We start from the raw sequence: 56,153 nt of genomic DNA on the forward strand, positions 1-56,153 counted from the left end.
CCAGGGCTGCCATCACGGTCACGGCGTTGCCCAGCAGGCTGGAGACGGTGTTGGTGAGCACGCTCGCGACGCCGCCCACGTCGTTCTGCAACCGGGACTGGATGACGCCCGTCTTCGTGCGGGTGAAGAAGCTCAGCTCCATCGCCTGCAGGTGCGTGAACAAGCGCACCCGCAGCGCACCCATCACCGAGTTGCCCACGGTGGCGGTGAGCCAGGTCTGCCAGACGCCGAGCAGTTGGGAACCCAGGTAGATGGCGATCATCACGCCCACGAGCACGGCCAGGTGCTGCACGTTCGGGCTGCCGTCGGGCGGGAACAGCCCCTCGTCGAAGGCGCGCTGCACGAGCAGGGGCGGCACCACCGACAGGCCGGCGCTGATGAGCACGAGCACAACAGTGACTGTGAGTGCCGCCCGGTGCGGTGCGAACAGGCCGATGATGCGGCGAAGCAGGTTCTGGATGCGGGGGGCTTCGGCGTTCTCGGCCCGCTGCGCCACGGCGTCGCCGCCGCTGACCCGGCCGCGCCGACCGCCGCCGCCGCCTCCACCGCCGTGCATTCCAGTCATGAATTCACTCTAAACTCCTCCGCGGTGACCCCGCCCCGACACAAGTGTGCCCGTTCCGGACACCTGTTCCCCGGGTGGCGGGAACACGTGTCCGAAACGGGCACAGTCGCTCAGCGGTTAGCCCTTGGTCGAGCCGGCCAGGAGGCCGCGCACGAAGTAGCGCTGCAGGGAGAAGAACACGAGCAGCGGAACCAGGATCGAGATGAACGCGCCGGCCGTGAGCAGATGCCAGTCCTGACCGCGGCTGCCGGTGATCTCGGCCAGCAGCTTGGTCATCGGGGCGACCGCGCCGTCCGCGAAGATCAATGCCACCAGCAGGTCGTTCCAAACCCAGAGGAACTGGAAGATGGCGAAGGATGCGATCGCCGGCATGGTGAGCGGCAGCACGATCCGGAAGAAGATCTGCCCGTGCCCCGCGCCGTCGACCCGCGCCGCTTCGATGACGTCGGCGGGGATCTCCGACACGAAGTTGTGCAGCAGGTAGATGGCCAGCGGCAGGGCGAACATGGTGTGCGCGATCCACACCTGGGAGTAGCCGCCGGCGTCGCTGATGGCGGTGACCACCGGGATGCCGAAGATCTCACCCTGGGAGAAGAACTGCAGGAGCGGGACGAGGGCCATTTGCAGCGGAACGATCTGCAGCGCGAAGACCGCGATAAAGAGCACGTTCTTGCCGCGGAAGTCGATCCAGGCGAAAGCATAGGCGGCCAGGCTGGCCACGATCAGCGGCAGCAGCGTGGCGGGAAGGGTGATCGCGATCGAGTTGACGAACGCGCCGGCCAGGTTCAGCTGGCTGTTGCCGGCCTGCAGAACGTCACTGTAGTTGTCGAGGGTGAGACCCCAGTTCGAGAAAAGCGTCCACCAGCCGGTGGTGCGCACCTCCTGCGCCGGGCGGAACGAGGAGACGAACAGTCCGAAGGTCGGGATGGTCCAGAGCACGGCGATCACGAGGGCCGCGACGGTGGCGCCCCTGCTGGTCAGCCGCTTCTTGGTGCGCTTGGCCGCTGACGTTTCCTGGCGGCGTTCGCCGTGGCGGATCTGGCTCTTGGTGGCTTCGTCGGGGAGCTCAACCGGAAGTATCGCGCTCATCGGATTTCCCTCTGCTTCTGGATCTGGCGGGCGTTGTAGACGACAATCGGGAGCACCAGCAGGAATAGGATCACGGCGAAGGCCGCGGACCGGCCCTGCTCGAAGTTCTTGAACTGCGTGTACATCTCGTTCGCGATGACGCTGGTGTCGTTGGCGCCTGCGGTCATGGTCCGGACGATGTCGAAGACCTTGAGGGAGGCGATGGAGATCGTCGTCAGCACAACGACCAGGGCACTGCGGATGCCGGGGACCGTCACGTTGGTGAACTTCTGCCAGGCGTTGGTGCCGTCGAGTTCGGCGGCCTCCATCTGCTCGGCGGGTACGCCCTTGATGGCCGCGGACAGCACGACCATGGCGAAACCGGTCTGCACCCAGATCAGGACGACGATCAGGAAGACGGTGTTCCACGGTGCGTTCGCGAGGAAGTCGACCGGCTGGCCCCCGAACCACACCACGACCTGGTTGAGCAGGCCGATCTGGTTCTGGTCGGCCGGGCGGGCGGTGTAGATGAAGCGCCAGATGATGGACGCTCCGACGAAGGAGATGGCCATGGGCATGAAGACCATGATCTTGAAGTACTTCTCACCGCGGCTCTTGTCGATGAAGACCGCGTAGGCCAGACCGGCGACCGTCGACACGAGCGGGGTGATGAGCACCCAGACGATCGTGTTGAGCACCGTGCGGATGGCCTCGGGCTGGGTGAACACCCAGACGAAGTTGTCGAAGCCGATGAACTCGGTGCCGCGGGAGTTCATGAAGGCCTGCCCCGTGGTCTGGATGGTGGGGATGATGAGGCCGACGACGAGGAGCAGGATGGCCGGTGAAAGGAATCCGAAGAGCTGGAAGAGGTAGCCGGCGCCGGCTCGCGACCGGTAGTCGACGATGAAGAAGACACCGCCGAGGACGGCGGCCGCGGCGGTCGCCCACCAGTAGGATCCGGCGGCCAACAGAATGAGCATCGGAGCTGCGACGCAGACGGCGAGACGGATGACGGTGTAGACGGTCCCCTTGCGCGGTGCGATCTCGACGAAGAACAGGATCGCGGCCACCAGGGCCACGAACGCGAGAATGATGATGGGGACTTGCACCAGGGGCGGCAAGTCAGCCAGCCAGGCAAGGAATGCCGACATGTGAAACCTCTCGAGTACGACTGCGGACTCACAGTGTTCGCTGGTGGGGCGGTTCGCTGGTGGGGCGGAAAACTACCGCCACGGTACACCAGCAGGGGGGCGGGTCGCCCGTTTTCAAGGCAGGCGACCCGCACCGTCAGTGCTGTTACTGCACGTGCTTCAGTGCTTCAGTGCTTCAGTGCTTCAGTGCTTCAGTGCTTCAGTGCTGGTAGTGCTGGCATTGCTGGTGACCGATCGGGACTAGGTGGACGGCCAGCCGGCTTCGATGCTGGTGAGCACCTCGTCGGTCGACGTGCCGTTGACCCAGTTGACCATTCCCTTCCAGAAGGTGCCGGCGCCCACGGAGCCGGGCATCAGGTCGGAACCGTCGAAGCGGAAGGTGGTTTCCGGGTCCTGAAGGATCTTGATGGCTTCCTGAAGGATCGGGCTCTTCGCGTTGGCCGGGTCAAGACCCGAGTTGGCGCTGATGACTCCACCGAGGCTGACGCGGCTGTTGGCCCAGTCATCGCTGGAGAGGTATTCCTGAACGGCCTGGGTGTCGGCGTCGTCAGCGAAGGCGGCGACGATCTCGCCACCACCGGTCACGGCCTGGCTGCCTGCCTCTTCACCCGGGGTGATGAAGGCCCAGACGTCACCGTCGGGACCGACTTCGCCACCGGCATCCGTGATGAAGCCGTCGAAGAAGGATGCCTGGTGGTGCAGCGCGCAGGTTCCATCGGCGAGCGGGGTGGCCACGTCACCGAACGGCGTGCTGTTGATCGAGCGGACATCGCCGAATGCGGCGTTGACGTAGGCCGGGTTCAGCAGGATCTCCCCGACGGAGTCGAAGGCGGACTTGATCGCGGGGTCCGTGAAGGGGATGTCGTTGGCAACCCACTTGTCGTAGGTCTCCGCGCCGGCCTGACGCAGGACGAGGTCTTCGACCCAGTCCGTGCCCGGCCAGCCGCTGGCGTCGCCCGAGCCGAATCCGGCGCACCACGGGGCGGTGCCGGTCTTCTCCTGGATGGTCTTGGTCACCGCGAGGAGGTCGTCCCAGGTCTCGGGAACTTCGACACCCCACTCCGTGAACTTGGCCGGGGAGTACCAGACGAAGCCCTTGACGCTGGCCATCAGCGGCGCGCCGTAGAACGTGTCACCGACCGTGCCGTAGGCCTTCCAGTCCGCGGACCAGAACTCGTCGACGTTGTCTTCGACGGCTTTCGGGGCGGGCTTGAGGTAGTCGCGGCTGGCAAGGTCGGCCATCAGTCCGGGCTGCGGGAAGATCGCGATGTCCGGAGCGTTTCCGCCCTGGGCGCGGATGGCGATCTGGGTTTCGAACTCCTTTGAGGCTTCGTACTGGATGTCGATGTTGTTCTCTTCTTCCCAAGCCGCCCAGGACTCTTCGAGAAGCTTGGCCTCGGTGTCACCGATGGTGCCGTAGACGCTGACGGAACCGTCACCTTCCGCGCCGGCCTCGGAGTTCGTGGTGCCGGGACCGCCGGAACAACCGGCCAGGGTCAAACCGGCTATCGCCGCAATAGCGATGGGTGCTGTGAGACGGCGGTGGAATGACCGCATTTTTCCTCCTCGTTGAGTGATGGCGGTGTGCGAAAGGAATTCCCCAGGACACCGAGGTGCTGCAGGTGCTGCTTGTGTGCTGAAAACGATCAGATAAGGAACCGGTTCCACACGACAAGCTACGGCACCGACAAGCGAATCGCAAGACCGTCTTTGTCACGGAATGGCCAAGATCGCGCTCCCCTGGAAGAGGTTCGTCGCCGAGCGCCGTGCATCGCCGCCAAATCAGGCACATTTCATGGAACCGGTTCCAGCGACGGCCCGAGAGCTGTACAGTAATCGGAACGGATCCAAGGGCGGAGGCTGGAATGAGCGCAATCGCGGATGTCGCACGCCTCGCCGGCGTTGCGAAGGCCACCGCATCTCGGGCACTGAGCGGTCGGGGCTATGTGTCGGAGGAGACCCGGCGCAAGGTCATTGAGGCAGCCCGGGAGATCGGCTACGTTGCCTCCCCGAATGCCGCCAGCCTGGTCACGGGACGCACCAAGAGTATCGGGGTGATCATTCCGTTCATCAGCCGCTGGTTCTTCTCCGAGGTGTTGGAGAGCATGGAGCAGGCACTGCTGGACGAGGGGTACGACATGACCCTCTACAATCTGCCGGCCCCCTCCCCGGAGCGGGAACGGGTATTCGACTACTTCCTGGCCCGCAAGCGGTTCGACGGCGTGATCTCGGTGGGAGTGGCCCTCAGTGACGACGAAGTCACTCTGCTGCACCGCCTGGGCCGACCGCTCGTGGGCATCGGCGGCCCGATCCGCGGCGTGCACACGATCGCCATCGACGACGTGGCCAGCGCCCGGCTCGCGACGAAGCACCTCCTCAGCCTCGGCCACACCGAGATCGTGCACATCGGCGGGAGCAAGGAAGACGAAATGGACTTCCAGGTGCACAGCAACCGGCTCACCGGGTTCTACTCCGCCATGCGGGAGGCCGGTCTACTGCCCGAGGGGTCCGGCTCGTTCTACGCCTGCGAATTCACGATGCCTGGCGGCTACGAGGTGGGATTGGCCGTTTTCGGCGACCCCCGAACGCGTCCCACCGCAGTCTTCGCCGCGAGCGACGAGATCGCCATCGGGCTGATCGTCGCCGCACGGGAGTTGGGCATTCAGGTGCCGGCGGACCTGTCCGTGATCGGTATCGACGGGCATCCGTATGCCGACATGTTCCGGTTGACGACGATCGAGCAGCACCCCCGGCGGCAGGGCCGCCTGGCGGTGCTCTCACTCCTGGCCGAACTGGAGACGCCCACGCCGGGCGAGGAAGACGAGCACCTCACGGTGCTGCCGACGAACCTGGTCATCCGCTCGAGCACGAGCGGGCCGAGGCCGCCGCACGGAGCCTGACCGGCCGCCGGGCGACTCCCTGGTCGGCCTCGGACGGCCCCCGTCAGCTGTCCCCGGAGCCGATGGCAGCGGCCTCCTCGAGCCCGCTGAGACCGGCGACCGCTCCGTTCACTCGGCCGAGGTGGGAGTGGCCGAGGATCAGGATAAGCACGGCCACGACAACGGCCCCGGCCGCCGCGAGGAAGGGCGTCGCGGGCCCGACTGCTGCCGCGAGCAGCGTCGCGGCCGGCGGCGCGATGGCCCCGCCGAGGAAGCGCACCCCGGAGTAGGAGGAGGACGCCACCGCTCGAGGAAGGTCGGTTGCCTCCATGACGCATTCGGTCAGCACGGTGTTGAGCACGCCGAGGAGCAGCCCGCCGGCAATCACGCAGGCCACCAGCCCGACGGCGGACGCGACGAACACGCCCGCTGCGACCAGGTCGAGCGCCAACAGCGGAAGCACGATCCAGAGCACGCGCGTGCGCGGCATCCGCCTGGTCAGCGCGGGAGCAACCCCGACCGACGTGACCGCGAGGGCGACACCCCAGCCGAAGAAGACGAGGCCGAGGGTGCGCGCATCGGCGAGCCCGAGCGGCACGAGGGCGAAGGGGGTATAGGCGAGGAGCACGAAGAACCCGATGTTGTAGAAGAAGGCCGCGGCGGCCAGAACCCTCAGTCCCGGGTGCGCGAGCGCACGGAACGGCGCCGACAGCCGAATCGGCTCCGGGCGGGCGGGTTCCCGCTTCAGCATCACGACAATGGCCACGAATCCGACGGCCATCAATGTGGCGCTGCCGAAGAACGGGCCCCGCCAGCTCAGACTGCCCAGCACCCCGCCGAGCAGCGGCCCGATGGCGATGCCGAGCCCCAGCGCCGCTTCGTAGAGGATGATCGCCGACGACGTGCCGCCCGCGGCAGCCCCGACGATCGTGGCCAGCGCGGTGGAAATGAACAGCGCATTGCCCAGTCCCCAGCCCGCGCGGAACCCGATGACCGATTCGACGCTCTGCGAGAGGCCTGCGGCCGCCGCGAAGACGATGATCAAGGCCAGCCCGATCAAGAGAGTGCGCTTGGCGCCGATGCGGCTGGACAACCAGCTGGTGAAGAACATTGCGATCCCGGTGACCAGCAGGTAGCTGGTGAACAGCATCTCCGTCTCGGTGGAAGAGGCCTGCAGATCCCGCGCGATCGCCGGAAGGATGGGATCGACCAGGCCGATGCCCATGAATGCGATGACGCAGGCGAATGCAACCGCCCAGACCGCGGTCGGCTGGTGCAGGATGCTGCGCTCTGGACGGCTCATGCCGGTACCCCGTCGGCGGCGAGTTCCCTGCGATCGCCAACTTCGGTGCGATCGACGCGGTCGCGCAGGATGCCGATCATGCGTTCAAGGGTCTCGATGTCGGCGGTCGGCAGATCCGCGAACGCCGGGAGCAGTGCCAGGCCCAGCCGGCGGCGCCAGTCGGTGAGCGCAGCCTCACCTGCCGGCGTGATCGACGTGAGAGCAACCCGAGCATCGAGCGGGTCGGGCTGCCGGGTGGTCCAGCCTCGCGCGGCCAGGTGGCTGACGAGCTTGGTGGCGGTGGGCTGCGACACCCGGCTGCGCACCGCGAGGTCACCCAGCCGCATAGGGCCGGTCTGGCGAAGAACGCTCAGGGTGCGCCAGATGGCGGGAGATTCGGAATCGTGCGCCGCGTAGGCAGCCAGACGGGTGAGCCGGTGGTTGACCGTGATCAGGTCACCCAGGATTTCGGAGAGGGCAGCAGGCATCCGTCGAGTATATACATAGCCGGGCTATGTATTGTACCGGCCTTAACGACAGAAGGCGTCGCATCCGTTGGATGCGACGCCTTCTTCGTCTTGACGGCTTGCGCCGTCACGCATTCTCGAAGAGAACAGAACCCCTTGCGGGGCCCCGACTACTTGAGGGCTGCGGTGGCGCCGGCAGCTTCGAGAGCAGCCTTGCCCTTTTCGGCAGCTTCCTTGGAAACGCCTTCGAGGACGGCCTTCGGCGCGCCATCGACGACGGCCTTGGCCTCGCCGAGGCCCAGGCTGGTGAGCTCGCGCACAACCTTGATGACCTGGATCTTCTTGTCGCCGACAGCCTCGAGGATGACGTCGAAAGCGGACTGCTCTTCGACCTCTTCAGCGGGTGCAGCGGGACCAGCAGCGCCGGCAACGGCGACCGGAGCAGCAGCGGTGACCTCGAAGGTCTCCTCGAACGCCTTGACGAACTCGGAGAGCTCGATGAGGGTGAGGCCCTTGAACTGTTCGAGCAATTCCTCGGTGGAAAGCTTTGCCATGATTTTTCTCCCTATAGTTTCTTAGTTACTCACCGCGATGCCAGGCCGATGCCTAGTTCGCGGACTCCTGCTTCTCACGCAGCGCGTCGATGGTGCGAACAGCCTTCGACAGTGGTGCGTTGAACAGATATGCGGCTCCGAACAGCGAGGCCTTGAATGCGCCGGCCAGCTTGGCCAGCAGCACTTCGCGGGACTCGAGGTCGGCGAGCTTGCCTACCTCTGCGGCGGTGAGCGGGTTACCGTCGAAGTAACCGCCCTTCACCACCAGGAGAGGGTTTGCCTTGGTGAAGGCACGCAGGGTCTTCGCAACGGCGACAGGGTCTCCGTGAACGAATGCGATTGCGGACGGACCGACAAGCTCGTCGTCAAACGACGTGATGCCGGCGTTGTTGGCCGCAATCTTGGTCAGCGTGTTCTTCACCACGGCGTACGTGGCGTCCGCACTGATGGAAACGCGCAGCGACTTGAGCTGCGCAACAGTGAGACCGCGGTACTCGGTGAGCAGAACGGCGGTCGAGCTCTGGAATTTCTCCGTAAGCTCGGCGACCGTTGCTTCCTTGTTCGCCATGGCGCTCCTCTTGGTTTCATGTGCCGGTAGCCCGGGGAGCAGACATGAAAAAAGCTCCAGCGCAGGCGCCGGAGCTGGGAACACATTCCAGGGGAATGCAGTCTGACTTCGAATCCTGCGCGGGCCGTTCACGTGAATGAACCTTCGATTGCCCCTGTATTTCTACATGGCAATAACCGGCGGTCTTTGGCTTTGCCCAACGCTACGCGACGAGGATGCCCGGCGCAAATCGACATCCGTGACGAACCACCGTCGATGCGCGGAGAAAGTAGTTGACGAATGTCCACTACATGCATATAGTTGCAGCTTGTCAACAATCTTCAGGAGTCGCATGTCCCGCGCCCAGCGCACCACCACACCCGCCTCGACCCGACGTGCCATCTCCGCCGACGGCAGCATGACCCAGCGCGAGGTGCTCGAGGCCCTGTCCGGACTGTTGCTGGGCATGTTCGTCTCGATCCTGGCCGGCACCGTGGTCGCCACCTCCATGCCGGTCATCATCTCCGACCTGCGCGGCGACCAGTCCGCCTACACCTGGGTGATCACGGCGACCCTGCTCGCCACCACCGTGAGCACGCCGATCTGGGGCAAGTTCGCCGACCTCTTCAACCGCAAACTGCTCATCCAGCTTGCACTCGCGGTCTTCGTGATCGGCTCGGCGCTGGCTGGATTCTCCCAGGACACGGGCACCCTGATCGCATTCCGCGTGCTGCAGGGACTCGGTGCCGGCGGGCTCGCGGCGCTCAGCCAGATCATCATGGCCGACATCATCAGCCCCCGGGACCGAGGCAAGTACGCCGGCCTGTTCGGCGCCGTCATGGCCGTGGGCACGGTCGGCGGCCCCCTGCTCGGCGGGGTCGTGACGGATGCGTTCGGCTGGCGCTGGAACTTCTTCATCGCCCTGCCTGTCGCCATCGTCGCTATCGTGCTGCTGCAGCGCACGCTGCACCTTCCGCCACGGATCAAGCGTGTGGTACGGATCGATTACCTCGGCGCCGTCCTGATCACCGGGGGCGTCTCGCTGCTGCTGATCTGGGTGACCCTGGCTGGAAGCCAGTTCGAATGGGCATCCGTCACCTCGTTCGCCATGGTTCTCGGCGCGGGCCTGCTGCTGATCCTGGCCGTGGTCGTGGAGTTCCGGGCGCCGGAGCCGATCATCCCGCTGGGCCTGTTCCGGAACCGCACCTTCACGCTGGCCACCATCGCCAGCATCTCGGTCGGCGTGGCCATGTTCGGCACCTCGGTGTTCCTCAGCCAATACATGCAGCTCGCGCGGGGCGCGACGCCGACCGAGTCCGGGCTGCTCACAATCCCGTTGATGGGCGGGCTCCTGATTTCGTCGACGTTCTTCGGTTCCCGGATCAGCCGCACCGGCAAGTGGAAGTCGATCATCGTCTCGGGCAGCGTGCTCGTGCTCGCGGGCCTGTTGCTGCTCGGCACCCTGAACTACCGCACAAGCCTGGTCTTCGTCGGCGTCTTCATGTTCGTCCTCGGCTCGGGCCTCGGAATGCTGATGCAGAACCTCGTGCTCGTGGTGCAGAACTCGATCGAGGTGAGCCACCTGGGCGTGGCCACCAGCGCGGTGACCTTCTTCCGCAGCCTCGGCGGCACCGTCGGCGTCTCAGTGCTGGGATCCGTTCTCGGCACGATCGTGGCGCAGCAGGTCAAGGACGGCGTCGGTTCGCTCAGCCCGGCCAACCAGGCGGCAGCCGCCGAGACCCTCGGGTCCGGGGCCATCCCCCACATCAACGCGCTTCCGGACGCCCTCCGCCTGCTGGTCGAATCGGCTTACGGCTCCGGCGTGGGCACCGTGTTCCTGCTCGGCGCCCCGCTGGCGGTGATCACACTCGTGATGGTGTCGCTGCTGCCCAATACCTCGCTCGGTGAGCAGAGCGCGATCGCGCGCGCCCACGCGGAGAACACCGCCACCGACGGTCACCGTGAGCTCGAGGACGCCGAGGACTTGCTGATCGAGACAGGCAGCGTCCCGGCTCAGGCGACGCGTCAGTAGTCTGTGACCATGACGAACCCGGCGGCACCCGAGACCGCTTCCGACACGGCGGCGGCGATCGCCGAGGTGGAGCAGGAGATGAGCATCCTGGCCGGTCATATCCGGGCCAGCATGCGCGACGCCGCGCTCTGCATCGACCCGAGCCTGCAGCCCTTCGGGCTCAAACTGCTGCGCCTGCTCTGCCGGAGCGGGCCCATGCACGCGAGCGCCGTCGCGAACGCCCTCTACGTGGACAAGAGCGTGATCAGCCGGCAGGCAAAATTGCTTTGCGGGCTCGGGCTGGTCGAAACGCAGGTGGATTCGGAGGACGGGCGCGCCCGGTTCCTCGCGGCGACCCCGACCGCGGTGCGGAAACTCGCCGAACTGCGCACGGGCGACACGGCGATCATCCACCGGCGGCTGAGCCGCTTCTCGCCCGAGGACCTGCATCGGCTCACCGCGCTGCTCGCCCAGCTCAATACTCCGTAGCGCCCGGTGGTCGGCGAGCGCGGCTCGTTCGCCGTCGGTGAATCCCAGCTGAGCCGTCCCCGGTGTGGCCAACTCAGGACATCCGGCACCCGGGTTGGCCGGCAGCCACGGAGCAGTGCGGTATCCGCACGGATGTCCGGATCGGCCGCGCAAATCTCCTGAATTAGCCGCAAGGCGTGCGGTGAGTGTCATGTGGGGTTCGACCAACCACGGAGCTCGGCGGAGTCAGGTGCGCGGGAGGGATACGCGGAACCTGGTGCGGCCGGGACGGCTCTCGACCTCGATCTCGCCGTGATGCGCGGCCACGACCGCCTGGGCGATGGCCAGGCCCAGACCGGTGCTGCCCGTTCCGCGGAAGCGCGAGCTGTCGCCGCGGGCAAAACGCTCGAACAGGGTGGACTGAAGGTTCTCAGGAATGCCGGGGCCGTCATCCGTCAGAGTCACGACGGCGCGATCACCCGCAATGGAGAGGGCCACGTCGACCGTGGTCTCGGGGGGCGTGTGGATGCGAGCGTTGGCAAGCAGGTTGGCGAGCACCTGGTGCAACCGCTCGGCGTCGCCGACGGCCTCCACCGGTTCGTCGGGGAGGACGAGATTGAGCACCCGGCCAGGGCCGGCGGCGTGGGCATCGCTGACGACGTCCACGAGCAGGCTGGTCAGATCGACCGGTCGGCGATCCAGCTCCCGCCCCTCGTCGAGGCGGGCGAGCAGCAGAAGGTCTTCGACCAGGCCCGTCATGCGCACCGACTCCGACTCGATCCGGCCCAGCGAATGCAGCGCGTCCGGCGGCAGTTCCTGGTCGGAGCGGCGGGTGAGCTCGGCATAACCGCGGATCGACGCCAGCGGCGTGCGCAGCTCGTGGCTGGCGTCGGCGACGAACTGGCGCACCTTGCGCTCGCTGGCCTGGCGGGTCTCCAGCGCCACATCGACGTGGTCGAGCATCCGGTTCAGGGCTGAGCCGACACGTCCGACCTCAGTGCGGGGGTCCGTGTCGGCCGCGGGAACGCGCTCGACGAGCGAGACCTCCCCACGGTCGAGCGGGAGCTCGGACACCCGAGCGGCCGTTTCGGTCACCCGCACCAGGGGGCGCAGCGCGAGGCGAACGATCCAGGTGGCCAGGAACGCCGCGACGAGGATGCCGACCAGGGACACGACCGCGATGATCATGCCCAGCTGGGTGACCGTGCTCTGCACCCCGGACAGCGGCAGTCCCACCAGATAGAGGGTGCCGTCGCGGTTCGTGTCCGCGCGGACCCGGTATGCGCCGGCGTCGCCACCGATGTCGACCGTCACCGCGGTGGATTCCTGCATGGCCCCGGCCAGGATCTGCACCTGGTCGGTGGTCAGCGTGGAGATCTCACCGCTGTCCTCCTCGGTGTAGCCGGCCGTCACGGTCGAGCCGTCGTAGACCAGGGCGAGGGTTCCGGGCTGCTGAGCCGAACCGTTCAGGATCATCTGCGCCGTCGGGGAGTAGTACACCTCGCCGCCCACGACGTTCACATCCCGCCGCACGTCGATCACGGTGCCAGAGCGCCCCGAGGCCGAGGCGAGCTGCTGGTCGAGCCCATCGATCAGGGAGGCCCGGAGAATTGCGACGCTGACCAAGCCGATGCCGACGCTGACCAGGGTGAGCAGGCCGACGACAGCGAGCACGAGCCAACGGCGGAGGGTCCACGGGGCGCGCGTTCGGCCGGCCCTGCCCTCCCCTGGCCGGTGGGAGAGAAGTGGGGTCATGAAGCGGTCTTCAGCATGTAACCGGCGCCGCGCACCGTGTGGATCATGGGTTTCCGGCCGGCGTCGACCTTCTTACGCAGATAGGAGATATAGATCTCGACGACGGAGGACTTGCCGCCGAAGTCGTAGCTCCACACCCGGTCCAGGATCTGGGCCTTGCTCAGCACGCGCCGAGGGTTGCGCATCAGGAAGCGCAACAATTCGAACTCGGTGGCGGTCAACTCAATAGAGTCCGCCCCGCGGAACACCTCGTAGCTGTCCTCGTCGAGGGTGAGGTCACCCACGGTGATCCGGGGATCCAGCGAATCCGCCACGGTGTGGGTAGACCGGCGGATGAGCCCGCGCAGCCGGGCCACCACCTCCTCGAGGCTGAACGGTTTGGTGACGTAATCATCGCCGCCGGCCGTCAGCCCCTTGAGTCGGTCGTCGAGGGAGTCCTTCGCGGTGAGGAAGAGCACCGGAGTCTCCTGACCGTCAGCACGCACGCGCTGCAACACCTGCAGGCCGTCGATATCGGGCAGCATGATGTCGAGCACAATCGCATCGGGCCGGAATTCACGGGCGATGTTGAGCGCCTGGCGCCCTTCGCCGGCGGTGCGCACTTCCCAGCCCTCGTAGCGCAACGCCATTGAGAGCAGATCGGTGAGCGTGGGCTCGTCGTCGACCACCAGCACTCGGATGGGACTGCCATCCGCCTTGGTCAGGCGCGGTGCACGGACCGCTCGATCGTTCTCGCTGGCACTCATAGTCACTCAGTATCCGGATGTTTGCTATGAAAAGGCTATGTGCCACCCCTCTCTCTCCTGTGAAGAATCACGGCATCCGTCCGTACGGCTGACCAGCCACGACACAGTCGTCGCCCGGCGTGGGCAGGCCCGGCGAACGGGCACAATGGAATAGTGACAAACCAGATGCTCTCCTTGTTTCACGAGGAGGAGCATCCGTCGCGGGCTTTCGTCATTCCGGCCTCTCCTCCGGTCGCCGCGTCGCACCTAGCCCGCATCGTCGCCGACTCCACCGACCGGGTGGCCTGGCTGCGCGCCCGTGCCCAGGGCATCACGGCAACGGATGTCGCCAAGCTAGCCACCCCCAAATCACTGCAGACCGCGGTCTACGACAAGCTGAACGGCAGCAGCTTCAGCGGCAACAGCTACACCGACCATGGCCGCGCCCGGGAACCGGAGATCGCCGCCTGGGTTCAGCGCCGGTACGGCATCGAGCCCAGCACCGCCCTGTTCCACGCGTCGGACCACAGGCGTCACCTGGCAACTCCGGATGGCGTGGGCCCCGGCACGGGCTCGGGTGCCGACGGCCTCGAGCTGGCCGAGATCAAGACCACAAGCAAGGCATGGCGCAGCATCCCGCGCTCGTACCTGCGTCAGGTGTGGTGGCAGCAATACGTGCTTGGCGCCGAGCGCACCCTTCTCGTCTGGGAACAGCACCAGGATTTCGTGCCCGTGAACGCCGAGCCCGAGTGCCGCTGGGTCGAACGTGACGAAGACCAGATCGCGATCCTGGTGGGCTATGCGAACAACCTGATCGCCCTACTCAACCAGCAGACCACGTCAGGACCGCCGGTCGGTCGCGTCTGACTACTGCCCGAGCGGTCGGTCGCCGCCGGGACAGCCGCATGCCGGGTAGTGCATGCGGCTCTCCGGCGACGTGTCGCCGCAGCACAACGGGCGAGTTCGTGCCGCTTCGGGTGCGGCACGACTCATCCGTGACATACCCGTGCCGGGCTCAGCGGGCGGGCTCGGCGTGAATGATGCCGAGTCCTGGGGAGACCGGATGAGCGGCAACCGAAGGTCTCGCGCCGTTCATCGGGGTGGTCCCCCTTTGAGAGGACAGACTATGCGCCGGAGGCCCCTCCCGGCCAGCCCCACTGTGGGGCCGGCGCCCCGAAGGCCACCCCCAAATCGAGGGCCCCACACGCCCGCAAACCACAGCGCCGCGGGGGAGAATAGGCAGATGGGAAACGTCACGAATCTGCCACCGACCATGCGAGCCCTCGTCATCGACCACCCCGGGACGCCCGATGAACTACACGTGGCCCAGGTCCCTGCGCCGACGGCGGTGTTCGACGAGCTCCTCGTGCGCGTCGTCGCCGCTGGCGTCAACCCGATCGACGCGAAGACGCGGGCGGGCGGCGGCGTCGCCCCGGTCATCCCGGCCTACCCGGCCGTTCTCGGCCTGGACTTCAGTGGCGTCGTTATCAGCGCACCGTACGCAGCGTTCCCCCTGCAACCCGGCGATGAGGTCTTCGGCATGGCCCGAGTGCCCCGCACCCTTGGCAGCTACGCCGAGCTGGTGACAGTGTCGAGCTTGAGCGTGGCCCGCAAACCGGCGCGCCTCAGCCACGTCGAAGCGGCAGCCGTGCCGGTCGCGGCCCTCACCGCGTGGGGCATGGTCGTGGACCTTGCCGCGGCTGCGCCCGGGCAACGGATGCTCATCCACGCCGGTAGCGGCGGCGTCGGCCACTTCGCCGTGCAGTTCGCCAAGGCCTTCGGCGCCCATGTGATCGCCACCGGGTCCACCCGCAACGTCGGCTTCCTGCGGGAACTCGGCGCGGACGAGGTCATCGACTACACCCAGACCCGGTTCGACGACGTGCTCTCCGGGTTGGATGCGGTCATCGACCTTGTCGGCAACGTGCACGACAACACCGGCACGCGGTCGCTTGCCGTGCTGCGGCCGGACGGCATTCTGGTGAACGCCCCGACCGGAAGCTGGCCGACCATGGCGGAGGAAGCCGCGGCCCGGGGCATCCGTGCGACCGGCTTCAAAGTGGCCGCCGACGCCGGCGTGCTCGATTACATCACGGAGCTGATCGACGACGGCAGCGTGCGGGTGCACGTGGACCGGGTGTTCGATCTGGCCGACGGCGCCTCCGCGCACCGCCTGATCGAGGAGGGCCACACGCGGGGGAAGATCGTGCTGCGGGTGACGGATGCCCCGGGCGCTTCGAGCGGCGCTGCTTCTGCTTCTGGTTCTGGTTCTGCTGGCAACGCTGAGGCGCGGCCGTGAGCGGCGACGGTCCCTCCTTGGTCTGGTTCCGCGACGATCTGCGCCTCGCGGACAACCCTGCCCTCACGGCAGCGCTGGAGCGCGGTCGGCCGATCGTGGCGGTGTACGTGCTGGACGAGGAGTCCCCCGGGATCCGGCCGCTCGGCGGCGCGGCCCGCTGGTGGCTTCACGGGAGCCTGACCTCGCTGGCCGATTCGCTGGAACGCCTCGGCGGCCGGTTGACGCTGCGCCGGGGACCGGCCGAAGACGCGATCAGGGAGCTCGCCGCATCCGTCGGCGCGGACGCCGTGTTCTGGAACCGGCGCTACGGCCAGGCCGAGCGCGAGGTGGACACCCGGATCAAGTCGAGCCTCACCGCAGGCGGCATCCTGGCTCGCAGTTTCGCCGGGTCACTCCTGTTCGAGCCGTGGACGATCCAGACCGGTCAGGGCGGCACCTACTCGGTGTTCACGCCCTTCTGGCGAGCCTGCACGGCCGGTCCGCCGCCGCGCGCACCCTTTGCGACGCCCGAGTCATTCCCCGGGTTCTCCGGCCCGATCGCCTCGGACCAGCTCGAGCGCTGGGAGCTGCTGCCGACGCGACCGGACTGGGCCGCGGGGCTGCGCGAGACCTGGCAGCCCGGCGAGGAATCCGCTCACCGTCGGCTCACGACCTTCCTGCATGAGTCTCTCGCCCGCTACGGCACGGAGCGGGACGAACCGGCCCAGACCGTCACCTCGCGGCTGTCACCGCACCTGCGCTGGGGCGAGATCAGTCCATTCCAAATATGGCATGCGACCGAGCAGGCCCGGATCGGCCTGACCGGCACCGCCCAGGCCAGTGCGACCCGATTCCTCACCGAGGTCGGCTGGCGGGAATTCAGCTACCACGTGCTGTTCAACAGTCCCCGGATCGCGACCGTCAACCTGCGGCCGGAGTTCGATGCCTTCCCTTGGCCGAAACTCGACGAACGGGTGCTGGAGGCCTGGCAGCACGGCCGAACGGGGATCGCCCTCGTCGACGCGGGGATGCGCGAACTCTGGCGAACCGGCAGCATGCACAACCGTGTGCGCATGGTGACGGCGTCGTTCCTGATCAAGAACCTGCTGATCGACTGGCGGCTCGGCGAACAGTGGTTCTGGGACACGCTCGTCGACGCCGATGCCGCGAGCAACCCGTTCGGCTGGCAGTGGGTGGCCGGCTCCGGCGCAGACGCCGCGCCCTATTTCCGGGTCTTCAATCCGGAATTGCAGGCTAAGAAGTTCGACCCCCACGCGGTGTACATCCGTCAGAACGTGCCCGAATACGGCACGGACGCCTATCCGGCCCCGATCGTCGACCTCGGCGAAACGAGGCGGGCTGCCCTCGCCGCCTACGAACAGATCAAGGGTATGAAAGATCAGGCGATCGCTGCTCGCGCAGCCGGGGAGACCGCGTACGGCACGGCGGCCGAAGCGCACGGCTGACGCGCGGCCGAAGCACGTCTGAGGCCAGAGGCGTCATTCGTGGCCGGAACCACCTAGAGCGCGCGCTCCAGAACGTAATCGTCCTCGTACCGTTCGCCCACCAGGAAACGCTTTTCGCCGACCGTGGCGAACCCGTTCTTCTCATAGAAGCGGATCGCGCGCGCGTTCTCCTGGTTGACGCCGAGCCAGCTGCCGGCCGCCCCGCGTTCCCGGGCGGCATCGAGCGTCGCCGTCATCAGCGCCGCGGCCACCCCGCGGCCGTGCGTCTCGGCCCGCAGATAGCACTTGCTCAACTCCACGGTGGGACGGATGCCGATGGCCGAGCGCACGTCGGCGTCGGTGGGCTCCGCGAACACGAGCATGGTGTAGCCGAGCAGTCCGCCATTCTCTTCGGCCACGAGGACCACGCGCTCCGGGTCGGCCAGGTAGGCGTCGAAGTTGGCCTCCGCGAGCACGTCGTGCAGGAACACCGCAATGGCCTCCGCCGTGGTGTGCGGCGGGCAGGCAAGCGCAAAGGTGGCTGCGGCCAGCTCGGCCAGCACCGCGGCATCCGTCGTCGTGGCTCTGCGAATCTCGATCACCCACTCACCTTACCGACGCCCCACCACCCCACCACTGCACGCGAGAGCGCAGAATATGCCCCTCCAGCAGAACTGAACGGGCATATAGTGCGCTCTCGCGAACGGGGGAGAAAGGTTACAGGTAACGGGCGTAGGCGCCGACGGTGAGGAAGGTCGGGAACTCGGGCTCGAGCGCGGATGCCCGGAACACCTCTAGCGCGTCGTCGAACCGGTCATCGGGCGTGCGCTTGAGAGCCTCGTAAACCTCGACGAGCTGCTCCTCGACCCAGGTCTCGTCGATCCGGATGCCCTCGGCGGTGACCGAGCCCAGGTGGATCCACTGCCAGAGCTGCGAACGGGAGATCTCGGCGGTCGCGGCGTCCTCCATCAGGTTGTCGATGGCCGCGGCGCCGACCCCGCGCAGCCAGGACTCGATGTACCGCAGCCCGATCTTGATGTTGTCATGCACACCGGCCTCGGTGATCTCGCCGCCGATGGATTCCACATCGAGCAACTCGGCAGCCGTGACACTCACGTCGTCCCGAGTGCGGTGCAGTTGGTTGGGCTTGTCGCCGAGCACCTTGTCGAACTCGGCCTGGGCCGTCGGGATCAGGTCCGGGTGTGCCACCCAGGTGCCGTCGAAGCCATCCGTTGCCTCGCGCTTCTTGTCGGCGGCGACCGCTTCCAGCGCACGCCGGGTGACTTCGGGGTCACGCCGGTTCGGAATGAATGCGCTCATGCCACCCACGGCATACGCCCCGCGTCGGTGGCAGGTCGAGACCAGCAGTTCGGTGTAGGCGCGCATGATCGGAACCGTCATTGTGATCTGCTTGCGGTCGGGGAAGACGAACCGGCTGCCACGGGTGCGGAACGTCTTGATGATGCTGAAGATGTAGTCCCAGCGCCCCGCGTTCAGTCCGGCGCAGTGTTCGCGAAGCTCGTAGAGGATCTCTTCCATCTCAAAGGCGGCCTGGATGGTCTCGATCAGCACGGTGGCCCGGATGGTGCCATGCGGGATGCTGAGACGGTCCTCCGAGTGACTGAAGATGTCGTCCCAGAGTCGGGCCTCGAGGTGGCTCTCGAGCTTCGGCAGGTAGAAGTAGGGACCCACGCCGCTGTCGATCAGGCGCTGCGCGTTGTGGAAGAGGTACAGCCCGAAGTCGACCAGGCTGCCGGACGCATTCGTGCGGCGGTTCGCGCGGTCGACGAAGGTCAGGTTCTTCTCCACCAGCTGCCATCCGCGCGGGCGCATCACGATGGTGGGGGTGGCGCCGGTGGCGTCGCCCGTAACGGTGTACTCCTTGCCCTCCGGGCTGGTGAAGCTGAGTTGTCCGCGCACCTGGTCGAACAGGGTGAGCTGCCCCTCGACGACGTTCGCCCAGGTCGGGCTCGTCGCGTCCTCCTGGTCGGCGAGCCACACCTTCGCGCCCGAGTTCAAGGCGTTGATAGCCATCTTGCGGTCGGTCGGTCCAGTGATCTCCACCCGACGGTCGACCAGCCCGGGGCCGGCCCCCGCAACACTCCAGGTGAGGTCACGACGGATGTGCGCGGTCTCGGTGAGGAATCCCGGGTCGCGCCCGTTAGCGGCATCCACTCGCTTGCGCAGTCTCGTCGCCAGCAGGTCTTGCCGCGTTCCGGCGAACCGGTCGTGCAGCTCGGCCAGGAACACCAGCGCTTCGGGAGTGAGGATTTCGTCGTAGCGCGCGCCGAGATCGCCGGTGATCTCGAGGTGCGGCTGGATGGTGGCGAAGCTGCCGGTGTTCGTGGTGGGCCTGACGGCCTGGACCTGGTCGGATGTCGCCACGGGCGGGGTATTCATGGGCTGATCTCCTTCAAAACGTGAGTGGGAGTGCTGCTGGCCTGGCGCCGCCTGGGAGAGCGTCTTTGCTTGCCTGTTTCCAACTCTGGACCAGGCAACCGTGCGGCACCGCTCCAGCGGCAACAGAAGAACAACTTTTCTTCTGCCTGGGAGAAGTTCTTGCCTGGGTGTGTGAACATGGGGTCATGGTCACCGTCGATCCCGCCCTCCGCCCCTCCTTCTCCGCGGACCCCACCGAAGAGGCCGGGCTCGATGCACTGACCCTGGGACGGCGCATCCGTGAACTGCGCACGAACAAGCGCATGACGCTCGATGCCCTCGCCGCCGCCGTCGACCGAGCGCCTTCGCAGGTCTCGATGATCGAGAACGGCAAACGCGAGCCGCGACTGTCGATGCTGCTCACCATCGCGGCCGCGCTCGGCACCACCGTCGACGACCTGCTGAAAACGGATGCCCCGTCCGAGCGGGCGGCGCTGGAAATTGCCGTCGAGCGAGCCCAGCGGGGCCCCGTGTTCACGGCGCTCGGACTGCCGCACTTCCGCGTAGGCCGCGGAACCAGTGACGAAACCCTGCAGACCCTGCTCAGCCTGCACAACGAAATCCTGCGCCTGCACCGGGAGCGCGCGGCCACCCCGGAGGAGGCCCGGCGCGCGAACGTGGAACTGCGGGCGACCATGCGCGCCCGGGACAACTATTTTCCGGAACTCGAGGCCGAGGCGCAACGGCTGCTTACCGCCGTCGGGCACACGAGCGGCCCGGTCTCCCACCAGGTGGTCGCCGATATGGCCACCCACCTCGGCTACTCTCTGCACTACGTGGGCGACCTGCCGAACTCGACCCGCTCGGTGACCGACAAGCGCAACCGGCGGATCTACCTGCCCACTGAGCAGTCGGCCTCGCGCGACTCCCGCTCGCCCATCCTGCAGGCATTCGCCACCCTGCTCTGTGGGCACGAGGAACCCGGAAATTACGCGGAATTTCTGTCCCAACGAGTGGAGACCAACTACCTGACCGCGGCCATCCTGCTGCCCGAGAAAGACACCGTGAAGCTGCTCACCGAGGCGAAGAGCCTGCGCCGCATCTCGATGGAGGACCTCCGCGACGCGTTCGCGGTCTCCTACGAGACGGCCGCGCATCGGTTCACGAACCTTGCCACCGCGCGCCTGGACATCCCGGTGCATTTCATGAAGGTGCACGAGTCCGGCACCATTATCAAGGCCTACGAGAACGATGCCGTGCGCTTCCCGAGTGACGCGCTCGGGGCAATCGAGGGCACGACGGTGTGCCGCAGCTGGACCGCGCGCACGGTCTTCCACGTGGCAGACCGGTTCAGCCCCTGGTACCAGTACACCGACACTCCGAGCGGGACATTCTGGTGCACCTCCCGCATCGAGAAGGCCAAGGAGGGCGACTACTCGGTCAGCGTGGGAGTGCCGTTCTCGCACGTGAAGTGGTTCCGCGGGCGCGAGACGGGCAACCGTGCCGTGTCCCGGTGCCCCGACGAGTCGTGCTGCCGGCGCGCACCCGATGCGTTGTCGGAGCGCTGGTCCGGCCAGTCCTGGCCCGCCGCGCGCACGCCGACGAGCCTGCTCGCCGCGCTGCCCACGGGAACCTTCCCCGGCGTCGACCAGACCGAGGTGTTTCAGTTCCTGGAGGCGCACGCGCCGGTGAGCTGATCAGGGCGGCGATGGCAGGCGCAGACTTCGACCGCCGCGGCGCACCCTGTAGCAGCAGGCGCAGGTTATAACGTGCGCCCGCTTCCACAGGGTGCGCCCGCGGGTGCACCCTGCGAGTGCACCCACGAGACTTACGGGCCTGGCCACCGACAGGCTCCGGCTGTCATGATGAATGGGTAGCAGCGTCGCGACGAACAAAGGACCATCCGTGGGCACGACCATATTCGAGCGGGCCCGACCCGCCGCATCCGTCATTGCGGGAGCCCTCGCCGCTACCTGCTCCGCGCCGTTCTGGTTAGACGACGTGTCGCCGCAGACCGGCTATCCGCGCCTTACGGCTGACCTCGACTGCGATCTCGCCATCGTCGGCGGCGGTTACCTCGGCCTCTGGACCGCCGTGCGCGCCAAACAGCGCGACCCGGGCGCGCGCGTGGTGTTGCTCGAGGGGCGCACAATCGGCTGGGCCGCGTCGGGACGCAACGGCGGTTTCTGCGAGGCCAGCCTGACCCACGGCGAGGAGAATGGGCAACGCCGCTGGCCGAAAGAGATCGCCCGACTCACCGAGCTGGGCCTCGAGAACCTCGACGAGATCGAACGGGCCGTCGCCGAACTCGGGCTGGACTGCGACTTCGAGCGCACGGGCGCCATCGACCTGGCCATCGAGGAGCACCAGGTCGACTGGTTGCGCGAGGAACCGACCGGCACCGACAGCGTGTTCCTGGATGCCGCCGAGCTGCGCGCTGAGGTCGGCTCGCCCACCTACCTGGCCGGCATCTGGCACAAGCGCAGCAACGCGCTCGTGCACCCAGGCAAGCTCGCGACCGAACTCGCCCGCGTGGCCACCGAGCTCGGCGTCGAGATCTTCGAGCACACCCCGGTGCAGCACCTGGACACGCAGGGACTCTCGCCGGCACAGGGCACGCGGCTGCGCACAGCCTCGGGGGTGGTGCGCGCGCAGAAGACCGCGCTGGCGACCAACGTGTTCCCTTCGCTGCTCGCCCGCAACCGTCTGTCCACGGTGCCCGTCTACGACTACGTGCTGATGACCGAGCCGCTCTCCCCCGACCAGCTCGCAGCAATCAATTGGCAGAACCGGCAGGGTCTGAGTGACCTGGCCAACCAGTTCCACTACTACCGATTGAGCGCCGACAACCGGATCCTCTTCGGTGGCTACGACGCGATCTATCACTATGGCGCCCGGGTGCGGAGCGGCTACGAGAACCGACCGGAGAGCTTCCAGCGGCTGGCCAGCCACTTCTTCACCACATTCCCGCAGTTGGCGGGGCTGCGGTTCAGCCACCAGTGGGCCGGTGCCATCGATACGTCGACGCAATTCTGCGCCTTCTTCGGCACGGCTCGCGGCGGGCGGATCAGCTACGCCGCCGGGTTCACCGGACTCGGCGTGGCCGCCACCCACTTTGCGGCGTTGGTCATGCTCGATCAGCTGGCCGGGTTGCAGACCGAGCGCACGCAGCTCGAGATGGTGCGCGGGCGGCCACTCCCGTTCCCTCCCGAGCCCCTCGCCTCGATGGGAATCCAGACCACGCGTTGGTCGCTTGACCGCGCCGACCACAACAGGGGCCGGCGCAATGCCATCCTGAAGACACTCGACGCGCTGGGCCTCGGCTTCGACTCGTAGTCATGGCAGGGGCGCCGGGGTGCTGGGCCGAGACTGGGACGAATTCGACGGAGATATTGCCCAGAACGACCCCAAACAGGCCGAGAAAGCGCTCTTCCCCCAAAATCTCCGTCGAATTGGTTCGGCTCGGACCGGTGGGTGCCTCGCTGTACGACGCTCCGACGGCGCCCGTGTACCGACAGCCGATCACGCGGCGTGCGGTCGCGGCATATCCGGTGAAGAGGTCAATCAGGCTGGGAGCGTAGCGGCCCGACATCGCTGGAGCACTTCGACTGCAAAACGTTCGAGTTGTATGCAAAAGTGCCCCCAATTCGGGTGAGACTCCGCAAAACCCGGGCTTCTGGCCGTGGGAATACATCTGGATTGCATACAGTAAAAAAGCATAGGGCAGCAGTCAGGGTGGAAGGGGAAGTCGTGAGCGCATTCCTCCGCTCGTGGGATCCAGCGGACGGGCATCCGCATTCCGCCGCCGGGTCCCCGCACTCGGCAGCCGGGGACGAGCCGATTCCCTCCGATCGTTTCCGTGCCTCGGCCCTGGTCGACGTGCGCGGCCTCCAGATTTCCGCTGGCGGCCGAACGGATGCCCCGCCGCTGGCCACCGGCATCTCCCTCTCCATCGCGCGGGGCGAGGTCATCGGGCTGGTCGGTGTCGCCGGCTCCGGGGCGACCGAGATCGCCCTGGCCATAGCGGGCCGGCTGCCCGCACCAGCGGTGGTCTCGGCAGGCTCGATCCTGCTCGCCGGCCAGGAACTGGTCGGGGCCTCGCCGCGCTCGCTCACTCGGCTGCGCGGAACGAGCCTGGCCTTCGTGCCTGCGAACGAGCGCACGGGCCTCGTGTTCGATCGGCCCATCGGCCGTCAGCTCGCCCGTCCCCTGCGCACGAAGCGCGGCCTGTCCCGCAGAGCGGCCGCCCGGCGTGTGCTGGAGCTGCTCGACCAGGTGGGCCTGCCCGATCCCCGCGCGACGTCACTGCAACTGCCGGCCCAACTCGACCCGCTCGCGCTGCGGCGGGTGTTGATCGCCGACGCGGTCTCCTGCTCTCCCGACCTCCTGATCCTCGACGAACCCACCGGCACGCTCGATGCCGAGTCCGAGTCCGCCGTTCTGGAGCTCTACCGAGAACTGCGCCGCGAGAACGGCTTCTCGATCATCGTGGCCTCCCGGGACCTCGGTGTCGTGGCAGCCGGGTGCAGCCGCGTGGCGGTGCTGGAGGCAGGCCGGATCGTCGAGCAGGCATCCGCGGCCGAGATCGTCAGCACGCCGCAGCATCCGTATACCCGCCGCCTGGTCACGGCCGCACGGACCCCCCGCGACTGACCGCCGGTTACACGGCGCCCGGGCGCTGCACCGCGACCGCGTTGCGCGCGGCGAGGATGTGGCAGCGCATCGCCACCTCGGCCCAGAGCGCGTCGCCGGACCGGAGCGCGGTGAGAATGTCGCGGTGCTGGTGGTTGCTGGCCGCCCGGAACGCTGCCGCGTCCCGGCGGAAGAGGTGGGCCATCATCGGCACCCGGCCGACCGACCCGGTCAGGACCATCAGCTGACTGCTGTCGGAGGCGGCCACGATGATGCGGTGGAATTCGGCGTTGAGAACCGCGAGCCGGTCGATGCCGGCGTCGTCGGTGGCACACACGAACTCTTCCATGGCAACGATCAGCACGGCAAGACGGTCAAGGTCGGCGGGCTCAATCCGGCTAGCCGCGAGGCCCGCCGCTCGGCTCTCGAGGGCCGCACGCAGAAAATAGGTCTCGCGAATCTGCTCGGGCGTCCACTCGACGACGGTGGCACCCCGGTTGGGCACGAACTCCACCAAACCGGCCTCGTCGAGCCGGCGCAGAGCCTCGCGAACGGGCGTGCGGCTGACGCCGAGCTCCTGGGCGAGGGCCGTTTCCCGCAGCGTCGCCCTGGCGGGCAACTCCCCTGAAAGGATGCGCGCGCGCAGGTTCGCGAACACGGTCTGGCCGCCCGTCACCGGCACTGTCCCCTCCCCGGTTCGCTGTCCCCCGTCGATTGGCCCGATGGGACCCATCAATCTGCTTGCAACTCTCTCACAAATCGGTTCAGCCGAAGGCGTTCAGGCCGGTCAGAGCGCGGCCGAGAACGAGCTGGTGGATCTCGTCGGTGCCCTCGTAGGTGCGCACCGATTCGAGATTCGCCATGTGCCGCATCACCGGGAACTCGCTCGTGATCCCATCGCCGCCGAGAATGGCGCGGGCCTCGCGGGCGATCTGGATCGCCTCGCGCACGCTGTTGAGCTTGCCAACGCTGATCTGGGCCGGGGTGAGCGTGCCGCGTTCCTTGAGCCGGCCGAGGTGCAGGGCAAGCAGAACCCCCTTCTCGTACTCGACGAGCATGTCGGCGAGCTTGGCCTGAATCAGCTGGGTCGCCCCGATCGGCTTGCCGAACACCTCCCGGGTCCGGGAACGACCGATGGCGGCGTCGAGGCAGCTGCGGGCGGCCCCCATGGCCCCCCAGACGATGCCGAATCGCGCCTCGTTGAGGCAGCCGAACGGCCCGGAGAGCCCCGCGGCGCCCGGCAGGATCGCGTCTGCCGGCACCCGCACGGCGTCGAGGAGCACGTCGCACTGGATCGACGCTCGCATCGAGAGCTTGCCGTCGATGGGGGTCGCGGTGAAGCCCGCGGTGTCGGTGGGCACCAGAAATCCGCGCACTCCGGCATCAGTTTGCGCCCACACGACCGCAACATCAGCAATGCTGGCCAGCCCGATCCAGCGCTTTGTGCCCTCGATCACCCAACCGTCGGCATCCCGGCGGGCGATGGTCGCCATAGCGGCCGGGTCACTGCCGCCGGTGGGTTCGGTCAGCGCGAAACAGCCCACAAGCTCGCCGGTCGCCATGCCCGGCAGCCAGCGTTGCTTCTGCTCCTCTGAGCCGTATCTATGGATGGCCGACATGGCCAGCGAGCCCTGCACCGAGACAAAGGTGCGCCAGCCGCTGTCCGCAGCCTCCAGCTCGAGGCAGACCAGCCCATAACTGACCGCCCCCGCACCGGCGCAGCCGTAGCCGGTGAGGTGCATGCCGAGAAAGCCGGCCTTGCCGAGCTCGGGAATCAGCTCAGCCCGGAAGTACTTCGCCTCGAAATCCGCCTCGACGGTCGGCAGGATGCGGTTGGTCGCGAACGCCCGGGCCGCGCGCCCCCAGACCGTCTCCTCCGGTTCGAGAAGGGCATCGAGGTCGAACACGGCGTCGACAAGCGGGGTGGGCACGAGCGGAGTGGGGCGGGCTGCGGCGGTCACGAGAGTCCTTCGGTGGTCGGCGGAACACGGGCGGAATTTGGGGCCGGTACGGGGGCTCGCCCTGGGACAACGGTCGGGGCGAGCCAGTCGGCGCCGGCGTGCTCGCCCAGCCGCGGAGGGCAGAGGCGGTACGCGGGCGGGAGGCCGGCGAGGTGGATGGGATTGGCAACCTGGCGGCTGCTGCGGCCCGCTCGATCGAGTTCGACCACCGGGTCGAGCCCGAGCGCGGAGGCGAAAGTGAACGCCTCGTCGAGGGAGTTGACCAGGCCGGCCGGCACGCCGGCATCCGTCAAAACGCTCACCCAGTGCGCGGCAGGCTCGGGGCGGAGCAGGTCTTCGAGCACGGTCTTGAGCAGCGCCCGATGGCGCACCCGGTCGACGTTGCCGAGAAAACGGTCATCGTCGGCGAGCCGGGGCGCCCCGAGTAACCGCACGAGAGTGCGGAACTGGCGGTCGGTGCCCACGGCGATCACCAGCGGCCGGTCTGCGGCGTCGAAGAGTTCGTAGGGGGCGATACTCGGGTGCGCGTTGCCCAGCCGGCCCGGCGACTGCCCGGTTGCGAGCGTGCCGGCGGCCTGGTTGGTCAGCGCCGAGAGCAGGGTGGTCAGCAGGTCCACCTCCACCCGGTGGCCGGGGGCCGCGCCGGCGCCGGCGGCGTCGCGCGCATGCAGAGCGAGCAGGATGCCGCTGAGCGCGTTGAGCCCGGACAGCACGTCAACGAGGGCCACCCCCACCTTGCTCGGCTCGTCGTCCGGGCGCCCGGTGACGCTCATCAGCCCGCCGACCGCCTGCACGAGCAGGTCGTACCCAGGCAGGCGCGCGCCCGCGCCCGCGCCGAATCCGGTGATCGAGCAGTAAACGACCCGCGGATTCGCGGCCGCCACCTGCTCGAAGCCCAGTGCGAAGCGGTCCATCACGCCCGGCCGGAAGTTCTCCACCACGACATCAGCGGTCTCCGCGAGGCGCCGGGCCACGGCCAGGCCGGCGCCGGTACCCAGGTCGCAGACAACGCTTCGCTTATTGCGGTTGACCGAACCGAAGTAGGTCGACTCGCCCTGCGCATCCACCGGGGGCCGCCACTGGCGGGTGTCGTCGCCGGACGGGCTCTCGATCTTGATCACGTCAGCGCCGAAGTCGGCGAGCATCATTGTGGCGTAGGGCCCGGCCAGCACTCGCGAGAAATCGGCGACACGCAGGCCCGCCAGGGGCTGCGCGGTTTTGTCCTGCGGCACGACCTACCCCCTGTCCCCGTCGACTCGACCAGGGGCTTCGCCGGTGGTCGCTGTATATCGAGTCTACCGGCCGCCTGCTGGCCCTGGCACGGCCTGGCGTGCGGGCACGGGCGCTGCTGCCGTTGCGGTCGAGAGTTCCCATTCCCCGGGTCGCTCTCGACCGGAACGGCGCTTGGCACGGAAAGATCGCTTCGGTCCTATGCCTGCGCCCGCGCGCAGCACTATGTTGAGCACATTCTCGATCTCCGGCTCGATCGGAAAGGTCCCCATGTCTTCGAACGCGTCACCCCACAGAAAGGGGCTCGGCGACGCCGAGCACCTCAAGGCCCTCGGCTACGAGGACTCTTTCCACCGTTCCATGTCGCTCTGGGGCAACTTCGCCTTGGGCTTCACCTACCTCTCTCCCCTCGTGGGCGTTTACTCGCTCTTCGCCCTTGCCCTGAGCACGGGCGGGCCACCCTCCATCTTCTGGCTGGTCATCGTGGGTACCGGGCAACTGCTCGTTGCCCTGGTCTTCGGGGAGGTGGTCTCCCAGTATCCGATCGCGGGCGGCATCTACCCGTGGACCCGGCGCCTCTGGGGCAAGCGGTACGCCTGGCTGGCCGCCTGGGTCTACGTCTGGGCGATGCTCGTCACGATCACCGCCGTCGCGGAATTCGGCAGCGGCTTCCTCGGCAGCCTGATCAACGCCCCCGTGACGAAAGAGGTGACCCTCGGCCTCTCGGCGCTGTTCCTCGTGGTCGCGTTCGCATTCAACTTCTCCGGCACGAAGATGCTGGCCCGAGTTGCCCGGATCGGCCTCGCCGCCGAACTAGTCGGTGTGATCGGTCTCGGCCTCTACCTGCTCGTCTTCCAGCGCAAGCAGGAGTTCGGCATCTTCTTCGACACCATGGGTGTCGAAGGCGACGCCGGCTACGCCACGGCGTTCCTCGGCGCTGCCCTTGCCGGCCTGTTCCTGTTCTACGGATTCGAGGCGTGCGGGGATGTCGCCGAGGAGGTGCCGAACCCGGCCACAGGCGTCCCCCGGGCCATGATCCTCACCATCCTGGTGGGTGGGGTTTCCGCCCTCTTCTCGTTCGGCGGGTATGTTCTGGCCGCACCGGACCTGCAGGCCGTCGTCGACGGCAACGACGTGGACCCGATCCCCGCTATCCTCGACGCCACCCTCGGCACGGTCGGCGCCAACCTGTTCCTGGTCGTCGCGATCACGGCATTCCTGTCCTGTGTGCTCAGCCTGCAGGCCGCGGCGAGCCGGCTTCTGTTCTCGTTCGCCCGGGACGGCATGATCCCAGGCCACGCCTGGCTGGGCCGGGTCTCCCCGCGCACAGCCGTCCCCGTCAACGCGCTGATCGTGGCCTCCACGATTCCTCTGCTGCTCTGCCTCCTGATCTACGGTGGCGGCAGCACGATCCTGACCCAGATCACGGCATTCGCCGTGCTCGGCATCTACGTCGCGTTCCAGGCCGTGGTGCTCGCGGCGCTCCGCCAGCGCATCAAGGGCTGGCGGCCGGCCGGACCGTTCAGCCTCGGAGCGCTCGGATTCGTCGTCAACGTGATCGCCCTCGCCTACGGGATCTTCGCCATGGTCCTGCTGGCCCGGCCTGGCACGACCGGGGTGTTCCTCGACGACTGGATCGTGCTGATCGGGCTGGGGGTGGTGATGGGGAGCGGACTGCTCTACCTCTTCATCGCCCAGCCGCACAGCGCCTCGCATCAGCCGGAGGGCGACGCGATCGCCGTCGCGGCCATGCTCCGCGCACATCCGCACAACGCCGAGCGCACGGATGTCCGCCCCACCTCCGCCAGCGACTGAGCCTGCGCTCGGGCCGCGGCTCGGTCATCCCTGACGACGAAAGGGCCCGTCTTCTGACGGGCCCTTCCTGGTGCGGCAAAACCGCGGTGAAACTGACTAGATGCTGTTCACATCGAGCTGGATGCCGGGGCCGAACGTAGTCGAAACGGCACCCTTCATGATGTAGCGGCCCTTGGACGAGCTGGGCTTGAGGCGAACGATCTCCTCGAGAGCTGCGCTGATGTTCTCATTCAGCTGCTCGGCGGTGAAGGACGCCTTGCCGACGACGAACTGCACATTGGCGTGCTTGTCGACGCGGAACGCGATCTTTCCGCCCTTGATGTCGGACACGGCGCGCGCGACGTCAGGCGTCACGGTTCCGGTCTTCGGGTTCGGCATGAGGCCGCGCGGGCCGAGGACCTTACCGAGACGACCGACCTTGCCCATGAGCTCCGGGGTGGAGACGGCGGAGTCGAACGAGGTGTAGCCGGCGGCCACCTTTTCGATGAGCTCGTCGCCACCGACCTCGTCGGCGCCGGCAGCGATGGCTGCCTCGGCCGCGGGGCCCGTTGCGAAGACGATGACGCGGGCGGTGCGACCGGTGCCGTGGGGAAGGATCACGGTACCGCGAACCATCTGGTCAGCTTTGCGGGGGTCCACGCCGAGCTTGAGGGCTACTTCAACGGTCGAGTTGAAGTTCGCGGAACCGGTCTCCCGGGCCAGGGTGACGGCCTCGGTCGGGGTGTAGAACTTGTCGGCGTCGATCTTCTCGGCCGCGGCCCGGTAGGCCTTTGACTTCTGTGCCATGTTGAATCTCCTGTAAAACGAAATTGAGAGTGTGGTGCGAGCCTGGCGGGCTCTTCCACGTCGTGCTGGTGGCGGATGCCGGGTAAAGGTGGTTAGGCCTCGACCGTGATGCCCATGGAGCGGGCGGTGCCGGCGATGATCTTCGACGCAGCGTCGATGTCGTTGGCGTTGAGGTCAACCATCTTGGCCTCGGCGATTTCGCGAACCTGGGCCTTGGTGAGCTTGGCAACCTTGACGGTGTGCGGGGTGCCGCTGCCCTTCGCGACGCCGGCTGCCTTCTTGATGAGCTCCGCCGCCGGCGGGGTCTTCAGGATGAAAGTGAATGAACGGTCGTCGTAGACGGTGATTTCCACCGGGATGACGTTGCCGCGCTGTGATTCCGTCTGAGCGTTGTACGCCTTGCAGAATTCCATGATGTTGACGCCGTGCTGACCCAGTGCCGGCCCGATGGGCGGTGCGGGGTTGGCGGCGCCGGCCTTGATCTGAAGCTTGATCAGACCAGTTACCTTCTTCTTCGGTGCCATTGTTCTTCCTTACTTTGTAATGACGAGCAGCCAGGGGCCGCTCTCCCGGTGGCCCGGACGGGCCCCGGTGAACTTAAAACTGGGGGGTGTTAGACGGAGCAACGGTGCTAAGCGGCTCGCGGCGTTGAGCGGATCAGAGCTTGGTGACCTGATCGAAGCTGAGCTCCACGGGGGTCTCGCGCTCGAAGAGGGAAACCAGCACGATGAGCTTGCCGCTCTCCGCCTTGATTTCGCTGATCGATCCGGGCAGGCCCGCGAACGAACCTTCCTTGATCGTGATCGTCTCGCCGATCTCATAGTCGATTTCGGCCGGGAGGGCGCGGGTCGGAACCTTGCCGCCGTGTCCGCCGGTCTTAGCGGTGGGGACATCCTGAATCTCGACGAGGCTCTTCAGCATGCCGAAGGCCTCCTCGAAGCGCAGCGGCGTGGGGTTGTGCGCGTTGCCGACGAAGCCGGTGACGCCGGGCGTGTGACGCACGACGGACCAGCTGTCTTCATTGAGGTCCATGCGAACCAGCACGTAGCCGGGAATGCGCACGCGGGTGACCATCTTGCGCTGGCCGTTCTTGATCTCGACGACGTCTTCCATCGGAACCTCGACCTGGTAGATGAAATCTTCCATGGCCATCGACTGCTTGCGGTTCTCGATGTTCGACTTCACGCGGCGCTCGAAGCCGGCGTAGGAGTGGATGACGAACCACTTGCCGGGCTGGAAGCGCAGTTCCTTGCGGAACTCCTCGTAGGGGTCTTCGGGGGTCTCGTCCTCGGCGGGCTCGACAGCAGCATCCGTTGCCTCTTCGTCTTCGACGGCTTCGACGGCGGCCTCAGCCTCGTCGGCGGAGTCGATGTCGAGGGCGTCGTCGACGAGAGCGTCGGCAGCCGGGTCAGCGGATTCGGCCAGCGCGTCGAGCGCGGCGTCGAGGTTGACTTCCACGCCCACGTTCGGGTCGAACACGTGCACGGCGACCTGCTCGGCGGCCTCCACGGACTCTTCTGCGGCGGCGAGAGTGTTGCCCTCCTGCGCCTCGTCATCGGTGGAGGACTGCTCGGCGGCGGTGGCCCAGTCGACGTCGTCGCGATTCGTGTCAGTCACTAAATTTCAATCCTTTTCTATTGCATGGGCACGAGATCGTGGCCCAAACAGCGTTTGCCATGAATTTTGCAGTGACTCTTCTTCACTGGTGTGTGGCCACGACCGCTTGATGCGAGCCTGGCTACGGAAGCTGCCTTATCCGCCCGGCGTTCCGAACACATAGGTGACGACGAGTGCGAACACCCAGTCGAAAGCGGAAACGATGGCCATCATGATGACGACGAACACCAGCACGACTCCCGTGTAACTCAGGAGCTCCTTGCGGGTGGGAGTGACAACCTTGCGGAGTTCCGCCATGACCTGCTTGATGAACAGGGACATCCGAGCGAAAGGACCGCGCTTGGAATCGCGCGCTATCTTCGCGTTCGCGACGATTTCCTCACTGGGTTCGTCGACAACTTTTCGGGCCACCTGATTACACCTTTCATGTGCCGACGGAATGCCACCGACTTGCAGGGCGGACAGGACTCGAACCTGCAACCTGCGGTTTTGGAGACCGCTGCTCTACCAATTGAGCCACCACCCTATGGAACGAATTCAGACTACATCGTCGTGCACACTCCCGAAAATGAACCACGAAGTGGGCGCAAAAAAGCATGGCAGAATTCAATTACCTCGACGAGTCTAGGTCACGGGGCGGCCACTGTAAAGCTGGGGCAGCTCCACCAGATGGAGGTAGCCCCGTATGCTCGAAGCGTGGCTCACGAACTGAAGCGAATCTCTGCCCGTATCGGCTCCATTGCGGAGTCGGCGACCCTCAAGGTTGACGGCAAGGCCAAGGCCTTACAGGCCGCCGGCCGACCGGTTATCAGTTTCGCCGCGGGCGAGCCTGATTTTCCCACCCCTGAGCACATCGTCGAGGCCGCCCTGGTGGCGGTCCGTGACCCGAAGAACCACCGGTACACCCCGGCGGCCGGGCTTCCAGAGCTGCGCGAGGCCATCGCGGCCAAGACGCTTTGCGACAGCGGCCTCCAGATCTCTCCCAGTCAGGTCGTCGTCACCAACGGTGGCAAGCAGGCCGTGTACCAGGCCTTCGCAACGCTGCTCGACCCGGGCGACGAGGTCCTCGTTCCGACACCGTACTGGACCACTTACCCGGAGTCCATCCGCCTGGCCGGCGGGGTACAGGTCGACGTCTTCGCCGGCAGCGACCAGAACTACCTCGTCACCGTCGAACAGCTCGAAGCGGCGCGCACGCCCCGCACCAAGGTGCTGCTGTTCGTGTCACCGTCCAACCCCACGGGTTCCGTCTATTCGCCCGAGCAGACTGCGGCCATCGGCAACTGGGCCGAGGAACACGGCCTCTGGATCATCAGCGACGAGATCTACCAGAACCTCACCTATGACGGCGTGCGCGCCACGTCGATCGTGGAGGCCGTGCCCGCTCTGGCTGACCGCACCATCCTGGTCAACGGCGTCGCCAAGACCTACGCCATGACGGGCTGGCGCCTGGGCTGGATGGTCGGCCCGCAGGATGCGATGAAGGCTGCCGCCAACCTGCAGTCGCACCTGTCCTCGAACGTGTCCAACATCTCACAGCGCGCCGGCATCGCGGCCCTCACCGGGCCTCAGGATGCCGCGCTCGCAATGCGGGACGCCTTCGACCGCCGCCGTAAGGTGATCGTCGCCGAGCTGAACAGGATCCCCGGCATCGTCGCGCCCACCCCGCAGGGTGCGTTCTACGTCTACCCCGACGTCACCGGCCTGCTCGGTCGCACCTGGGGCGGCGTCACCCCGACCACCTCCCTCGAGCTGGCCGACCTCATCCTGGACCAGGCCGAGGTTGCCGTCGTTCCCGGCGAGGCATTCGGTCCCAGCGGCTACCTGCGCTTCTCCTACGCGCTCGGTGACGCTGCCCTGGTCGAGGGTGTGCAGCGGCTGCAACGCCTCTTCGCGTAGCGCGCCGCCCTGCCGCGTCGCCCCGCCGACGGTGCAGCGACAGCTGGAGTGGGTCAGTGCCTGCACCCCTCAAAGACGTCGTTTCGCGCGCGGTGCTTCCTCCTGGGGGGCAGGGCATGGGACCCTACTCTCATGGAACTTTCTCCCCCGGTCGTGCGTGTGCGCAACCTGACCAAGTCCTACGGCAGCTTCGAAGCGATTCGCGGGATCAGCTTCGATATCGAGGCCGGTGAGACCTTCGCATTGCTCGGCCCGAACGGGGCCGGAAAAAGCACCGCGATCGAGATCCTGGAGGGCTACCGCGACCGAAGCTCCGGCGAGGTCAGCGTGCTCGGTGTCGACCCGCAGCGCGGCGGCCTGGCTTGGAAGTCACGCCTCGGCATCGTGCTGCAGTCCACCGGGGAGAGCGGCAACGTCACCGTCACCGAACAGCTCACCCACTTTGCCAGCCTCTATCCCCGACCGCGACGTGTGGCCGAAGTGATCGAGGCCGTGGGCCTGGAGACGAAGGCGAAGACCCGCATCAGCAAACTCTCCGGCGGGCAGCGGCGCCGCGTCGATGTTGCACTGGGCATCATCGGCCGACCCGAACTCCTATTCCTGGACGAGCCCACCACGGGCTTCGACCCCGAGGCACGGCACCAGTTCTGGGACCTCGTGCGCCACCTCAAGGCCGAGGGCACCACCATCCTGCTCACCACCCACTACCTCGACGAGGCAGCCCAACTCGGTGACCGGGCCGGCGTGATCAACGACGGCCTTCTGATCGACATTGGCGCCATCGGCGAGATCGGCGGGGCGGATGCGCGGGTGCCGCTCGTGCGCTGGCGCGACGCCTCCGGCGGACTCCTGGAAAAGCGCACGCAGGAACCGGCGCGACTCGTGGCCGAGCTCGTGGCGGCATCCGGTGCCGAACCCGCAGACCTCGAGGTGATCCGGCCCAGCCTGGAGGATATCTACCTCGGTCTGGTGCGCGGCAGCAGGCCGGCCTCGGGTGCACCAGATGCACCGACCACGGCATCGGATGCGGCGACGCCCCGGAACGACACGGAGGTGCTCGCATGAGCCAGATTAAAACGCGCAGCAGCGGCGTGCAGGCGGCGGTGAGTGCCCCCCGCCACCGGCCGGCCACCGGACCGGCCACCGTGCTGCGGGTCGGCCTCTCCCGAATCGGCTACGAGACCCGCATCTACTTCCGCACCACGGACAGCGTGTTCTTCACCTTCCTGTTCCCGTTCATCATGCTGGCCATCTTCACGGCCGCGTTCGGGGCCTCCGGAAACATCGGCACCGCACCGGACGGCTCCGGAGGCATCAGTGTGGGCGCCTACTATCTGCCCGGGATGCTCGCCGCGGGAATGCTGCTCTCCGGGGTGCAGAATCTCGCCGTGGACATCGCCGGCGAGAAGGGCGACGGCACGCTCAAACGGCTCGGCGGCACCCCGCTCTCGCCGCTGAGCTACTTCCTGGGCAAGATCGGCCAGGTCCTGGTCACCGGGATCTTTCAGGCGGCCCTGCTGATGCTGGTCGCCCGAGTCCTGCTCGGCATCGACCTGCCGACCGCGCCGGAAAAATGGCTGACCTTCGCCTGGGTGTTCCTGCTGGGTGTCATCACGAGTGCGTTCCTCGGCATCGCACTCTCGTCGTTGCCGCGCTCCGGCAAGAGCGCTACGGCCGTTGTGATCCCGATCGTGCTCGTGCTGCAGTTCATTTCCGGGGTCTACCTGCAGTTCTACGTGCTGCCTGAATGGATGCAGAATCTCGCCAGCGTCTTCCCGCTGAAGTGGATGGCCCAGGGCATGCGTGGCGTATTCCTGCCCGACAGCTTCGCGAGCCTGGAGCAGACCGGTTCCTGGGACTTCCCGCTGATCGCCCTGAACCTGGCCATCTGGCTGGTCGTGGGACTCGTGCTCAGCCGGGTAACATTCCGCTGGATCCGCAAGGACACCTAGCCACCCGGCCCGGGGCATCCGTCGCAGTGCCCGGCCCTGCCCGGACCGGCATTGCCCGGCGGGATTGTCGGCGTGGTGCACCGCGAGCACACTGGCAGGATGATCGACGCATCCAACAGCCAGACGACGCCGTCGCGCACGGGCCCGGGGCCGGCTGAGCCCGGCGGCGACTTCTTCGCCGCGATACGCACCACGGGGATCGTGCGTGGCACCGACCACTGGGTGGCCGGGGTCTGCGGTGGCGTGGCGCTGCGGGCCGACGCGACCGGGCGAATGCATGCGGAGCAGGCCGTGCGCGGCGTCTTCGAGCCCGCCATGATCGGGATCATCGCACTGGTGGCCCTCAGCTTCGCCTCGTACACGCGCAACCTGTGGTGGCAGGCCCCGTCGACAGGGATGCCCGAGTGGCTGGCGACCACCCTGACGATGGGCTGGAGCATGGCCGTGACCATCGGAATCATCTGGCTCGTGGTCTTCCTGTCACGGCGCGCCGCGGCGCCGGTCGGCACCGCAGCTCTCAGCACCACCGCTCCCGGCACCGGGCCCGGGGCCGTCACCGGCACCGGTCCCGTTGGCCGTCGTGCCGACGGCCTGGCCGGACCGCCAGGCGCGCGCGGGCCCTGGCGCGACCGCCGGCCCAGGGCCGGCTTCAGCGCGATCGTGCTCGGACTCGCACTGCTCTGCGGGGCCGTCANTCGTGCTCGGACTCGCACTGCTCTGCGGGGCCGTCACCGCCGCCGCGTGGTCCGGAGGCGACTGGTCGGATGCCACGCTGCTCGTGGGCCTGTCCGTCACGCTCGGCGTGCTCGCCCTCGGCATCATCGTGTCAGGCATCCGCGGAAAGCAGAGCGGCGCCGTGGGCGGCTTCGCCTTCCTCGCGGCCGTCGCGCTCGTCTTCCTTGGTCTGTTCCCGACCGGCACCGCGTTCTTCCCCGTGGGCGTTCCGGTTTGGAAAGTCAGCACCGACGCCGATTCCTCGCCCCCGGGCTACGCCGTCCTGGCCGGCCGAGCGACCTTCGACCTCACCGCCCTCAACTCCGTCGGCCCCGCGGAGCGCACCATCGACGTGTGGATGGGCGTGGGCGTCACCGAGCTGATCCTGCCGAGCGACCGGAGCGTGCAGGTGGAGACCAACGCGCTGATCGGCGGGATCGACTACGTCGGCGACGCGGCCGCCGCAGAGCGGGGCGGCCTCTTCTTCCACGATTCACACACCTTCACCGACGACGACACCCGCACCGTGACCCGCATCCGGGTCTGGACGGCGCTCGGCCAGGTCACCGTCATCGCCCCCGCACCTCTGGAATCCTCATGACCGAAACGCCCGATTCGACCCGGGAACCCGGCCTGGAACCGGAACAGGAACCGACCAGGGAGCCAACCCTGGAACCGGAGCAGGAACCGGACCGATGGTCGGACCCGCCGCCGGACCCTCCGGTCGACGGCCAGCCGATGGATGCCATCACCTCCGTCATCTCCATCACGACGGCCCCCGGCCCCGCCGAGCCCGACGGGCACTCCGCCGAGGGAACCGAAGTCGAGGTGGAGACCGCTGACTCAGCCGTGGACTACACGGTCGCCTATCCGAGCCCCATCCCGGAGTATGCGCTGGAACCCACCGGACCCACGGACTCCCCATCCATGATCGTGCCGGGCACCGGCGAACCACCCTCACGTGTGCTGGCCTCCGACGGTAGCGAACCAGCGCCGGCGTTGCCCGCGGCATCCGTGCGACCACGCAGTCGGCCCCTCCTCGGCACCATCGTCTGGGGTGTCATCCTGCTCGCACTGGCCGGTTACGTGCTGCTCGGCGTGCTGGTGCCCACGCCCGCCGACCCAACGCTCTGGCTGCTCGGCGGCGTGATCCTGATCGGACTACTGCTGATCGTCGTCGGCATCATTGCCGCCCTCCGCCGAGTCGACTGACCCCCGAACCCGACCTCGACCGAGCCTGCTCTGAGGGTTCCCCGCTCACGGGGGGGCTTCGGAGGGGGGCTAGGCCTCTAGGCCGATGAGGATGGGCTCGGGCTGCAGGATGACACCGAACTCGGACTGCACACGGGCCTCCACCAGCCTGGCGAGCTGTGCGATCTCGTCGGCGGTGGCGCCGCCCGTGTTCGTCAGCGCGAGGGTGTGCTTGCTGGAGATTGCGGCGCGGGATCCCGGCAGCCGGAAGCCACGACCGATCCCGGAGTGCTCGATCAGCCAGGCCGCGCTCAGCTTGACGAGCGGCGCGGGCCGCTCCCCGGGGATCGGCCCGACGCCGGCATACTCGTCCAGCGGGATCACGCGGTCGGGCAGGTTCTGCTCCGACAGCGGCCAGCGGGGCACGGCGTCCGGCAGCGTGCGCGAGAACGCCAACGACACGATTGGGTTCGTGAAGAACGAACCGGCGCTGCGGGTGTCGGGGTCGTTCGGGTCGAGCACCATGCCCTTGGCGGCGCGCAGGGCGAGCACTGTGTCCCGCAGTCGCACCAGCGGCACCCGGTCTCCCAGCTGCACCCCCAGCGCGGTCGCGAGCTGCGCGAAGGCCACCGGCCGACTGAGCGCACTACCGAGAACGGATGCCTCGCTCTGCGTGTCGTGCAGGTTCAGCTCGACCGCGATCACCAGGCCGCGCAGCCCCTGTTTCAGGGCCGAGGTGCGGTAGCCCAGGGCCAACTCACCGACCTCCAGACGTCGCCGTTCACCGGTCTCGTAATCGAGGAAGTCGATGGCCGCCAGGGTGGTGCCGAGCTCCTGCCCGTAGGCACCGATGTTCTGCACCGGGGCAGCCCCCGTCGAACCGGGGATGCCCGACAAGGCTTCGATGCCGGCCCAGCCCCGCGCCACCGTGTAGTCCACCAGCTCATCCCAGGGCTCGCCGGCCTGAACCCGCAGCACCAGCCGATCCGGCTCCTCAGACGAAACAGACACAGCGGGCGAGACGACGCTCACCCCGCGGGTCAGCACCCGGATGACCGTGCCGTCGAAGCCCTCGTCGGCCACGATCGTGTTGGAGCCGCCGCCGAGCACAAGCCAATCGTCGCCCGACGCCCACACCTCCAGGGCCTGATCGACCAGGTCCTGCTCGGTCGCGGGCGACACCATCCGGGCGGCGGCGCCGCCGACGCCCATCGTGGTCAGCTCGGCGAAGGTCAGCGCGGGGGTCGTCATCGGGAACCCGTTCAGACCAGGCGCACGCGGGCCTGCGCCTTGCCGAGCACAGTCACCTCGCCCGACGAAACGGTGAGGTCGATTCGGGCCACGCCGGCATCCGTGTCGAGGGCGCCGACTTTGGCGACCACGGTCACGACAGCCTCGCCGTCGGCCGGAACCAGCACCGGGCGGGTGAAGCGCACCTGGTAGTCCACGATGCGACCGGGGTCGCCGGCCCAGTCGACGACCGGCTGCACGGCGAACCCCATGGTGAGCATGCCGTGCGCGAGCACGCCCGGAAGACCCACGGACACGGCCACGTCATCGCGATAGTGAATGGGGTTGAAATCTCCGGATGCCCCGGCATAGTGCACGAGGGAGTCGCGCGTGAGCGGGAACGTTCCCTCGGCGACGACGTCCCCGACGGTCAGGTCGGCGAGGCTGGGCGTAGCGATGATGGTCATTCGTCTCCCCTGACGACGAGGGTGGAGGTGGCGGTCACGACGTGCGCGCCGGCGGCGTCGACGACGGTCGACACGGCCGTCACCATGGAGTGGCCGCCGAGGCTCTTCACGCTGGCCACTCGGAGTGTGGCGGTGAGCTCGTCGCCGGCCACGATCGGCCGGCTGAACGTGAACCGCTGGTCGCCGTGCACGACGCGGGTGAAGTCGATGCCGGCATCCGGTTCGGCCAGAAGTTGCGCCAGGGTGGCCTCCTGCACGACCACGGCGAACGTGGGCGGGGCGACGACGTCGGCGTAGCCCGCGGCTCGCGCGGCCTCCGGGTCGAGATTGACCGGGTTCGTGGAGAAGACCGCGCGGGCGAACTCGCGCACCTTCTCTCGGCCGACGAGATAAGGGGCGACGGGCGGGAAGACCCGGCCCTGCAGTTCGGGGTTGACAGACACAGGGCGAGTTTACCGGCCTCGGCCGACGCCGCGGCATCGGGCAGACTGGCTGGTGTGAAGATCAAGCGCGTGCGTCTGGGTGACCCTGAGGTGGCCCCGCTCCTGGCCGACCTGGCGCGGGAGTACGAGGAGCGATACGGCGACGGCGACTCGGTTCACGACGTGCCGGCGGACGCCTTCGACCCGCCGAGCGGCGTTTTCCTCGTATTGCTCGCGAACGGCGTGACCGTGGCGGGCGGCGGCATCCGTCGCCTGAATGAGACCACGGGCGAGCTGAAAAGGATGTGGACCAACCCGGCCTATCGCCGGCAGGGCCACGCCGTGAGTCTGCTCGCAGCCCTCGAGGAGGTGGCGCAGCAACTGGGCTACCGCCATCTGCGCCTCGAGACCGGGCACGCGCAGCCGGAGGCGCTCGCCCTCTACCGGCGATTGGGCTACCGGGAGATCGGCAACTACGGGATCTACCCGAATGCGACCGGTTTCGAGCGCACATTCGACGCGCCGGAGCGTCTGCCCTGACTCGCGGTATTGGTCTGCGACACGCCCGCTTGCTAGCGTAGGCATGTCATGCCAAACAAATTAGAGCCACACCCCGACCTTCCTATCGACCTGCCCACGGCCGAACGCATCCATGCGGCCGTCGTGCACTACGGCGAACAGGTCGTCATCGACAACGCCGTCGCGCTTCTGCGCGCCAAGAACGCCGGCAAGGATTTCCTGCTCTACGCGGGCGGACGCCACGCGCTGGGCATCCTCGAAGGTGCCCCCGCCCTCTACTGGCCCGAGCTCTGGGGCGCCCGCGCGTTGCTGTACGTGTGGGGCGAAACGGCCGCGCCGTATATCGTCGTCGGCATGAACAACCAGGCGTGGCGCGTGCGCGAGATGTGCGCCAAGGTCGTGCTGCTGCGCGGTCTCGAGGTCGCACCCAAGCTGGTGCGCCTGACCACCGACGAGGTTCCGCGCGTGCGCGCGGCTGCACTGCACGCCCTGGCCGCCCAGGGCACCGCCGACCACCTCGCCACCATCGTGCAGCGCCTGCGCGACCCCGACAAAGAAGTGCGCCGCGCAGCCCAGCAGGCCCGTGACGTGCTCGCCAAGCGCTGGAACCTTGTTGTCGAACAGGGCCAGGGCATCGAGCAGACCCATGGAACCCGCCACACGCACCTGAGCGAGTAACCGGGACCGGCAACGGGACACACACGCAGAACCACGCACGCGCAGTACCGAGACGGGGGGTCCGGATGTTCCATCGCTTTGTGGCCATCGGCGACAGCTTCACCGAAGGCGTCGGCGACGATCTGCCGGGCGGGCAGGTGCGCGGCTGGGCGGACCTGGTCGCGCTCGGCCTCGCCGCGGCGTCCGCCCACCCCGTCTCCTACGCCAACCTTGCCGTGCGCGGGCGGCTGCTCGGCCCGATCGTGGCGGAGCAGCTGGAACCCGCGCTCGCGCTCGGTCCCGACCTGCTCAGCATCTCCGGCGGCGGCAATGACGTCATGCGCCCGCGCGTCGAGATCCCCTACGTGGTCGGTCTGATGAAGCAGGTCGTCGACCGAGCCGAGGCGCAGGGCGTGCACGTTCTGGTACTCAGCGGCGGCAATCCTTCCCATCACCTGCCGCTGGGCAATCTGATGCGCCGACGCGGCGACCAGCTGGCGGATGCCGCGCGCGCCGCGTTCGACCGTCCGGGCGTCACCCTCGTAGACAACTGGGTCGACTCCGAGCTGGAGCACAGGCGGTTCTGGTCCCTCGACAAGCTGCACCTCAACGCCCTCGGGCACACTCGGGTGGCCACCAACGTTCTTGCCGACCTGGGCGTGCCCGTGCCCGTGGAGTGGCTGGATGCCCCGGCCCCGGCCGACGAGCACGTGCAGAGCACGGCGGCCTACTACCGCGAATTCGTGCTGCCGTGGATCGGCCGCCGGATCACCGGACGGTCCTCCGGCGACGGCCGCCCTCCCAAACGCCCCGCCCTGGAGCCCGTCGACGCCGCCTGAGCGTCGCCCTGACCTGTCAGCACACCGCATCCGCCTGTCTCCGGCCTGTGCCTCATGAGCATTGATTGACGGCGATCGATCTTTGGCGGTAGATTGCATCGATAGTCATCAATGCATTGAGGTCTCAGCCGAAGGAGAACGCCTTGAGCGAGAACAGTAATCCCGTGCGCGAACAAGTCCGGGCACGTTACGCGAGCGCTGCCCTCTCGGTCACGAATGAGGGTCGCCGGTCACTGCTCGCGGACGCACCCGCTGCCGGCTGTTGCAGTGCTGACGCCACGGCTCAGACTACGGATGGCCCGGCCGCCTCCTGCTGCGCCGAGAACTCCACCGAGGCAAAGGCTGCCGCCGCCTCCTGCTGCGCGCCGGCCACCATCGACGAGAGCCTGGTGTTCGGCTCGGCGCTCTACGACGACGAGACGACCGCGGATCTCCCCGGTGCGGCCGTCCTGGCCAGCCTCGGTTGCGGCAACCCGACGGCCGTCGCTGATCTCCGGGCCGGTGAAACGGTGCTCGACCTCGGCTCGGGAGGCGGCATCGACGTGCTCCTCTCCGCCCGCCGCGTCGGCCCCACCGGCTTCGCCTACGGCCTCGACATGACCGACGAAATGATCGACCTGGCCCGGCACAATGCCGCCGCCGCCCAGGCGCAGAACGTGGAGTTCCTGAAAGGGACGATCGAGGAAATCCCGCTGGCTTCCGGCAGCGTCGACGTCGTCATCTCCAATTGCGTGATCAACCTGTCGACCGACAAACCGGCTGTGATCGGGGAGATGTTCCGTGTGCTGCGGACCGGCGGCCGTGTCGGCGTGTCCGACGTCGTGGCCGAGAACCACCTCGCGCCCGCCCAGCGTGCCGAGCGCGGCTCCCATGTGGGCTGCATCGCGGGTGCGCTCTCGATCGCGGAGTACGAGGCGTTCCTTGCCGCTGCGGGCTTCGAGCAGGTGAGTGTCACGCTGACCCACGAGGTGACCGACGGGATGCACGGCGCCATCGTACGTGCGGTCAAACCGGTCGGCGCCGCCCAGCCGGCGAGCGCCGCCTAGCTCTGGCCGCCCGCGGGTTCACGCAGCAGGGCACCCTCCTGGCGGCAGGTGGCGGCCGCGATCAACATGGCGTCGGCCAGCAAGGCCTGCCAGCCGGCGGCATCCGTGGGCACGCCGCGCGTCAGCATGGTCTGCACGGCCCCGGCGAGAGTCGCGTCGCCCGCGCCCATGGTGTCGACGACGCCCCCGGGGAGGATCGCGATCGGCTCGGTCACCAGCACGTGGTCAACGGTGGCGACGGATGCCCCCGCGCGCCCGGCCGTGGCCAGCACCGTCTGCGTGCCGCCGGCCAGCAGCCGCTCCCGCAGCTCATCGACGGTGCTGCGGTAGAGCAGCTCGGCGTCCTCGTCGCCGACCTTCGTGAGCAGGCTCCGGGCAGCCAGCCGTTCGAAGTTCCGCGCGAACAGATCACCGTCGGTGAGCATGCCCGCGCGCGGGTTCGGGTCGATCACGAGACGTCGTTCCGGTTCGGAGACCGCGGCGATGAAAGCATCCGTCTGGGCCGTGTCATCGAAGGGAAAGCAGCTCACGACCACCAGGCGGGCGTCTTCGAGGGCGGCGCGCTCGGCCGGACCGAACTCGATGCGGCGCTTCTGGGCGGCCTCGTTGAAAGAGTAGGTGGGCTCACCGTCGGTGCGGTCGGAGGTGGCGCGCGAGCTGCCGTAGGGGCCGGGAGTGGCCACCAGGTTCACGTCGTGGGTGGCGAGGAACTCACGGAGGCGGTTCCCATCGGCGTCGTCGCCGACCATGGCGATCAGGGTCGTCGGAACGCCGAGCACGGCCAGGCCGACGGCCACGTTGAGGGCGGCACCGCCGGGAAATTCCCGGTGCGACCCGGGGCTCACCATCTCGTCGATGAGGGCGTCGCCGACCACGACGACTCGGTTCGCCGCCACACTGTTCTGCTTCGTCATTCGGTCTCTCTCTCGCGCCGGCCAACAGCCGTGTCACGTCCAGCCTAAAGCCGTGGGCTCTCACCGAGATTGAACCAATTCGACGGAGATTCTCGGTCAAGACTGCCTTTTCGGCGCCGTGGCGGGCGAATCTGCCAAAGTCACCGTCGAATTCGTTCGGGTGGGCGGACCGCCGCAGCCAGCCGAACGGCATGCGGCCGCGCTTGTCCAGCCCCTTTCGCGGAGCGCAGGGCGGTCGTAGGATCATTCACAGGCAGGGTTGCTCCCCGAACACCGATCCTTAGTCCCTGATTGCAGGGTCCGTATGAGACCGGAGCCAAAGCACCCCTCGTCGGGGGCAGGACATCATCGGGGTGACCTGCCCCCATACCTCAGCACACACCGTCGGAGCCTGGCTTTCCACGCGCCGCCGCCCTGGCTCTGAACCGCGGCGCTTCGCTCGCGTCGGCTTCGGCGCCGCGCTGGGCCCGGCAGGCTGCCGCTCGGGCGGCCACGCATCCAAGGCTCCTGCACCGTTGTGACCACCCGGGCGCGACCACGGCGGGCGGCCCCAGGGTCGGGACCACGGCGCGCGGCTACCGTGAGCGCTCGTCGGCGCCGAGCTGGACCGAGAGCTCCGCGGCGATGCGCGCAACCAGAATGCCGACCTCGTCGAGGTGCGGACCCAGCCTCGGCTTCGGCGCGCTCACGTTGATGGCCCCGATGATGTTCTGCCGAAAGTCGTAGACCGGCGCCGAAACCCCCACCACTCCCTTTTCGAACTCCTCGTCGACCGTGGCGAACCCGCGGCGCCGGATGCGCAGGATCTCCGCCCGGAACGAGTCGAAGTCGGTGACCCGGGGCGTGCCCGGGCTGGGTGCCCCCGGCGCGAGCCCCCGCCCGACTACGACCGTGGCCACGGAGGCCGGGGCGAAGGGGCTGGTGACGGGCGGGTCGGTGCCGTGAACGGCGTACCAGCGCCGCAGGTCTTCGTCGGCCCAGTCGCTCACCAGCACGCGTCCCGACGAGGTCTGCCAGGCGGCCGTGCTCACGCCCTCCCAGCCGACCCCGCGGAAGGCATATTCGCTCATCTCGCTGGTGAGTGTGAGCACGTTGCCGCCGCGCAGCACGCACAGGTTGGTCGTCTCGTGGGTGGCGGTGACCACACGGCGCAGGTAGGGAACGGATGTTCGCACGAGCCGGGACTCCAGCGTGCGCGCGGCCAGGGCGTAGAGCTGGTAGCCGAGACGGTAGCTCTGCGTGACGGGGTCGCGGGAGACCAGCCCGACCTCGGCCAGGGTGGCCAGGGTGCGGGACACGATCCCCTTGTCCCGGTCGACCAGCTCGGCCAGTCGCATCACACCCAGCCCGCCGGCCGCTTCGGCCTCGGCCGAGCCGAGCATCTCGAGGAGCTCAAAGTCGCGGCGCAGACCAGCCGAATTTCGCCGTGCGGGTGGCTTCTCCGTGGCGCCGGTCTCATCAGACATGACTGACACAGTAGACCCAAGTTGCCATTTGCACAACGCCAGTTGTGCAAATAAGAACCACCTCCTAGGCTCACAGCTATTCGATTCCGCTTCACCGATGAACCGGCGTCAACTCAATGAAGAGTGAAGGAGGAAGCATCCGTGAGCGAGTTTGATTTCAGCGGATTGCTGACGTTCTGGGCACGCCGGTGGGACGACATCCTCAACCTGGTCCTCGAGCATGTCACGGTCGTCGCCGTCTCGCTAGTGATCGCCATGGTCATCGGCGTGGGCGTCGGCATGCTGGTTTGGAACCGGCCGATCCCCCGGTCCGTCGTGATCGCATCCGCGGGAGTGGCCCTGACCATTCCGTCCCTTGCCATGCTGGCGGTGTTGATTCCGCCCTTCGGCCTCGGCTGGACGCCAACGGTCATCGCCCTCGTGCTCTATTCGCTGCTGCCGATCGTTCGCAACACGGTAGTGGGGCTGCGTGAGGTACCCCCGGCGATCATGGAGTCGGCCAAGGGCATGGGCATGAGCCCCACCACCGTGCTGTTCCAGATCCAGCTGCCGATGGCCTGGCCGATCATCCTCACCGGCGTGCGCGTCGCGGCCCAACTCACGATCGGCATCGCGGCCATTGCCGCCTACGTCGCCGGTCCCGGGCTCGGCCAGTTCATCTTCCAGGGCCTCTCGTCGCTCGGCTCCAAGAACGCCCTCAACTACGCGCTCACGGGCACCCTGGGTGTCGTCATCCTGGCGCTCGTCATCGACGCCGTCTTCGTGTCCATCACCCGTTCCACCACGTCAAGGGGACTCCGTGCCTAAGCAAGCGAACACCGCCATCCTGCAGATCTCCCGCAACACCAGCGGCGCCCGGATCGTGCTTGACACGGTCACCAAGACCTACCCAGGCCAGCCGACCCCCGCGGTGGAGGCCTTCTCGATGACGGCCGAACCGGGCGAGCTGATCATGTTCGTCGGGCCCAGCGGATGCGGCAAGACCACGACCATGAAGATGATCAACCGAATCATCGAGCCCACCAGTGGATCCATCACCATCGACGGCCGGGACATCCTCTCCCTTGACCCCAACGAGCTTCGTCGCCATATCGGCTACGTGATCCAGCAGATCGGGCTGTTCCCGCACATGACCATCGCGGAGAATATCGCTGTCGTGCCCAAGCTGCTCGGCTGGAGCAAGGAGAAGACGAAAGAGCGCATCGACGAGCTGCTCACCACCGTGGAGCTGAACCCCGCGGAGTTCGCCAACCGTTACCCCAAGCAGCTCTCGGGCGGGCAGCAGCAGCGGGTCGGCGTGGCCAGGGCCCTCGCGGCCGACCCGCCGGTCATGCTGATGGACGAGCCGTTCGGCGCGACCGACCCGATTACCCGGGAGAAGCTGCAGGCCGAGTTCCTGCGACTGCAGGAGTCGATGGGCAAGACCATCATTTTCGTCACGCACGACTTCGACGAGGCGGTGCGCCTCGGTGACCGCATCGCGGTCCTCAGCGACCGCAGCCAGATCGAACAGTTCGACACCCCGGCGAACATCCTCGCGGCACCCGCCAACGAGTACGTCGCTTCCTTCATCGGCCGCGGCGCCGCCATCAAACGCCTCGTGCTGATCCCGATCACCGAGGCGAAACTCGGGTCCGTCAGCGCGTCCCCTGGAGGCCCCATCACCGTCAGCCTCAACGACTCCCTGCGTGACGCGCTCGACGCACTCGTGCTGACCGGGCTCCCGGCCCTCACCGTTCTCGACCGCAACCAGAAGCCGATCGGGTCGATCACCGTCGACGCGATCTCCGCCGTGCTCGGCGCCGACATCCCCACTCTGGCCGCGCCACCGCTGGGGCACATCGACCCCACGACGGCCGGGGCCTGACATGGCCTTCGACGCAATCAGGGACGGCACGCCGTCCGCGCGCGAAGCCGGCCTCGGGGCGCTGAAGCGGCTGACCGCCCCACTCATCGTGCTCCTCGTGCTCGGCCTGCTCCTGTGGTGGCTCTCCACCCTCACCCTCGACTCGATCGAGCAGCGCACCCTTAACTGGGACTACATCATCGCCCGCACCCGAGAGCACCTCGGGCTGACCATAGTGGCCTCCTTCCTCGTGGCAGTGCTCGCGATCCCGACCGGGATCCTGCTCAGCCGCACCACTTCCCGGCCGATCCGTGCCACCGTGCTCGGCATCGCCAACATCGGCCAGGCCACCCCGGCCGTCGGCGTGATCATCCTGCTGGCGATCATCTGGCGGACCGGCTACACGACGGCCCTGGTCGCCTTGGTCGCCTATTCCTTCCTGCCGGTGCTGCGAAACACCATGATCGGCCTGCAGCAGGTTGACGAGAGCGTGCGCGAATCGGCGAAGGGCATGGGCATGACGCCCAACCAGGTGCTGCTGAAGATCGAGCTGCCGCTCGCGGTGCCCGTCATCCTGGCCGGCCTGCGCACCTCCCTCGTCTTCACCGTCGGCGTCGCCACCATCGCCACCTTCATCAACGCGGGCGGCCTCGGCGACATGATCGTCAACGGGCTCAAGCTGCAGCGTTACCCGGTGCTGATCACCGGGGCCGTGCTCGTGGCCTGCATCGCCCTGATAATCGACTGGATCGCCGGCCTGGCCGAAGACAAACTCCGCCCGCGCGGCACCTGACATCCCCCGAATATCCCCCGCACACAGCATCCGTTCGCACCATCCAGCAATCACACCCCCTCACAAGGAGCAACCATGAAGAAAACCACCCTGTCGCTGCTGGCCCTCGCGGCCATCGGCACGCTGACCCTCAGCGCCTGTTCGGCCGGAGACGCCGAGGGCGGGGCGAAGGGCGACGAGGTCGCAGGGCTCTCCGGCTCCATCGGCGCCAAGGACTTCTCCGAGCAGTTCATCCTCGCCCACCTCACCAGCCAGCTGCTCAATGCGCACGGCGCCGACACGGATGCCAACACCCAGGTTGTCGGCTCGGCAAACGTTCGCGAGGCTCTCGAGAGCGACGAGTTCCTCGGCTACTGGGAGTACACCGGAACCTCGTGGATCACATACAACGGCAACACCACCCCGGTTCAGGGTGAGGAGGCCCAGTTCGAGGCCACCAAGAAAGCCGATGCCGCCAAAGGCATCGCCTGGCTCGACCCGGCCCCCCTCAACAACACCTACGCGTTCGCGATCCGTTCTGACAAGGCCGAGGAGCTCGGCGTCACATCGCTCAGCGACATCGCCGCCCTGCCCGTGGAGGAGCAGACATTCTGCATCGAAAGCGAGTTCTCCACCCGCGACGACGGCTGGCCCGGGCTCAAGGCGGCCTACGGCATCGATGTGCCCGACTCCAACGTGGCCCTGCTCGACACCGGCGTCATCTACACCGCCACAGAGAAGGGCGACGACTGCAACTTCGGCGAGGTCTTCCAAACCGACGGTCGCATCACGGCACTCGACCTGACCGTGATGGAAGACGACGAGGAGTTCTTCCCCGTCTACCAGGGCGCATTCACCCTCAAGCAGACCACCCTGGACGAGTACCCCGGCATTGCCGAGGTGATGGCACTCATGTCCGAACTGCTCACAACCGAGGAGATGCAGACGCTCAACGCCCTGGCGGATGTCGAGGGTGAAGACCCCGAGGACATCGCCACCGACTGGCTCACCGAGCAGGGACTGATCTAAATGACCCAGGCCCTTCAAATCGGCGAGAGCTTTGTTGGCGACGGCGTCAACGCCGCCCACGTCAACACCGTTTTCGGTCACCGCGAGGGGCCGGCCGGGGTGGCCTGGGCTACGGCCCTGGCCACCCCGAGCCAGGGGCACGTGCCCTTCGTCACCGTGCTGCGGCCCTCGCTGCCGGTCAAGCCACTCACCCTGTTCGTCACCAAGGCGGCTCCCGCCGGTGACGCCCACGGGCTCCTGATCTGGGGCCCGGCGCAGGCCGGCATCGCCGCCGGCGTGGCCGACGCCCTGTTCGAGGGCGTCATCACCCGCGAACAGGCCGACTCCCACGTGGTCATCGCGGCGGTCTGGGTGAATCCGGCGGCGGATGACGCGGAGGCGGTCTTCGCCAACAACCGGCTCTCCGCGCTCACGGCCCTCGCCAACGGTGCCCGGTCGCTCCCGGACACCGACGACGTGATCGCAGCGCGGAACACGCCCACCAACCCCTTTTTCACCCCCCAGGCCTGACGCCTGGCCGAGCAAGGACGCACCGCATGAAGATCACGGCCATTCGTCTGACCCGGTTGAGCCTGCCACTCGATCCGCCGTTCAACGCCGCGTGGGATCCCGCCCCCCGCATCGCGTTCCCGGCCACCCTGGTGGAGGTCGAAACCGACACCGGACTGGTCGGGGTCGGCTCGGGCGACACCATGGACGGCTTTGCCGCCTACGAGCACCTCTTCCTCGGCACCGACCCGCTCCAGATCCTCAACCAGGTACGCCGGATCGAGACGATCAACTTCCACGGCGGGCGTTATTGGCCCCTGGAAGCGGCACTCTGGGACATCCTCGGCCAGGTGGCGGGGCTGCCGGTGAGCGTCCTCTTCGGCGGGGCCAGGGACCGGCTACCGGCCTACGCATCCTCCGGAGAATTGAAATCACCGGAAGCCCGGGCCGACTCCGCGCTGGCGGCCCGCGAGCGCGGCTTCAAGGCGGTGAAGATCCGCATCGCCCGGCACCGTCTCTTCGACGGAATCGCGGCCGTACGGGCCACCCGGGAGGCGGTCGGCCCCGACTTCGACATCATGGTGGACCTGAACCAGATGTGGCGCATGAGCGGCGACATCGAGGCAGCCCTCCCGCTCGCCCAAGTACAGCGCATCGCCGGCGAGCTGAACGACCTCGGCGTCTTGTGGCTCGAGGAGCCGCTGCCCCAGGCCGATGTCGTAGGCGCGAAGCGCGTGCGGGCGGCCACGGGCATCCAGATCGCCGGCGGTGAAATGGTGCGCAGCATGGCGGAACTCTCCGCCCTGATAGAGGCCGATGCGTTCGACATCTACCAACCGGATGTCGTGCTCGCCGTGGGCCTGTACCGCGCCCGGCAGGTGGCCGAGTCCGCGAACCTGCGGCACCGGCTGTTCACGCCGCACACCTGGAGCAACGGGCTCGGGCTGCTCGCCAACCTGCATGTCGCGGCCGGAGTCGACGCCGGCCCCTATCTCGAATTCCCCTACGACCCACCCGGTTGGACACCGGAACGACGAGATTTCTTCATGGAACCGCTCGACATCGACGCCAACGGCGACCTGCGGGTGCCGCACGTTCCGGGGCTGGGCGCTCAGATCGACTGGGACGCCGTGCGGAGGTACACCGTATGACCGACTGGATCGCCCGGGCGGAAGCGCTCCGCCCCGAGACCCGCCTGTTCATCGACGGGGCATTCCGGCCCGCCCGGGACGGGGCCACCTTCGACACCATCGCGCCCCGCCACGGCGGTTGGATCGCCTCGGTCAGCGCCGCCGGCGAAGCGGACATCGACGCCGCCGTGAGAGCCGCGGCCCGCGCTTTCGACTCGGGCGTCTGGTCCCGAGCCGACCGCCGGGAGCGGCAGCGGGTGCTCCTCAAGCTCAGCGACCTCATGCTCGAAAACCTCGACGAGCTGGCCCTGCTCGAATCCCTCGACTCCGGCCACCCCATCGGCGACGCCCGCGGTGTCGATGTGCCGAATGCCGCCCGAACCATGCGCTGGTATGCCGAGGCCCTCGACAAGATCTACGACGAGGTGGCGCCCACCCCCCGGAACGCTCTGGCGTTCGTCACCCGGGAAGCTCTCGGTGTGGTCGGCGCCGTCGTGCCGTGGAACTACCCGCTCATCATCACGGCCTGGAAGATCGCACCGGCCCTCGCCGCCGGCAACTCGGTGGTGCTGAAGCCGGCAGAGCTGACCAGCTTGTCCGCGCTCAAACTGGCCGAGCTGGCGGCCGAGGCCGGACTCCCGGCCGGGGTGCTCAACGTCGTGCCCGGGCTCGGGCCGGTGGCCGGACAGGCCCTTGGCCGGCATCCACTGGTCGACAAGATCACCTTCACCGGCTCGCCCGCCGTGGGTCGCCGGTTCCTCACCTACGCCGGGGAGTCCAACGGCAAGCAGGTCGCCCTCGAGCTCGGCGGCAAGTCGCCGCAGGTCGTGCTCGCCGATGTGGAGGACATCGCCGCCTGCGCCTCTTCGGTGGCGTGGGGGATCTTCTACAACTCCGGCCAGACCTGCCACGGCGGCAGTCGGCTGATCGTCGACGAGCGTGTGCACGACGAACTCGTCTCAGAGGTGCTCACGGTGGGTCGCGGTCTGGTGCTCGGCGACCCGCTCGACGAGGCCACCCAAATCGGCACGATCGCCAGCGCCGTGCAGCTCGACCGGGTGCTCGCCTACACCGACATCGCCGAGCAGGAGGGCGCGATCGTCTTTGGTGGCCGGCGCGTACATCCGGACGGGCTCCACGACGGCTTCTACGTGGAGCCGACCGTGTTCACCGGCGTCGACAACACAGGCAGGCTCGGTCAGGAGGAGATCTTCGGGCCGATGCTGGCCGTCACGATGGTGCGCGGCGCCGCCGAGGCCGTGCGCGTGGCCAACCAGAGCGCCTACGGGCTCGCGGCCAGCGTCTGGACCGGCAACGTCACGACCGCTCACACCGTGGCCCGCGAACTTCGCGCCGGCACGGTGTGGGTGAACACCTACGACGTCGCCGACGTGATCACCCCGTTCGGCGGGTTCAAGAGTTCGGGCAGCGGCCGCGACCGCTCCCTGCACGCCTTCGACGCCTATACGGCGTTGAAAACCACCTGGATCAACCTGGGCGACTCGCCCCTGACCAACAATTGAGAAAGCGTATCCAATGACCTCAGCATCGCCGACCCGCGTCGGCTTCATCGGGCTCGGCAACATGGGCTCCGGCATGACCCGCAACCTGCAGAAGGCCGGCTTCGACCTCGTCGTCTATGACATTCGCCGCGAATCGGCGGACGAGCTCGTCGCCGGCGGCGCCGTCTGGGCGACTACGCCGGGAGAGGTCGCCGCGCAGAGCGACGTGGTGATCACCATGCTGCCAACACCCAGACATGTCGACACCGTCGTGAACGGTCGCACCGGCATCCTGTCGGGTATCGCCGACGGCGGCACCTGGGTCGACATGTCGACCTCGGTGCCCGAACTGGCGCAGCGGGTGCGCGCCGAGCACTCGGATCGCGAACTGCGCATCCTGGACGCACCGGTCAGCGGGATGTCCATCGGCGCGGCCAACGGCATGCTGCAGATCTTCATCGGCGGCGAGGCCGAAGACGTCGAGCGGCTGCGGCCCGTCTTCGAAGCCATGGGCGACCCGGAGCGCATCATCCACGTCGGTGCAGCGGGCGCCGGTTACGCGGTCAAACTGATGATCAACCAGCTCTGGTTCTCACACCTGGTGGCCACCGCCGAGGTGCTCAGCATCGGCGTGAAGGCCGGTGTCAACCTCGACGTGCTGCGACGCTCCCTCGTCGCCAGCCCGGCGAACAGCAACTTCGTGCAAAACGACGTGATGTCGGTGCTCGGCCACGGCGACTACGACGAGGGCTTCGCGATCGCCCTTGCCTGCAAGGACCTCGGCCTCTCCATCGACCTGGCCCGCTCGGTCGGCGTGCCGGCCGAACTCAGCGGTCTGGTCGAGCAGATCTACCGCCGCGCCCGCGCACAGTACGGCGATCACGCCGGCGAGATGACGCCCGTGAAGCTCTACGAAGACCTGATCGGCGTCGACCTGCGCCTCGCCGGAGTGACGGCATGAGCCTGCTCCCCCCTGTCGACCGCGCCGCAACCGGCCTGTCCGTTGCCCACACCACGTTGTCCGAGCTGCACCTGACCCTCGACCCCAAACCGGTGGCCTACTTCGGCCGCGGCCGGGTGACGGAGGTCGGCCGCATCACGGCCGCGACCGGCGCGACCAGCACCCTCATCGTGACCGACCCGTTCCTCGCCGCCTCCCCCGTCGTCGCGGCCGTGCGCGAATCGCTCGAACGGGCTGGGCTGGCCGTGACCGTCTACGGCGGGGTCACGCCCAACCCCACGACCACGTGCGTCGACGAGGGCAGCGACCTGGCGGCATCCGTCGGCGCCGAGGCCATCGTGGCCGTCGGCGGCGGGTCGTCGATGGACGCCGCGAAGGGCATCGCGCTCGGCGCGGTCAACCCGCAGCGCGGCGTCGGCCTGGACTACCGCACCGAGTTCGCCCGGCACGCCCTCCCGATCATCGCCGTGCCGACCACGGCCGGCACGGGCGCGGAGGTGAACGCTTTCGGCGTGATCACGGATGTCGTCAGTCACCGCAAGTTCTACGTCGGCCACGACAGTGCCCTGGCGCGGGCGGCCGTGCTCGACCCTGACCTGACGGTGGGACTCCCGCCCGGGGCCACCGCGGCCACCGGCATGGACGCCCTCACCCACGCCCTCGAGTCCTACCTCTCGGTGCGGGCGAACCCGTACAGCGACGGGATCGCCCTGCAGGTCATCTCGACCGTGGCTGGGTTCCTGCCGCGGGCGGTCGCCGACGGCACCGACATCGAGGCCCGCGCCGAGCTGCTTTTGGCCAGCCACGTTGCCGGAGTCGGGTTCTCGCACACCGGACTCGGCCTTGTGCACGGCATCGCGCATCCGCTCGGCGGGCAGTTCAACATCCCACACGGGCTGGCGCTGTGCATGGTGATCGAGGGTGTGCTGCGTTTCAATCTGACCGCCCGCCGGGACCGGATCGCCCGGGTCGCGTTCGCACTCGGCGTCGGACACAGCAATGCCACGACGGCCGAGAACGCGGAGGCTGCCATCCAGGCCATTGCCGTTCTCGCCCGCCAGGTGGGCCTGACCGGTCCCCTCTCGGCGTTCGGGGTCACCGCGGAGGCGCTTGCCTCCCTCGCGGCGGACACCCTCGCCGACTCCGTCACCATCAACAACCCCATCCAGCCCACCCTCGACGACGTGGTGCGCATTCTTCAGGAGTCCCTGTGACCAGTTCGACCAGTACGAATCCCGGCACGAGCGCCGGAACGATGTCAGGTACCGCCGCGGCCGAGCGGGAGCTGCTCGCCGGCATCCCCACCGGCCTGTTCATCGATGGGGCGTGGCGACAAGCCGCGGACGGCGGCACCTTCGCCGTGCACGACCCGTCCACCGGAGAGGTGCTGCTGCGCATCGCGGACGCCACCCCTGCCGACGGGGAGGCAGCCCTCGCGGCCGCCGCGGCCGCCCAGCCGAGCTGGGCGAAGACCGCACCGCGGGTGCGCGCCGAGATCCTGCGCGCCGCATTCGAGGCCGTGACCACCCGGGCCGACGACTTCGCCCTGCTGATGACGTTGGAAATGGGCAAGCCGCTGGCAGAGTCTCGCGGCGAGGTGACCTACGGTGCCGAGTTCCTGCGCTGGTTCTCCGAAGAGACTTCCCGCATCTCCGGCCGCTTCGGCACCGCACCCGACGGCCACAGCCGCCTGCTGGTGACCAAACGCCCGGTCGGGCCGTGCCTGTTCATCACCCCGTGGAACTTCCCGCTCGCGATGGCCACCCGCAAGATCGCGCCGGCCATCGCCGCCGGTTGCACCATGGTGCTCAAGCCCGCCGGGCTGACCCCGCTCACCGCGCTGCTCTTCGCGCAGGTGCTCGCCGAGTCGGGGTTGCCGGCCGGGGTTCTGAACGTGATTCCGACCACCAGCGCCGGTGCCGTCACGGGGCCACTGATCCAGGACCCCCGGCTGCGCAAGCTCTCCTTCACCGGGTCGACCGAAGTGGGCCGCCGCCTGATCAAGGACGCCGCCGACCAGGTGCTGCGGGTCTCGATGGAGCTCGGCGGCAACGCTCCCTTCCTTGTCTTCGACGACGCCGACCTGCCCCGCGCCGTCGACGGGGCGATGCTGGCCAAGCTGCGGAACGGCGGCGAGGCCTGCACCGCGGCCAACCGGCTGCTCGTGCACGAGTCCGTCGCCGCCGAGTTCACGGCCCTGCTGATCGAACGGATGCGTGCCCACACGGTCGCGCGCGGCACCGAGCCTCGCTCGAAGATCGGCCCTCTCGTCGACGAGGGAACCCGCGCCAAGGTACACGAGCTCGTCACCGACTCCATCGCCGCGGGCGCCACCCTCGCCTTGGGCGGGCGCAGCATCGACGGGCCCGGCTACTTCTACGAGCCGACCGTGCTCACCCAGGTGCCCGCCGGTGCGCGCATCATGCACGAGGAGGTCTTCGGCCCGGTCGCCCCCATCATGACGTTCGCGACCGAGGCGGAGGCTATCCGTCTCGCCAACGACACCGAGTTCGGGTTGGTCGCCTACGCCTACACGCGCGACCTCAATCGTGGCCTACGCCTGGCAGAGGAGCTCGACGTGGGCATGTTCGGCCTGAACACCGGGATCGTGTCCAACCCGGCAGCCCCCTTCGGCGGCGTCAAGCAATCCGGCCTCGGTCGGGAGGGTGGTCTCGAGGGCATCGAGGAGCACCTCGAGACCCGCTACGTGGGCATAGCCGACCCCTATGCCGACGCTCCCGACTGAGGCGACCCTGAGCACCACCTGTGCCGGGCCGCCCAGGGCCGCGAGAGTGGTGATTGTTCAATCCGAGAAGGCCGGCGACGGATGCGGCGGGGCCGGCACCGCGGGCACGGCCACCGTGCGCAGCCGGTGCCCCTGCTCCACCCGCTGCCCCCACGACGTGCCTGCGATGATGAGCCCGGCCCCGAGCACCGCCACCAGACCGAGGCTCTCACCGCCGAGGCTCACCCCGACCAGCACCGCCCAGACCGGCTCCGTTCCCATCAGCAGGCTGGCGCGCGCGGCCGAGGTGTGGCGGATCGCCCAGGTCTGGGCCAGGAAAGCGAACACGCTGCAGGCCAGCCCGAGGTAGAGCACGCCGAGCCAGGCGGCCGGGTCGAAGCTGCCGATCGCACGCAGCGTGCCCGGCGCATCCGCTGCGGTGAACACCAGGGCACCCACGGCGGCCTGCACCAGCGTGATTGAGAGCGTGCCGGGCCGACGGCCGCTGCCGTCGGCCCGGGTCAGCCGGCCGACCATCGTGACGTGCAGGGCGCGCACGAATGCTGCTGCGAGCATGAGCAGATCACCCGGGTGCGGGGCACGGAAACCGTTGCCCGATACGAGCAGCGCCACCCCGACGATCGCGAGCACGCCGGCCACGAAGAAGGCGCGAGGCAGCCAGTTGCGCGCCGCGACCGATTCGAGGATCGGGGTGAGGATGATCGTCAGACTGATGATCAGACCCGCGTTGGTGGCCGAGGTCACGGC

Annotated in this window: 55 protein-coding genes and 1 tRNA gene (2 of these 56 cut by a window edge); 29 read left to right on the forward strand and 27 right to left on the reverse strand. The window is 67.8% G+C overall.

Features of this window, described 5'->3' with window-relative positions; genetic code table 11:
* The 4 genes from E3O65_RS09470 to E3O65_RS09485 form a co-directional block, all read right to left on the reverse strand.
* Window positions 1-565, reverse strand: the 5' portion of a protein-coding gene (locus E3O65_RS09470) for an ABC transporter ATP-binding protein (protein WP_422386415.1). It extends 1,385 nt beyond the left edge of the window; the window shows 565 of its 1,950 coding nt (coding positions 1-565); the start codon lies at window positions 563-565; the stop codon falls past the left edge of the window.
* Window positions 566-682: 117 nt separating this feature from the next.
* Window positions 683-1,654, reverse strand: a complete 972-nt coding sequence (locus E3O65_RS09475; RefSeq protein WP_134363486.1) for a carbohydrate ABC transporter permease — start codon at window positions 1,652-1,654, stop codon at window positions 683-685.
* Entirely contained in the window at window positions 1,651-2,784 is a 1,134-nt protein-coding gene (locus E3O65_RS09480) for a carbohydrate ABC transporter permease (RefSeq protein ID WP_134363487.1), read from the reverse strand. The genes E3O65_RS09475 and E3O65_RS09480 overlap by 4 nt, the downstream gene beginning before the upstream one ends.
* Before the next feature lie 240 nt (window positions 2,785-3,024).
* The gene (locus tag E3O65_RS09485) at window positions 3,025-4,341 is read right to left on the reverse strand and encodes an ABC transporter substrate-binding protein (RefSeq protein ID WP_134363488.1); all 1,317 of its coding nucleotides are present in this window, start codon (window positions 4,339-4,341) and stop codon (window positions 3,025-3,027) included.
* A gap of 308 nt (window positions 4,342-4,649) precedes the next feature.
* Here E3O65_RS09485 and E3O65_RS09490 point away from each other — a divergent pair, with 308 nt between their 5' ends.
* Window positions 4,650-5,684: a LacI family DNA-binding transcriptional regulator gene (locus E3O65_RS09490; protein ID WP_134363489.1), complete on the forward strand. Its 1,035-nt coding sequence runs from the start codon at window positions 4,650-4,652 to the stop codon at window positions 5,682-5,684.
* 43 nt (window positions 5,685-5,727) lie between these two features.
* Here E3O65_RS09490 and E3O65_RS09495 read toward each other — a convergent pair whose 3' ends face one another.
* The 4 genes from E3O65_RS09495 to rplJ all read right to left on the reverse strand — a co-directional run bounded on the left by E3O65_RS09495 (window position 5,728) and on the right by rplJ (window position 8,534).
* Window positions 5,728-6,966 carry an MFS transporter gene (locus E3O65_RS09495; RefSeq protein WP_134363490.1) on the reverse strand — a complete coding sequence of 413 codons (1,239 nt, stop codon included), beginning with the start codon at window positions 6,964-6,966 and terminating at the stop codon, window positions 5,728-5,730.
* Complete coding sequence (locus E3O65_RS09500; protein ID WP_134363491.1) at window positions 6,963-7,433, reverse strand: MarR family winged helix-turn-helix transcriptional regulator; 471 nt, start codon at window positions 7,431-7,433, stop codon at window positions 6,963-6,965. Before E3O65_RS09500 ends, E3O65_RS09495 begins: the two co-directional genes overlap by 4 nt.
* Before the next feature lie 149 nt (window positions 7,434-7,582).
* Window positions 7,583-7,966 carry a 50S ribosomal protein L7/L12 gene (gene rplL, locus E3O65_RS09505; protein WP_134363492.1) on the reverse strand — a complete coding sequence of 128 codons (384 nt, stop codon included), beginning with the start codon at window positions 7,964-7,966 and terminating at the stop codon, window positions 7,583-7,585.
* A 52-nt stretch (window positions 7,967-8,018) separates the two neighbouring features.
* Window positions 8,019-8,534, reverse strand: a complete 516-nt coding sequence (gene rplJ, locus E3O65_RS09510) for a 50S ribosomal protein L10 (RefSeq protein ID WP_104100771.1) — start codon at window positions 8,532-8,534, stop codon at window positions 8,019-8,021.
* A 397-nt stretch (window positions 8,535-8,931) separates the two neighbouring features.
* On the opposite strand from rplJ, the gene E3O65_RS09515 reads away from it, so the two are divergent.
* Window positions 8,932-10,545, forward strand: coding sequence for an MFS transporter (locus tag E3O65_RS09515; protein ID WP_134363562.1), 1,614 nt, complete (start codon window positions 8,932-8,934; stop codon window positions 10,543-10,545).
* 9 nt (window positions 10,546-10,554) lie between these two features.
* Window positions 10,555-11,013, forward strand: a complete 459-nt coding sequence (locus tag E3O65_RS09520) for a MarR family winged helix-turn-helix transcriptional regulator (protein ID WP_134363493.1) — start codon at window positions 10,555-10,557, stop codon at window positions 11,011-11,013.
* Between the two features lie 225 nt (window positions 11,014-11,238).
* Here the strand turns inward: E3O65_RS09520 and E3O65_RS09525 are convergent, their stop codons facing one another.
* A complete protein-coding gene (locus tag E3O65_RS09525) occupies window positions 11,239-12,747 on the reverse strand; it encodes a sensor histidine kinase (RefSeq protein ID WP_134363494.1) in 1,509 nt (502 codons plus the stop codon).
* Window positions 12,744-13,493, reverse strand: a complete 750-nt coding sequence (locus tag E3O65_RS09530) for a response regulator transcription factor (RefSeq protein WP_134363495.1) — start codon at window positions 13,491-13,493, stop codon at window positions 12,744-12,746. The genes E3O65_RS09525 and E3O65_RS09530 overlap by 4 nt, the downstream gene beginning before the upstream one ends.
* Window positions 13,494-13,646: 153 nt before the next feature.
* Here E3O65_RS09530 and E3O65_RS09535 point away from each other — a divergent pair, with 153 nt between their 5' ends.
* From E3O65_RS09535 to E3O65_RS09545, 3 genes are all read left to right on the forward strand, one after another.
* Window positions 13,647-14,339, forward strand: a complete 693-nt coding sequence (locus E3O65_RS09535; protein ID WP_241985630.1) for a YqaJ viral recombinase family protein — start codon at window positions 13,647-13,649, stop codon at window positions 14,337-14,339.
* Window positions 14,340-14,715: 376 nt separating this feature from the next.
* Complete coding sequence (locus E3O65_RS09540) at window positions 14,716-15,771, forward strand: NADP-dependent oxidoreductase (RefSeq protein WP_241985631.1); 1,056 nt, start codon at window positions 14,716-14,718, stop codon at window positions 15,769-15,771.
* Complete coding sequence (locus E3O65_RS09545) at window positions 15,768-17,216, forward strand: cryptochrome/photolyase family protein (RefSeq protein WP_134363497.1); 1,449 nt, start codon at window positions 15,768-15,770, stop codon at window positions 17,214-17,216. The genes E3O65_RS09540 and E3O65_RS09545 overlap by 4 nt, the downstream gene beginning before the upstream one ends.
* Window positions 17,217-17,269: 53 nt before the next feature.
* On the opposite strand, the gene E3O65_RS09550 is transcribed toward E3O65_RS09545, so the two are convergent.
* Together E3O65_RS09550 and aceB are read right to left on the reverse strand one after the other, a co-directional pair.
* Window positions 17,270-17,797 carry a GNAT family N-acetyltransferase gene (locus E3O65_RS09550; protein ID WP_134363498.1) on the reverse strand — a complete coding sequence of 176 codons (528 nt, stop codon included), beginning with the start codon at window positions 17,795-17,797 and terminating at the stop codon, window positions 17,270-17,272.
* Window positions 17,798-17,912: 115 nt separating this feature from the next.
* The gene (gene aceB / locus E3O65_RS09555; protein WP_134363499.1) at window positions 17,913-19,595 is read right to left on the reverse strand and encodes a malate synthase A; all 1,683 of its coding nucleotides are present in this window, start codon (window positions 19,593-19,595) and stop codon (window positions 17,913-17,915) included.
* 185 nt (window positions 19,596-19,780) lie between these two features.
* Here aceB and E3O65_RS09560 point away from each other — a divergent pair, with 185 nt between their 5' ends.
* The 3 genes from E3O65_RS09560 to E3O65_RS09570 all read left to right on the forward strand — a co-directional run bounded on the left by E3O65_RS09560 (window position 19,781) and on the right by E3O65_RS09570 (window position 24,227).
* The gene (locus E3O65_RS09560; protein ID WP_134363500.1) at window positions 19,781-21,271 is read left to right on the forward strand and encodes a helix-turn-helix transcriptional regulator; all 1,491 of its coding nucleotides are present in this window, start codon (window positions 19,781-19,783) and stop codon (window positions 21,269-21,271) included.
* Between the two features lie 208 nt (window positions 21,272-21,479).
* Window positions 21,480-22,910, forward strand: coding sequence for an NAD(P)/FAD-dependent oxidoreductase (locus E3O65_RS09565; protein ID WP_134363501.1), 1,431 nt, complete (start codon window positions 21,480-21,482; stop codon window positions 22,908-22,910).
* A 414-nt stretch (window positions 22,911-23,324) separates the two neighbouring features.
* Window positions 23,325-24,227, forward strand: coding sequence for an ATP-binding cassette domain-containing protein (locus E3O65_RS09570; RefSeq protein ID WP_166785714.1), 903 nt, complete (start codon window positions 23,325-23,327; stop codon window positions 24,225-24,227).
* A gap of 7 nt (window positions 24,228-24,234) precedes the next feature.
* Here the strand turns inward: E3O65_RS09570 and E3O65_RS09575 are convergent, their stop codons facing one another.
* The 3 genes from E3O65_RS09575 to E3O65_RS09585 all read right to left on the reverse strand — a co-directional run bounded on the left by E3O65_RS09575 (window position 24,235) and on the right by E3O65_RS09585 (window position 27,399).
* Window positions 24,235-24,888, reverse strand: coding sequence for a GntR family transcriptional regulator (locus E3O65_RS09575; protein ID WP_166785715.1), 654 nt, complete (start codon window positions 24,886-24,888; stop codon window positions 24,235-24,237).
* An 82-nt stretch (window positions 24,889-24,970) separates the two neighbouring features.
* Window positions 24,971-26,137 carry an acyl-CoA dehydrogenase family protein gene (locus tag E3O65_RS09580; RefSeq protein ID WP_134363564.1) on the reverse strand — a complete coding sequence of 389 codons (1,167 nt, stop codon included), beginning with the start codon at window positions 26,135-26,137 and terminating at the stop codon, window positions 24,971-24,973.
* Window positions 26,138-26,163: 26 nt separating this feature from the next.
* Complete coding sequence (locus E3O65_RS09585; protein ID WP_134363504.1) at window positions 26,164-27,399, reverse strand: CaiB/BaiF CoA transferase family protein; 1,236 nt, start codon at window positions 27,397-27,399, stop codon at window positions 26,164-26,166.
* A 268-nt stretch (window positions 27,400-27,667) separates the two neighbouring features.
* Here E3O65_RS09585 and E3O65_RS09590 point away from each other — a divergent pair, with 268 nt between their 5' ends.
* Window positions 27,668-29,212, forward strand: coding sequence for an APC family permease (locus tag E3O65_RS09590; protein ID WP_134363505.1), 1,545 nt, complete (start codon window positions 27,668-27,670; stop codon window positions 29,210-29,212).
* Window positions 29,213-29,308: 96 nt separating this feature from the next.
* Here E3O65_RS09590 and rplA read toward each other — a convergent pair whose 3' ends face one another.
* The 5 genes from rplA to E3O65_RS09615 form a co-directional block, all read right to left on the reverse strand.
* Complete coding sequence (gene rplA, locus E3O65_RS09595) at window positions 29,309-29,998, reverse strand: 50S ribosomal protein L1 (protein WP_134363506.1); 690 nt, start codon at window positions 29,996-29,998, stop codon at window positions 29,309-29,311.
* Window positions 29,999-30,090: 92 nt separating this feature from the next.
* Window positions 30,091-30,522, reverse strand: a complete 432-nt coding sequence (gene rplK / locus E3O65_RS09600; protein ID WP_134363507.1) for a 50S ribosomal protein L11 — start codon at window positions 30,520-30,522, stop codon at window positions 30,091-30,093.
* A 133-nt stretch (window positions 30,523-30,655) separates the two neighbouring features.
* Window positions 30,656-31,615: a transcription termination/antitermination protein NusG gene (gene nusG, locus E3O65_RS09605; RefSeq protein ID WP_134363508.1), complete on the reverse strand. Its 960-nt coding sequence runs from the start codon at window positions 31,613-31,615 to the stop codon at window positions 30,656-30,658.
* A gap of 135 nt (window positions 31,616-31,750) precedes the next feature.
* Window positions 31,751-32,026: a preprotein translocase subunit SecE gene (gene secE / locus E3O65_RS09610; protein WP_134363509.1), complete on the reverse strand. Its 276-nt coding sequence runs from the start codon at window positions 32,024-32,026 to the stop codon at window positions 31,751-31,753.
* A 42-nt stretch (window positions 32,027-32,068) separates the two neighbouring features.
* Window positions 32,069-32,141 (reverse strand) — tRNA-Trp (locus E3O65_RS09615).
* Window positions 32,142-32,311: 170 nt separating this feature from the next.
* Between E3O65_RS09615 and E3O65_RS09620 the strand changes: the two genes are divergently transcribed.
* The 3 genes from E3O65_RS09620 (at window position 32,312) to E3O65_RS09630 (ending at window position 35,466) form a co-directional block, all read left to right on the forward strand.
* Window positions 32,312-33,514, forward strand: coding sequence for a pyridoxal phosphate-dependent aminotransferase (locus E3O65_RS09620; protein WP_241985632.1), 1,203 nt, complete (start codon window positions 32,312-32,314; stop codon window positions 33,512-33,514).
* 132 nt (window positions 33,515-33,646) lie between these two features.
* Complete coding sequence (locus E3O65_RS09625) at window positions 33,647-34,579, forward strand: ABC transporter ATP-binding protein (protein WP_134363511.1); 933 nt, start codon at window positions 33,647-33,649, stop codon at window positions 34,577-34,579.
* Window positions 34,576-35,466 carry an ABC transporter permease gene (locus E3O65_RS09630; protein ID WP_134363512.1) on the forward strand — a complete coding sequence of 297 codons (891 nt, stop codon included), beginning with the start codon at window positions 34,576-34,578 and terminating at the stop codon, window positions 35,464-35,466. Before E3O65_RS09625 ends, E3O65_RS09630 begins: the two co-directional genes overlap by 4 nt.
* Here the strand turns inward: E3O65_RS09630 and E3O65_RS09635 are convergent.
* On the reverse strand, window positions 35,463-35,990 hold the full coding sequence (locus E3O65_RS09635) for a hypothetical protein (RefSeq protein ID WP_134363513.1): 528 nt from the start codon (window positions 35,988-35,990) through the stop codon (window positions 35,463-35,465). The two genes, E3O65_RS09630 and E3O65_RS09635, sit on opposite strands and share 4 nt — an antisense overlap.
* A gap of 173 nt (window positions 35,991-36,163) precedes the next feature.
* On the opposite strand from E3O65_RS09635, the gene E3O65_RS09640 reads away from it, so the two are divergent.
* Window positions 36,164-36,781, forward strand: coding sequence for a hypothetical protein (locus tag E3O65_RS09640; RefSeq protein ID WP_134363514.1), 618 nt, complete (start codon window positions 36,164-36,166; stop codon window positions 36,779-36,781).
* Window positions 36,778-37,392 carry a hypothetical protein gene (locus E3O65_RS09645; RefSeq protein ID WP_134363515.1) on the forward strand — a complete coding sequence of 205 codons (615 nt, stop codon included), beginning with the start codon at window positions 36,778-36,780 and terminating at the stop codon, window positions 37,390-37,392. Before E3O65_RS09640 ends, E3O65_RS09645 begins: the two co-directional genes overlap by 4 nt.
* 69 nt (window positions 37,393-37,461) lie before the next feature.
* Here the strand turns inward: E3O65_RS09645 and E3O65_RS09650 are convergent, their stop codons facing one another.
* Genes E3O65_RS09650 through E3O65_RS09660 form a run of 3 tightly spaced genes read right to left on the reverse strand, consistent with a single transcriptional unit; the run spans window position 37,462 to window position 39,511 of the window.
* Window positions 37,462-38,622, reverse strand: a complete 1,161-nt coding sequence (locus E3O65_RS09650) for a UDP-N-acetylmuramate dehydrogenase (protein WP_134363516.1) — start codon at window positions 38,620-38,622, stop codon at window positions 37,462-37,464.
* A gap of 11 nt (window positions 38,623-38,633) precedes the next feature.
* On the reverse strand, window positions 38,634-39,068 hold the full coding sequence (locus tag E3O65_RS09655; RefSeq protein ID WP_134363517.1) for a MaoC family dehydratase: 435 nt from the start codon (window positions 39,066-39,068) through the stop codon (window positions 38,634-38,636).
* Window positions 39,065-39,511: a MaoC family dehydratase N-terminal domain-containing protein gene (locus E3O65_RS09660; protein WP_134363518.1), complete on the reverse strand. Its 447-nt coding sequence runs from the start codon at window positions 39,509-39,511 to the stop codon at window positions 39,065-39,067. Before E3O65_RS09660 ends, E3O65_RS09655 begins: the two co-directional genes overlap by 4 nt.
* 54 nt (window positions 39,512-39,565) lie before the next feature.
* Between E3O65_RS09660 and E3O65_RS16710 the strand changes: the two genes are divergently transcribed.
* The 4 genes from E3O65_RS16710 to arsM all read left to right on the forward strand — a co-directional run bounded on the left by E3O65_RS16710 (window position 39,566) and on the right by arsM (window position 42,551).
* Window positions 39,566-40,030, forward strand: a complete 465-nt coding sequence (locus tag E3O65_RS16710) for a GNAT family N-acetyltransferase (RefSeq protein WP_166785716.1) — start codon at window positions 39,566-39,568, stop codon at window positions 40,028-40,030.
* A 48-nt stretch (window positions 40,031-40,078) separates the two neighbouring features.
* Window positions 40,079-40,687, forward strand: coding sequence for a HEAT repeat domain-containing protein (locus E3O65_RS09670; protein WP_134363520.1), 609 nt, complete (start codon window positions 40,079-40,081; stop codon window positions 40,685-40,687).
* Window positions 40,688-40,752: 65 nt separating this feature from the next.
* Complete coding sequence (locus E3O65_RS09675; protein ID WP_134363521.1) at window positions 40,753-41,505, forward strand: SGNH/GDSL hydrolase family protein; 753 nt, start codon at window positions 40,753-40,755, stop codon at window positions 41,503-41,505.
* A gap of 143 nt (window positions 41,506-41,648) precedes the next feature.
* Entirely contained in the window at window positions 41,649-42,551 is a 903-nt protein-coding gene (gene arsM, locus E3O65_RS09680) for an arsenite methyltransferase (protein WP_134363522.1), read from the forward strand.
* On the opposite strand, the gene E3O65_RS09685 is transcribed toward arsM, so the two are convergent.
* The gene (locus E3O65_RS09685; RefSeq protein WP_134363523.1) at window positions 42,548-43,465 is read right to left on the reverse strand and encodes a PfkB family carbohydrate kinase; all 918 of its coding nucleotides are present in this window, start codon (window positions 43,463-43,465) and stop codon (window positions 42,548-42,550) included. The genes arsM and E3O65_RS09685 overlap by 4 nt on opposite strands.
* 575 nt (window positions 43,466-44,040) lie before the next feature.
* Complete coding sequence (locus tag E3O65_RS09690; RefSeq protein WP_134363524.1) at window positions 44,041-44,931, reverse strand: IclR family transcriptional regulator; 891 nt, start codon at window positions 44,929-44,931, stop codon at window positions 44,041-44,043.
* 141 nt (window positions 44,932-45,072) lie between these two features.
* Between E3O65_RS09690 and E3O65_RS09695 the strand changes: the two genes are divergently transcribed.
* From E3O65_RS09695 to E3O65_RS09740, 10 genes are all read left to right on the forward strand, one after another.
* A complete protein-coding gene (locus E3O65_RS09695; RefSeq protein ID WP_241985633.1) occupies window positions 45,073-45,738 on the forward strand; it encodes an ABC transporter permease in 666 nt (221 codons plus the stop codon).
* Window positions 45,731-46,798, forward strand: a complete 1,068-nt coding sequence (locus E3O65_RS09700) for an ABC transporter ATP-binding protein (protein WP_277870397.1) — start codon at window positions 45,731-45,733, stop codon at window positions 46,796-46,798. Before E3O65_RS09695 ends, E3O65_RS09700 begins: the two co-directional genes overlap by 8 nt.
* Before the next feature lies 1 nt (window position 46,799).
* A complete protein-coding gene (locus E3O65_RS09705; RefSeq protein WP_134363525.1) occupies window positions 46,800-47,570 on the forward strand; it encodes an ABC transporter permease in 771 nt (256 codons plus the stop codon).
* A 75-nt stretch (window positions 47,571-47,645) separates the two neighbouring features.
* Complete coding sequence (locus tag E3O65_RS09710) at window positions 47,646-48,578, forward strand: glycine betaine ABC transporter substrate-binding protein (RefSeq protein WP_134363526.1); 933 nt, start codon at window positions 47,646-47,648, stop codon at window positions 48,576-48,578.
* Window positions 48,579-49,088 carry a formaldehyde-activating enzyme gene (gene fae, locus E3O65_RS09715; RefSeq protein WP_134363527.1) on the forward strand — a complete coding sequence of 170 codons (510 nt, stop codon included), beginning with the start codon at window positions 48,579-48,581 and terminating at the stop codon, window positions 49,086-49,088.
* Window positions 49,089-49,114: 26 nt separating this feature from the next.
* Complete coding sequence (locus E3O65_RS09720) at window positions 49,115-50,218, forward strand: mandelate racemase/muconate lactonizing enzyme family protein (protein WP_134363528.1); 1,104 nt, start codon at window positions 49,115-49,117, stop codon at window positions 50,216-50,218.
* Window positions 50,215-51,720, forward strand: coding sequence for an aldehyde dehydrogenase (locus tag E3O65_RS09725; RefSeq protein WP_134363529.1), 1,506 nt, complete (start codon window positions 50,215-50,217; stop codon window positions 51,718-51,720). Before E3O65_RS09720 ends, E3O65_RS09725 begins: the two co-directional genes overlap by 4 nt.
* Window positions 51,721-51,733: 13 nt before the next feature.
* Window positions 51,734-52,660 (forward strand): NAD(P)-dependent oxidoreductase, encoded by a 927-nt coding sequence (locus E3O65_RS09730; RefSeq protein WP_134363530.1) that lies wholly within the window; start codon window positions 51,734-51,736, stop codon window positions 52,658-52,660.
* The gene (locus tag E3O65_RS09735) at window positions 52,657-53,874 is read left to right on the forward strand and encodes an iron-containing alcohol dehydrogenase family protein (RefSeq protein ID WP_134363531.1); all 1,218 of its coding nucleotides are present in this window, start codon (window positions 52,657-52,659) and stop codon (window positions 53,872-53,874) included. The genes E3O65_RS09730 and E3O65_RS09735 overlap by 4 nt, the downstream gene beginning before the upstream one ends.
* A 41-nt stretch (window positions 53,875-53,915) precedes the next feature.
* The gene (locus tag E3O65_RS09740) at window positions 53,916-55,406 is read left to right on the forward strand and encodes an NAD-dependent succinate-semialdehyde dehydrogenase (RefSeq protein WP_134363567.1); all 1,491 of its coding nucleotides are present in this window, start codon (window positions 53,916-53,918) and stop codon (window positions 55,404-55,406) included.
* 57 nt (window positions 55,407-55,463) lie between these two features.
* Here E3O65_RS09740 and E3O65_RS09745 read toward each other — a convergent pair whose 3' ends face one another.
* Window positions 55,464-56,153 carry the 3' portion of a DMT family transporter gene (locus tag E3O65_RS09745; protein WP_134363532.1) on the reverse strand. The gene runs 276 nt beyond the window's last position, so only the last 690 of its 966 coding nucleotides appear in the window; its start codon lies off the right edge, out of view; the stop codon is at window positions 55,464-55,466.

This window comes from Cryobacterium breve (assembly GCF_004402375.1).
Classification (GTDB): Bacteria; Actinomycetota; Actinomycetes; order Actinomycetales; family Microbacteriaceae; genus Cryobacterium; species Cryobacterium breve.

Coding starts and splice junctions, on each gene's coding strand:
- E3O65_RS09725 (WP_134363529.1), top strand. CDS start 50,215: ATGACCGACTGGATCGCCCGGGCGGAAGCGCTCCGCCCCGAGACCCGC.
- E3O65_RS09655 (WP_134363517.1), bottom strand. CDS start 39,068: ATGACCATCATCGCTACGCCCAGCCTCGCCGACCTGACCGTCGGGGAC.
- E3O65_RS09670 (WP_134363520.1), top strand. CDS start 40,079: ATGCCAAACAAATTAGAGCCACACCCCGACCTTCCTATCGACCTGCCC.
- E3O65_RS09625 (WP_134363511.1), top strand. CDS start 33,647: ATGGAACTTTCTCCCCCGGTCGTGCGTGTGCGCAACCTGACCAAGTCC.
- E3O65_RS09485 (WP_134363488.1), bottom strand. CDS start 4,341: ATGCGGTCATTCCACCGCCGTCTCACAGCACCCATCGCTATTGCGGCG.
- E3O65_RS09735 (WP_134363531.1), top strand. CDS start 52,657: ATGAGCCTGCTCCCCCCTGTCGACCGCGCCGCAACCGGCCTGTCCGTT.
- rplL (WP_134363492.1), bottom strand. CDS start 7,966: ATGGCAAAGCTTTCCACCGAGGAATTGCTCGAACAGTTCAAGGGCCTC.
- E3O65_RS09500 (WP_134363491.1), bottom strand. CDS start 7,433: ATGCCTGCTGCCCTCTCCGAAATCCTGGGTGACCTGATCACGGTCAAC.
- E3O65_RS09685 (WP_134363523.1), bottom strand. CDS start 43,465: ATGACGAAGCAGAACAGTGTGGCGGCGAACCGAGTCGTCGTGGTCGGC.
- E3O65_RS09540 (WP_241985631.1), top strand. CDS start 14,716: ATGGGAAACGTCACGAATCTGCCACCGACCATGCGAGCCCTCGTCATC.
- E3O65_RS09475 (WP_134363486.1), bottom strand. CDS start 1,654: ATGAGCGCGATACTTCCGGTTGAGCTCCCCGACGAAGCCACCAAGAGC.
- E3O65_RS09480 (WP_134363487.1), bottom strand. CDS start 2,784: ATGTCGGCATTCCTTGCCTGGCTGGCTGACTTGCCGCCCCTGGTGCAA.
- aceB (WP_134363499.1), bottom strand. CDS start 19,595: ATGAATACCCCGCCCGTGGCGACATCCGACCAGGTCCAGGCCGTCAGG.
- E3O65_RS09630 (WP_134363512.1), top strand. CDS start 34,576: ATGAGCCAGATTAAAACGCGCAGCAGCGGCGTGCAGGCGGCGGTGAGT.
- rplK (WP_134363507.1), bottom strand. CDS start 30,522: ATGGCACCGAAGAAGAAGGTAACTGGTCTGATCAAGCTTCAGATCAAG.
- E3O65_RS09520 (WP_134363493.1), top strand. CDS start 10,555: ATGACGAACCCGGCGGCACCCGAGACCGCTTCCGACACGGCGGCGGCG.
- rplJ (WP_104100771.1), bottom strand. CDS start 8,534: ATGGCGAACAAGGAAGCAACGGTCGCCGAGCTTACGGAGAAATTCCAG.
- E3O65_RS09690 (WP_134363524.1), bottom strand. CDS start 44,931: ATGTCTGATGAGACCGGCGCCACGGAGAAGCCACCCGCACGGCGAAAT.
- E3O65_RS09740 (WP_134363567.1), top strand. CDS start 53,916: ATGTCAGGTACCGCCGCGGCCGAGCGGGAGCTGCTCGCCGGCATCCCC.
- E3O65_RS09495 (WP_134363490.1), bottom strand. CDS start 6,966: ATGAGCCGTCCAGAGCGCAGCATCCTGCACCAGCCGACCGCGGTCTGG.
- E3O65_RS09720 (WP_134363528.1), top strand. CDS start 49,115: ATGAAGATCACGGCCATTCGTCTGACCCGGTTGAGCCTGCCACTCGAT.
- rplA (WP_134363506.1), bottom strand. CDS start 29,998: ATGGCACAGAAGTCAAAGGCCTACCGGGCCGCGGCCGAGAAGATCGAC.
- E3O65_RS09710 (WP_134363526.1), top strand. CDS start 47,646: ATGAAGAAAACCACCCTGTCGCTGCTGGCCCTCGCGGCCATCGGCACG.
- E3O65_RS09560 (WP_134363500.1), top strand. CDS start 19,781: ATGGTCACCGTCGATCCCGCCCTCCGCCCCTCCTTCTCCGCGGACCCC.
- E3O65_RS09490 (WP_134363489.1), top strand. CDS start 4,650: ATGAGCGCAATCGCGGATGTCGCACGCCTCGCCGGCGTTGCGAAGGCC.
- E3O65_RS09705 (WP_134363525.1), top strand. CDS start 46,800: ATGGCCTTCGACGCAATCAGGGACGGCACGCCGTCCGCGCGCGAAGCC.
- E3O65_RS09530 (WP_134363495.1), bottom strand. CDS start 13,493: ATGAGTGCCAGCGAGAACGATCGAGCGGTCCGTGCACCGCGCCTGACC.
- E3O65_RS09650 (WP_134363516.1), bottom strand. CDS start 38,622: ATGACGACCCCCGCGCTGACCTTCGCCGAGCTGACCACGATGGGCGTC.
- fae (WP_134363527.1), top strand. CDS start 48,579: ATGACCCAGGCCCTTCAAATCGGCGAGAGCTTTGTTGGCGACGGCGTC.
- E3O65_RS09675 (WP_134363521.1), top strand. CDS start 40,753: ATGTTCCATCGCTTTGTGGCCATCGGCGACAGCTTCACCGAAGGCGTC.
- E3O65_RS09645 (WP_134363515.1), top strand. CDS start 36,778: ATGACCGAAACGCCCGATTCGACCCGGGAACCCGGCCTGGAACCGGAA.
- E3O65_RS09590 (WP_134363505.1), top strand. CDS start 27,668: ATGTCTTCGAACGCGTCACCCCACAGAAAGGGGCTCGGCGACGCCGAG.
- E3O65_RS09525 (WP_134363494.1), bottom strand. CDS start 12,747: ATGACCCCACTTCTCTCCCACCGGCCAGGGGAGGGCAGGGCCGGCCGA.
- E3O65_RS09730 (WP_134363530.1), top strand. CDS start 51,734: ATGACCTCAGCATCGCCGACCCGCGTCGGCTTCATCGGGCTCGGCAAC.
- E3O65_RS09515 (WP_134363562.1), top strand. CDS start 8,932: ATGACCCAGCGCGAGGTGCTCGAGGCCCTGTCCGGACTGTTGCTGGGC.